The organism is Sulfitobacter sabulilitoris (assembly GCF_005887615.1).
GTDB lineage: Bacteria > Pseudomonadota > Alphaproteobacteria > Rhodobacterales > Rhodobacteraceae > Sulfitobacter_E > Sulfitobacter_E sabulilitoris.
The window spans coordinates 727762-782036 of the sequence record NZ_VANS01000002.1 but is presented as its reverse complement, the minus strand read 5'-3'; the positions used below and the strand labels follow the sequence as shown (position 1 = coordinate 782036).

The following is a 54275-nucleotide window of genomic DNA, read 5'->3' as shown; positions in this document are numbered from 1 at the left end:
GTGCCGCCCAGCGCATCGCCGCCGCCGGACCGCGCGCCGTCAACCTGCTGGACGAAATGGTGACGACGACCTTCGACGTGATATCGGACGTGACCTTTTCGGGCGGCGATACATTCGACCGTGACGCGGTGCATGGCGCCATCGACGATTACATCGCCGAGGCGGGCAAGATTTCGCTGTTCGATATCCTTGGCGCGCCGGATTGGATTCCGCGGCCGGGGCGGATGATGTCGGGCAAGGCACTGAAAGAGATGAAGGGTATGGCAGACGCCGCGATCGAGGCGCGTGCCACACGCGGCCATGACGGCACGCCGGATCTGCTGGACCTGCTGCTTGAGGGGGTCGATCCGAAAACCAAGCGCCAGATGAACACGGCCGAATTGCGCGACAACCTGCTGACCTTTATCGTGGCGGGGCACGAGACGACCGCGCTGACGCTGGCCTGGGCGATGTACCTCGTGGCCTTTGACCAGGGTGTGCAGGACCGCGCCCGCGCCGAGGCGCAGGCCGTTCTGGGCGACCGCGCCGCGACGGGTGACGATCTGGACAACCTGCCCTACATCCGGCAGATCATCGACGAAACGCTGCGCCTGTATCCACCTGCGGGGGTGATTTCGCGGACCGCGCAAAAGCCCGATACGCTGTGCGACCGGGCCATCCTGCCGGGCGACACGGTGATGATTCCGATCTATGCGCTGGGACGGCATCAGCAGCTTTGGGACAACGCCGATGCCTTCGACCCGGACCGCTTTGCCGACGCCAAGTCGATCGACCGTTATGCCTACCTGCCCTTTGGCGATGGGCCACGCATCTGCATCGGCGCGTCTTTTGCCCTGCAAGAGGCGGTGATCGTATTGGCCACACTGTTGGCGCGGTTCAGGTTCAGACCGGTGCCGGGGCGGGATCCGGAGCCCGTGATGATCCTGACATTGCGGCCGCAGGGCGGCGTTTGGCTGACGGCGGAGCGGGTTTAGGGGGCGGCTGCCCCCGCCACGCCCTGCGCGCACGTCCCCCCAAGGTTTTTTCGCCAAAAGAAGACGATCAGGTCAGGACGTGAACCTGTTGTCGCGCGGAAAGCCGCGCGGCGCCATCCGCCCCGTGCCGGCGCGCTTGCCCGTCCATTCGTCAAGGTCGGTCTGCGTGCGGGTGCGGCCCGCCGGGTCAAGCCAGCTCAGGCCATCGTCGCGGGTGAAGGTCGTCGCGTCCGACAGGCCGCCGTCCTTGTATTTCTGCAATCTCACGCCCTTGCCCCGGCCCATTTCGGGCAGTTCGTTCAGGCCGAAGACCAGCACCTTGCGGTTTTCACCCACCACGGCGACCGCATCGCCGGTGACCGGTTTGCAAACCAGCGCGCGCGTTCCGCCCCGCACGTTCAGCACCTGCTTGCCGCTGCGGGTCTGAGCCACCACGTCATCCTCGGGAACGACGAACCCGTCTCCGGCGCTGGAAGCCACCAGGAGCTTGCGCCCCGGTTGATGGATCAGGATGGTCACGATCTCTGCCTCGTTGGGCAGGTCGACCATCAGGCGAAGTGGTTCGCCCATACCCCGCCCACCAGGCAAATTGGCTGCGGAAACCGTGTAAAACCGACCATTGGACCCGAAAACGAGCAAGCGGTCAGTCGTTTCGGCATGGAAGATGAAGCGGGGGCCGTCACCGTCCTTGAACTTCAGCTCGCGGCCCAGGTCGATATGCCCGGTCATTGCCCTGATCCAGCCCATCTGGCTGCACACGACAGTGATCGGCTCGCGGTCGATCATCGCCTCGATCGGAACATCCTCGATCACAGCGCCCTCGGCAAAGGTCGTGCGCCGCGCGCCGCCGGCGTAATCCTTACCGAACTGCTTTTTCGTCTCGCGCAATTGTGCGGTGATGCTGTCCCACTGCAGACCCTCGTTCTCCAGCAGATCCTCGAGCCCGGCGCGTTCTTCCATCAGCGCGCTCTGCTCGCGCAGCAGTTCCATTTCCTCGAGCCGCCGCAGCGACCGAAGACGCATGTTGAGGATCGCCTCGACCTGCACGTCGCTCAATTCGCCCTCGCCGGGGGGCGGCGTCGCATAATCGCTCTCGTCGCGGGCACGGGTGTGCGGCTTGCCCCAATCCTCGCGCATCAGCGCGGATTTCGGGTCGTCGTCATAGCGGATGATGTCGATCACGCGGTCCAGGTTGAGGAACGCGATGATGAAGCCTTCGAGAACCTCGAGTCGGTGGTCGATCTTCTCCATCCGGTGGCGCGACCGACGGATCAACACCTCCTGACGGTGATCGAGGAAGGCGCGCAGCACCTCTTTCATGCTGCAGACCCGCGGTGTGACACCGTCGATCAGCACATTCATGTTCAGCGAGAACCGCACCTCGAGATCCGAGTTGCGGTACAGCATCCCCATCAGCACCTCGGGATCGACCGACCTTGAACGCGGTTCGATGATCAGCCGCACATCATCGGCGCTTTCGTCGCGCACATCGCCGAGGATCGGAATCTTCTTGGTCTGGATCAACTCCGCGATCTTTTCGATCAGCTTGGATTTCTGGACCTGGTAGGGGATCTCGGTGACGACGATCTGCCACTGCCCGCGGCCCAGATCCTCGACCTCGTAGCGGCAGCGCAGGCGAAACGACCCCCGCCCCGTGCGGTAGGCCTGCGCGATATTCTCGGGCGGCTCGACGATTATGCCGCCGGTGGGGAAATCGGGGCCGGGCACGTAGTTGAGCAGCGTATCGTCGCGCGCGTCCGGGGTGCGGATCAGGTGGATGCAGGCCTCGCACAGCTCGGCGATGTTGTGAGGCGGAATGTTGGTGGCCATGCCCACTGCGATGCCCGACGAGCCGTTGGCCAGAAGGTTGGGAAACTGCGCGGGCAGGACGACCGGTTCGGTCAGGGTGCCATCGTAGTTTTCGCGGAAATCGACGGCGTTTTCGTTCAGGCCGTCCAGCATCGCTTCGGCCACGGCCGTCATGCGCGCTTCGGTGTATCGGCTGGCGGCAGGGTTGTCGCCGTCGATGTTGCCAAAGTTGCCCTGCCCGTCCACCAACGGGTAGCGGACGTTGAAATCCTGCGCCAGACGCGCCATCGCATCGTAGATCGCGGCGTCACCGTGCGGGTGGTAGTTGCCCATCACGTCGCCGGAGATCTTGGCCGACTTGCGAAACCCGCCGGTCGACGACAACCGCAATTCGCGCATCGCGAACAGGATACGCCGGTGCACAGGTTTCAGACCGTCGCGCGCATCGGGCAGCGCGCGGTGCATGATCGTGCTGAGCGCATAGGTCAGATACCGGTCGCCCAGCGCACGGCGGAGCGGTTCGGACAGGTCGCCGGAGCCGGCAGCAGGAATATCGGTTTCGTCTGACATGCAGGCTGTTTAGCTGCGCCTGTCGGCATGGACAAGCGGCTGATTGAGCCGCGTTTGGCACGGCGGTCACGCATCGCGTCCCCGACCGGCGGGACACGAGTCCACAGAATCGGCAAAAAGTGATATTGAACCAAAGGGCGTTTGAGGGAGTTACCTTTTCAATAGGTAGTTTCGGGGGATTTCGATGACGCGTTTGATTCTTATCAGCTTTGGCTTTCTCGGCTGGGCGTTCTACGAGATGAGCGGCGGCAGCGATTTCGACCCGGTGGCTGCGCGCAACGACCGCATCGCGGACCGCAACAACGGCGAACTTCGGCAAGTCGCAACGGCGACAGAGCAAACCGATACGACCCCCCAGGTTCTGCCGGAGGTGGCGCGCGCATCGCTGAACCTCAGCACGCTGGACGAGGTGCTCGAGGCAGGGCAGCAGCCCGCCGCGCAGGCCACGGCCGATGTGCCGGTCACTGTGTCCGACGACAGCGCAGGCCAAAGTGGCATCGTGCTTGCAAACCTGAACGCGGGCGCAAGCTTTGACGTACAGGAAACGTCGATCATCTTGCCGAGCCTGATCGAACCGAGTGAACCAGTGTCCACATCGGCAGAACCGAAATTCGACATCCGCGCCGTGGCCGGAACGCTTGTGAACCTGCGCGGTGGACCGGGAACAGGCTTTGGCGTCGTTGACCAGTTGAGTGAAGGCACCGAAGTCGAAATTCTGCAGGATCCCGGAAATGGCTGGGTCGAACTGCGCCCCGTTTCTGGTGGCACGATCGGCTGGATGGCGGATTTTCTTCTGACCGGCGGCTAAACCGCGATTGCACCGATCGCGCGTGCACGGCATGACGGGTCCAAAAGGGGCCCCATGCCAATGACGCAAAAGACCATCCTGATCACCGGCTGTTCAACCGGCATCGGCCTTGATGCCGCCCGCACCCTGCGCGACCGGGGGTGGCGTGTGTTCGCCGCGTGCCGCAAGACCGAAGACTGCGACCGCCTGCGCGCCGAAGGCTTCGACAGCCCATTGATCGATTACAACGACAACGACAGCATCGACAAGGCCTTGGCCGAGGTTCTGTCGGCCACGGGCGGCGGCTTGGACGCGCTCTTCAACAACGGTGCCTACGCAATCCCCGGCGCGGTCGAAGACCTGCCCACAGATGCCCTTCGCGAGATTTTCGAGGCTAATTTCTTTGGCTGGCATACGCTGAGCCGCGCCGTGATCCGCGTGATGCGCGCACAGGGCCATGGCCGCATCGTCCAATGCTCTTCGGTACTGGGGTTTGCCGCAATGCCTTGGCGGGGTGCATACAACGCGACGAAATTCGCCCTCGAGGCGCTGACCGACACGCTTCGGGTCGAGATGCGCGACACCCCGATCGATGTCATCCTGATCGAGCCGGGACCGATCACGACGGCATTCCGCGCCAATTCCGCCCTGCAATTCGAGCGGTGGATCGACTGGAAAGGCTCTGCCCGCGCCGCACAGTATGAAAACCAGCTTCGGAAACGGCTTTACAGCGATGCCCCCTCTGCGATGGAGTTGCCCGCCTCTGCCGTCACGACCAAGCTGATCCACGCGTTGGAGGCACGCCGCCCCAACCCGCGCTACTTTGTCACGACGCCGACCTACATCATGGGCATTCTGAGGCGGGTTTTGCCGACACGCGCGCTGGATTGGGTGGCCTCGCGCAACTGAGCCATGCAGGCCGTTCGGAAAACCGGTTCGCTTTTTGCCCGGCGGCGGCTACATCTTCGGCAACACGTAACAATAGGAGACCCCGATGGGCGACCCGCTTTTCATCTTGATTATCCTGGCCTGCGTTGCCGTTGTCGTTGTGTTGATGCTGGGCCTTGGCGGCTTTGCCGGGGGCGGCGCATTCAACAAGCGCAACAGCAACAAGCTCATGCGCCTGCGAATCATCGCACAGTTCGTCGCGGTCTTGCTGATCGTTCTTTACGTCTATCTTCGCAATTCAGGAGGCTGACCGGACATGGTCGTGCTCAACAGAATCTACACGAAAACCGGGGATGCGGGTGAAACCGCGCTTGGCAACGGCACGCGCGTGGCCAAGCACGACCTGCGCGTCACGACCTATGGCACCTCGGACGAATTGAACGCCTTTGTCGGCGTTGCGCGGCTGGTGGCGACGGGCGATCTGGATACGCAACTGGGCAGGATTCAGAACGATCTGTTCGATCTGGGCGCGGACCTGTGCCGCCCCGACATGGAAAAGGACGCGACCGCGGACTATCCGCCGCTGCGCATGTCCGACAGTCAGGTAACGCGGCTTGAACGGGAAATCGACGCCATGAACGACGCGCTCGAGCCGTTGCGCAGCTTTGTCCTGCCGGGTGGTGCGGCACTGGCTGCGCATCTGCATGTCTGCCGCACCGTCGCGCGCCGTGCCGAACGGCTCGCCGTCGAGCTTGCCACCGTGGAGACGATCAACCCGGCCGCGGTAAAATATCTCAATCGGCTCAGCGACTGGTTCTTTGTCGCGTCCCGGATCGCCAACAACGGCGGCAAGGACGACGTTTTGTGGGTGCCGGGGGCCAACCGCTAGACGCGGATCGCCGGAAAATCAGGGCATTTGCCCCGGCCAAATCGGGAAAATCGCCCAAAAAGACGAAAAACGCGGCGTCGAACGGCGCTTACGTGACGATTTTACCCTGTTTCCCGAGGTAAGCCTTGGGTACACCACAGGTCATATTCGATAGACCGCCCGGAACAGGGCGAGTCGCAATAACAAGGAGAGAGACGCCAATGAAGGTTCTGGTACCTGTCAAACGCGTGATCGATTACAACGTGAAAGTGCGCGTCAAAGCGGACGGATCGGGTGTTGATCTTGCCAATGTGAAAATGTCGATGAATCCCTTCGACGAGATTGCCGTGGAACAGGCGATCCGCATGAAGGAAGCAGGACAGGTCGACGAAGTCGTCGCCGTGTCCATCGGTGTCAAGCAGGCGCAGGAAACCCTGCGCACGGCGCTCGCAATGGGTGCCGACCGCGCCATTCTTGTTGTCGCCTCCGATGACGTGCACAACGACATCGAACCGCTGACCGTGGCAAAGATCCTCAAGGCGATCGTGGCCGAAGAAGAGCCGGGCCTCGTGATCTGCGGCAAGCAGGCGATCGACAACGACATGAACGCAACCGGCCAGATGCTGGCGGCGCTCATGGGCTGGAGCCAGGCCACCTTTGCATCCGAATTGGCCATCGAGGGCGACAAGGCCGTGGTCACGCGCGAAGTGGACGGCGGATTGCAGACGATCAAGGTGAACATGCCGACCGTGGTCACAGTTGACCTGCGCCTGAACGAGCCGCGCTATGCCTCGCTGCCCAATATCATGAAAGCCAAGAAAAAGCCGTTGGACGAGAAAACCGCCGAAGATTACGGCGTTGACGCCTCGCCGCGGCTTGAGATCACCAAGACGGTCGAGCCCGCCGCGCGCGCTGCCGGCATCAAGGTGGGTTCGGTCGATGAACTTGTGGCGAAACTCAAAGAAGCGGGGACTGTGTGATGGCTGTACTTCTTTTGGCTGAAGTGAATGACGGCGAACTGGCGATGGACGCAACCGCAAAGGCCGTGACCGCCGCGTCGGCGCTTGGCGACGTGACCGTGCTGGCCGCCGGTGCGACCTGTGCCGATGCCGCGAAATCCGCCGCGACGATCACCGGCGTGGCCAAGGTGCTTTGCGCCGAGGATCCGCTTTATGGCAAGCGCCTGGCCGAACCGGTCGCGGATCTGCTGGTGTCGCTGGCGGGCGACTACGATCATATCGTCGCCCCCGCAACGACCGACGCCAAGAACATCATGCCGCGGGTTGCCGCGCTGCTTGACGTCATGGTGATCTCTGACGCGACCGCCGTCATCGACGCAGATACGTTCGAACGCCCGATCTATGCGGGCAACGCCGTGCAGACCGTCAAATCCAAGGATGCGAAAAAGGTGATCACCTTCCGCACATCGACATTTGACGCGGCGGCGACGGATGGATCGGCGACGGTCGAAAACATCGGTGCCGCGAGCGACCCCGCGCTGAGCGAATGGGTCGAGGACAAGGTCGCCGAGAGCAACCGCCCCGAACTCACCTCTGCCGGGATCGTCGTATCGGGCGGGCGCGGTGTCGGCTCCGAAGACGACTTTGCGCTGATCGAAAAACTGGCGGACAAGCTGGGTGCGGCTGTCGGCGCATCGCGCGCGGCGGTCGACTCGGGCTATGCGCCGAATGACTGGCAGGTCGGTCAGACCGGCAAGGTTGTCGCGCCCGAGCTTTATGTCGCCATCGGCATCTCCGGCGCGATCCAGCACCTTGCGGGCATGAAAGACAGCAAGGTCATCGTCGCGATCAACAAGGACGAGGAAGCGCCGATCTTTCAGGTTGCGGACTACGGGCTGGTTGCGGACCTTTTCGATGCCGTGCCCGAACTGATCGAAAAACTGTAATCGGATCGGCCTCGCGCCATCCTGATGCAAGGCCCGCAGATATCCTCTGCGGGCCTTTTTTCAATTCGGACCTGCCCCTTCAGATCATTCCCAGCAATGTGTCCGACAGCGCCACGGCCGCCTCACGGTGGACCATGGGCCCCAGGGTTTCGGCAGCGGCGGGCGCTTCCATTTCGGCAAAGACCAGACCGTTGAACCCGTTGGCAAGAGCGACCGGGCTGGCCACGACCTCGACAACGTCGGACACCAGCGGCGCAAGCTCATCGATCATCTGCCGCGTGATGAACAGCGGGTTCCCTGCCTTGACCGGATCAAGGCCGATCACGTCATGGTCCGTCGGGGCGTGATCCGCCACCCATAGCAACACGATCTTGCCCGCGATCTGCCTGAGCATCACACGCATCCGCGCAACCCAGGTCGCCTGAAGTTCACTTCGAATGGTCGCAAACCTGTCTTCCGAAACGCTGTATAATTCGCTCAGCATATGCCTGGTGAAATGGAACTCCGCGAAATCGACATCGTCGTAGATCGTCCTCAGCAATGTCGACGCAGTGACGAAACGATCGTTGCGGCGCGGATGCACCGAGTAATATCTGTTCGACATGTTCTGCGCACCCAGTATCTGGATCACCGTGACTTCGGCATTCGACGCGGCCTCCAGCACCGCGGGATCGGCGGCGAAAACGTCGACCCCCGCATTCTGGACGCCGAAATTCACGCAATTGATCCCAAGATCGGTTTCCACCAGCGCCGGAAACGGCGACCTGATGAATTTTCCGTAGGTTTCCGTTCCACCCAGAAAAGCCAGATAAGGCGCGGTCAGAGACCGCTGCGGCCCCCGGAACAGCACCCTTGAGCTTCCATATCGACACGGAAGATAGTCCAGCCCCCCCGGCCCCAGCACGTCATAGGTCATCACACCCGCCTTTTTTTTCACTCACCCAGGCCCCACCATGCGGTAGTGATCCTTCGATTCGCTTAAAGGCAGAATTCTCCCCAATATTTTAACCCGGGCCTCCCCTTGCGGCTCCGGGCCTGCGCCCCTTATTGTGCGAGCAATCATCAAAAGGGCGGATCATGGAAATCAAATCGATCGGAATTGTCGGTGCGGGTCAGATGGGCAACGGCATTGCCCATGTCATGGCGCTTGCCGGGTATGACGTCATTCTCAATGACATCAACCGCGAAGCGCTGGACAACGCGATGGAACTGATGACCGCGAACATGGATCGGCAGGTCAGCCGCGAAAAGATCACGGCCGAAGCGCAGCAAAAGGCGCTGGCGCGGATCACCACCACGACCACGCTGACCGATCTTGGCAAGGCGGATCTGATCATCGAGGCCGCAACCGAACGCGAAACCGTCAAGCAGGCGATCTTTGACGAACTGATGCCGCATCTTCAGCCGCACACGATCCTGACGTCCAACACATCGTCGATTTCGATCACGCGGCTGGCCTCGCGCACCGATCGGCCCGAAAAGTTCATGGGCTTTCATTTCATGAACCCGGTGCCCGTGATGCAGCTTGTCGAACTGATCCGTGGGATCGCGACGGACGAGGAAACCTTTTCCGCCTGCAAGGATGTCGTCGATCGGTTGGAAAAAACCGCCGCCTCGGCAGAGGATTTCCCGGCGTTCATCGTGAATCGAATCCTGATGCCGATGATCAACGAAGCCGTCTATACGCTCTACGAGGGCGTGGGTTCGGTAAAGTCCATCGACAGTTCGATGAAGCTTGGCGCCAATCATCCGATGGGACCGCTGGAACTGGCCGATTTCATCGGGCTCGACACCTGTCTGGCAATCATGAACGTTCTGCACGACGGACTGGCGGATACCAAGTACCGCCCCTGCCCCCTGTTGACCAAATACGTCGAAGCAGGCTGGCTCGGGCGCAAGACCAACCGTGGGTTCTACGATTATCGGGGCGAAACGCCGGTTCCCACGCGCTGACGACGCCTGGTTCCAAATGGGGAAAAATACCGCCGCCGGAGGCATGAAAGTCTTGGTGGCCCGCCCCGGACGGTCGTGCGACCTTGGTTCAATCGCGCAGCGACAGTGTATGCGCGCGTAACCATGCCATGAACCCGCGCGGATCGTCGGCCCACCGATCCACATCCTGCTGCGTCAGCGGATGGCCCACGACGGGCGCCTGCGGCTTGTTGAGCGAATGGACGATTTCATGCAGCAACAGGCCCTGCCGCAGCATCGGCGACAGCTTGTTCGCGATCTGATAGGCGCGGCTGTTCTGTCCGGGAAACTTCATCGGTACGACCGTGGCACCGGACCGGCGGATCATCTTGGCGGTAAAGACGTTCCACTCCTCTTCGACGGCCGGTCCGAACCAGGTCTTGGACGTCGCCACCACGCCAGAGGGAAACAGGGCGACAACGCCTCCCTCCTTGAGATGGTTCATCGCCTTGGTCCGCATTTCAACGCCTTTGCGCTGCGCGTCCGGATCATGGGGAAACGGCACCGGAATCATGTAGGATCCGGCAACCTCGTCGATCGCGGTCAGCAAGGATCGCGTCAGGATGCGATAGTCGGGCCGCACCCGGCCGATCAGATCCGCAAAGATCATGCCGTCCACCATGCCGTGCGGATGATTGGCGACCACGATCACCGGCCCTTCGCGCGGGATGCGGTCCAGCTGGTGTTGCGGGGTGGTCAGGTCGATACCCATCACGTCCAGCGCAGCGCGCCAGAACGCCTGTCCCTGCGGCGCGCCGGCCCGCTCGAACTTTCGAATAAGACGCAGGATGGTCAGCTTTCCTGTGAACGCCTCCATCACCCGGATGATCGTTGACTTTACCGGGTCATCAAACGTCGAGGCATAGGACAGACTACGGCGGTCATATTTCGCGAATGTGACCGGCTCCCCGGGGGAATGGGTCTGAACGTCGTTCGAACTGTCTACCAACGCAGGCTCACCTTTGTTCTGGAATCGCGGCTCCGGGCGCGCCTCAGTTGCCTTCCCCGAACTTGTCCGCGACAAGGGCTTTCAGGGCATCGGCCAACGCATCCGCGTCCGGCCCCGAAGTAGAGACGTCAATAACGCTTCCCTTTGATGCTGCCAACATCAAAAGCCCCATGATGCTGTCTCCCGAGGCCGACAACCCATCCTTGGACACTTCCGCGCGCGCGTCGAACGCTTCGACCACCTCGACCAGTTTGGCGGACGCACGGGCGTGCAGACCTTTTTCATTCACGATCTTCAAGCTGCATTGGGTCATCGAATTCAGGGCCTTGTTGTCCATTACTCAGAACTGACGTTCTGGCTGTCGATATATTTCTTGCCCGCCTCGAGAGCGGCGCGCACCGCATCGGGCACTGACATCTGGCGGCTTTTGGCCAGCTTGATCAGCATCGGCAGGTTTGCGCCGTAGAGGATTCGCCGGTTTTCCGGCTGACACGCCAAAAGGCTGAGGTTCGACGGCGACCCGCCGAACAGATCCGTGACCACGACCACGCCATCGCCCCGGTCCACTTCGTCAGCCGCCACACAGATTTCCTGTTGCTTGGCCAGCCGGTCGTGATCGGCATGAATGGAAATCGCGCGCACCCCGGTCTGAGAGCCCACGACATGTTCGATGGCGGCAAGGTATTCCCCCGCCAATCCCCCATGTGCGACAATCACAATTCCGATCACGCTTTACGCCTCGTCCTTTTTTCGCCGGTCCAGCTCGCGGTGTCTAATTGACACTTGCCAGCCTTGGTCCGCAAGCCGCAAAGCCAGTGTTTCGGCCATTGTCACCGACCGATGCTGCCCACCTGTACACCCAAAGGCGATTGAAAAGTGCGACTTTCCCTCATCGCGATAAGCCGGCAACAACAGGTCGCACAGCTTCACCACCTGCGTGGAAAAATCGGCAAAGCGCGGATCGTCGCGGACATACTCCGCAACCCTCTGGTCGGTGCCATTCAGCCCGCGCAGCTCGGGTTGCCAGAAGGGATTGATCAAGAACCGGCAGTCCAGAACCATGTCCACGCTGCGCGGCAAACCGCGTTTGTAGGAAAACGATTGGACCGAAACGACCATGCGGTGCTGACCGCCGGGGGCGAACCATTGCTCGACCTGGCCCCGCAGTTCGTGCACGTTGAGGTCACTGGTGTCGATCAGAACATCGGCCCGGGCGCGCAGGGGCTGCAAAAGCTCCAGCTCGCGCGCGATCCCGTCCGCCGGGCGGTCGTCGGTGGCCAACGGGTGCCGCCGCCGCGTTTCGGAAAAGCGGCGTAGCAGCACATCGACACTGCAATCGAGATACAGAAGTTCCGGTGCAAGCCCGTCGCGACCCGCAAGTTGTCCAAGAACATCAAGCAGCGCATTGGTCGAGAAATCGCGATTTCTCGGATCGACGCCGAGGGCCAGCGGGCGGCCCTGTTCGGGACCGTTCAGCAAGGCAGGCAACAATCGCAGCGGCAGGTTGTCGATGGCTTCGAAACCCGCGTCTTCGAGAACCTTGAGCGCAGTCGACCGCCCGGCCCCCGAGGGGCCGCTGACAAGCACAAGGCGTCGCGCTGTATGATCGGGCAGTGTCATTCCGGGTCTCTTCTTCCTGCCTTGAGATATTGCATGATCGCGGCGGGAAAACAGGCACTATCCACTTTGTGAAGACAGGGAAATACCTGACCACAGAATTCGGCGTAATGCGCGTAAGGCAGCCTGTCACGTTCCACTTGATCCAGGCAGACAACCACTGCCAACGGCGCTTCGGCAAGCGCATCGGCCCGCAACAGGCCGATGCCGCGCGCCTCTATCAGACCGACAAGCGGCGCGGGCGCGGTGGCGATCACTTGCGGACCGCGGCGTGCAAGCAGGGTCTGGTCATCCGACACTAGCCGCGCCCCGAACGCCATGAGCTGCAGCGCCAACGACGATTTCCCGGTGCCGGACGCGCCGGTGATCAACGCCGCGCGCCCCGCCACGGCAACGCAGGTGCCATGCACGGTCAAGGGGGGGGCATCTTGTGGGGTGGCCGCCACCGGCATGGGTCAGATCGGCAGGCCCACGACAAAGCGCGCACCCAGCGGCTCGGACGTGATGTCGGCCTCTGTCGGGCGAATGTTCTCGGCCCAGATCACGCCGCCATGCGCCTCGACAATCTGCTTGGAAATCGCAAGGCCCAGGCCGGAGTTATTGCCGAAATGCTCGTCTGGACGCTGCGAATAAAACCGCTTGAAGATCTTCGACAGCGCTTGATCGGGGATACCGGGGCCGGTGTCCTCGACCACGATCAGAACACGGTTTTCACGTTTGCGCGCCCAGATGCGGATCGCATCGCCATCTTCGCAGAAAGAAATCGCATTGGTGATCAGGTTGACGAAAACCTGTGCCAGACGCGCCTCAAGCCCGTGCACGATGATGGGTGTGCCGGGAAGGTCGGTGATGAAATCGATCCCTTTCGATTTTGCGTCCGCGCCAAGGTATTCACCGAGATTTTCAAGTGTCATCAAGACGTTGAACGGCTCTTCCTCCTCCTTGACCAATTCGCTGTCCAACCGCGATGCGTTGGAGATATCGCTGACCAGCCGATCCAGGCGCCGCACGTCATGGTCAATCACATCCAGCAGCTTGTCGCGCTGATCCTCGCGCTTGACCATCCGCAGCGTGCCCACCGCGGACCGCAATGATGCCAACGGGTTCTTGATCTCATGCGCGACGTCGGCGGCAAATTGTTCGTTGCCGTCGATGCGGTTGTAAAGCGCGGAGACCATACCGCGCAACGCGCCGCTCAACCTGCCGATTTCATCCGGGCGGGCGGTCAGATCAGGAATTCGAATGCGTCCCGGGTTCATCTTGCGCGCGTCCTTGTCGCGGCCCAATTCGGCAGCGGCGGCGAGGTCCGCCAGCGGATGCGCGATGGTCGAGGCCAGCACGAGGCTGAGCCCGATTGACACCAGCGTCGCCACGACGAACATCTGCAGCACGCGTTCGCGTTCGCCGCGCACCAGTTTGTCGATCTCGCCCGTCGCGGTGGTGACGGCCGCCACGCCAACGGCAAGTTCGCCCTGACGGATCGGGGTGACAACGGTGAACAGCGTGCCGCCCGCCTGATCCAGGTTGTTGGTGATCTGGGTGCCATTGGCCAGGGCATTCGCGATCAGTGGTTTGAGCGTGTCCGACATGGCCGGCCCACCGGCATCGCCGGATCCGGAGAAGGGACGCGAAATGGTGGACCAGACCGAATTCAGGCCATCGGTCAGGATCGTACGGCCAGCCGCCCGCGTTCCGGCGATCTGCTGGCTGTCGAATTGGCCTTCGGTATTGCCGATCAGGTTTTCGGCCAGATCGAAGATGAAAACCTCGACACCGCTGCGCAGATCCAGACCATCAAGGGTTTCGGGAATATTCACGCCATCGCCCGTGGCCAGGTTCACCGGCGCACCAACGGGCAACTGTGCCTCGACGACATCGGCGATCAGTTCGGCCTCCGACACCAGGGACGCGGCGCGCTGCACCGCAAGGCTGTCGCGCGAGGAATTGAGGTAGAGAATACCGGCCACAAGGATATTCAGGGCGATCAGATTGAAAGTAATGATCTTGCGCGTCAGCGGCGAGCCACGCAACGAAAACAGGCCCCGACGTTCCCGTCGAGCCCGCATTTCCGTCGGGGCTGCGCTGTCCGGGGCGACCCAGTCGTCGCCCAGAACGACGTCACCATCCCGCGAAGGTGGGGTCATGTCGCGCACAAAGGTCCTTTCAACCAAGGCCATCGGCTCAAATCACTCTTCGTTGTATCTGTAGCCGATCCCGTAGAGTGTCTCAATCGCGGAGAACTCGTCATCGGCCATCCGCATCTTCTTGCGCAGGCGCTTGATATGGCTGTCGATGGTGCGGTCATCGACGTAGACCTGATCGTCATAGGCCACGTCCATGAGCTGATCGCGCGATTTCACGAAACCGGGGCGTTGTGCGAGGGCCTGCAAGAGCAAGAACTCGGTCACGGTCAGTGACACATCCTTGCCCTTCCAACTGACCGCGTGGCGCAGGGGGTCCATCCGCAGCTCGCCCCGCTCCATCACCTTGGTCTCTTCGGTATCGGCGACCACATCGCCCGCCACGGCATCCTGGCGACGCAGCAGCGCCCGGATGCGTTCAACCAACAGACGCTGGGAAAACGGCTTCTTGACGTAATCGTCCGCGCCCATCCGCAGGCCGAGCACCTCGTCGATCTCGTCATCCTTGGATGTCAGGAAGATCACCGGCATCTGCGTTTTCTGGCGCAGCCGCTGCAGCAGATCCATTCCGTCCATCCGCGGCATCTTGATGTCCAGCACGGCCATGTCGGGCAGTTTCTTGTTGAACGCGTCAAGCGCCGCCTGCCCGTCGTGGTAGGTTTCCACTTCGAAACCCTCTGCCTCAAGAGTCATCGAGACAGACGTCAGGATATTCCTGTCGTCGTCCACCAATGCGATTTTGGACATTGCCTGTTTCCTTGTACTGCTCTTTTACGATTTTTGAGCCATTGACCACCGATTGACCTGTCGAATCAATCCTTAAGTGCGAATCAGCACGACACCTGCGCCCATTTCAGCCATAATTTGGTTAGGAATGGCTAAATTGCCGCACATCCAACCCATTCCCCCACGATCCACGACACCCCGGCAGGCAAACTGGCCACCGGGGTATGCCAAAGATCGCCATGATGGCGCTAACTGCGCCAAAGCGTCCTGTTCATGCTGTAAAACGTCATGCTATGAGGCGCGCAACCGGCGGGCACGGCGTGTCGCGTGGGACATGAAGCGAAGTGCGAATTCATCCGCAACACACACGCGGACACAGGAGAAATCATATGACATTTGGACGGGTAAACCCGCAATTCCGCCTTGAGGATCAAGGGATAAGCGGGCTGGGCGATGTCTATTACAACCTGTTGGAACCCGCGCTGGTCGAAACCGCTCTCAAGCGGAACGAAGGAACGCTGGGCAAAGGCGGGGCGTTTTTGGTCACCACCGGCAAATTCACCGGACGGTCCCCCAAGGACAAGCATGTGGTCAAGACCGACAGTGTCGCCGACGGCATCTGGTGGGACAACAACGCCGAAATGTCGCCCGAAGGGTTCGACGCGCTGTACGACGACATGCTGACCCACATGCAGGGCCGCGATTACTTCGTGCAGGACCTGATCGGCGGCGCCGACCCCAAGCACGCGATCAACGTGCGGATGATCACAGAAATGGCGTGGCACGGCCTGTTCATCCGCCACATGCTGCGCCGTCCGGAGGTTGATGACCTCGACCGTTTCATCGCGGATTTCACGGTCATCAACTGCCCCGCGTTCCAGGCCGATCCGGCGCGACATGATTGTCGGTCGGAAACTGTGATCGCGATGAACTTCGACCGCAAGATCATCCTGATCGGCGGCACCGAATACGCGGGCGAGAACAAGAAATCCGTCTTCACGCTTCTGAACTACCTGTTGCCGGAAAAAGGCGTGATGCCGATGCACTGCTCGGCCAACCATGCCAATGGCAACCCGGTCGATACGGCCGTGTTCTTTGGCCTGTCGGGCACCGGCAAGACCACCCTGTCGGCCGACCCCGCGCGCACGCTGATCGGCGATGATGAACACGGCTGGTCCGACACGGGCACCTTCAACTTCGAAGGCGGCTGCTATGCCAAGACGATCAACCTGAGCCGCGAGGCAGAGCCGGAAATCTTTGATACAACGACGAAATTCGGCACCGTGATCGAAAACATGGTGTTCGACGAGCACACCAAGGAGCTGGATTTCAACGACGACAGCCTGACGGCCAACATGCGCTGCGCCTATCCGCTGCACTATATCTCCAACGCGTCGGCCACCGCCCTGGGCGGTCACCCCAAGAACATCATCATGCTGACCTGCGATGCCTTCGGGGTGCTGCCTCCGATTTCGCGGCTGACGCCGGCGCAGGCGATGTACCACTTCCTGTCGGGCTTCACCTCCAAGGTTGCGGGCACCGAACGTGGCGTGACCGAGCCCGAGCCCACGTTTTCGACCTGCTTTGGCGCGCCCTTCATGCCGCGCCGCCCCGAGGTCTATGGCAACCTGCTGCGCGACAAGATCGCAACGCACGGCGCGACGTGCTGGCTGGTCAACACCGGCTGGACCGGCGGCGCGTATGGCACGGGCAGCAGAATGCCGATCAAGGCGACGCGCGCCCTGCTGACTTCGGCACTTGACGGATCGCTGGCCGAAGCCGAATTCCGCAAGGACCAGAACTTCGGCTTCGAAGTTCCGGTGGCCGTTCATGGCGTGGCCGATATCCTGCTGGACCCGCGCCGCACGTGGGACAACCCCGAAAGCTATGACCGTCAGGCGGCCAAGCTGGTGCGGATGTTCGCCGACAACTTCGGCCAGTACCTGCCCTTCATCGACGATGACGTCAAAGCGGCGGCCATCGGCTGAGCCGAAACCCCTTTCGGGACGAAAAAAAGAGCCGCAGGACACTGCGGCTCTTTTGCATTTCCGAAAGGTCAGGCCGCCAGTGCCACCAAATCATTGAGCGGCATGTCCAGGATATACCGCAGATCCTCGCGCCCCATGTACACCAGAAAACCTTCGATCGGGGTTTCATGGTGCTTGATGAACCACCGCAGCGCGCCCGGCTCGGTGTGCATGTAGCCGTGACGCTCCGCAAATCCCTTGAACGCGACCGCCTTTTGCATGAACCCGAAGACATAATCGGGGTCCCACATCTGCAGGGCGACCAGAAACGCGTAACGTCCCAGCACGCATGACAATCCGCTGCCGCGATATTCGCCCGGTTCGCCGCCCATCCAGAATTCACCGTGATAGGCGATTCGCCCCTTCATGCGCTGTGCACCGGGCCCCGCGCGATAGCGCGAACGCTTCAGGTCAAGATCGACCCCGGACGGCGGATAGTCGCGGAACCGACGGCGCAGGTAATCCCCCAGATCGCGCGGACCCAGGTCCATCATGCGCATCGCCTGGGTGTGCATGATGCGCCCGGTGGCATCGCGGCCTATGATCCAGAAGGCGTTTTCCGCTGTCATGTCATGAATCTGCGGGTCCAGAGGCGCCCCCAAAATATGCTCCGGTCGCGCCGCAGCCAGCAAGCTGCGGTACTCTTCGAAATCGAAGCCGGTGGTCAAATGGATGCCTTGGCGCGCCAGAATATCAGCGCTTGTCGCCTGAAACCTTGAACCATCCTGGAAGGTATGCAGCGTCATTTGGGGGTCTCCTCAATGAATTAACCATCAAAGCTTACCCCAAAGGCGTCGTTAACGCTCGTATTTTGCTAGACCAGGGTCAAAATCGAGGTGCACGTCCGACGGCATCCTGTCCAGCAACTGGCTGTCGAGGCCTTCGATCCGAATTTCCCGCGCCCGATCCACCGCCGCAATCAGCGCGAAACTGCCATCCGGAAACTGCCCGCCCATCAACAAACGCTCATAGGTCGCCGGCAACAGGTTGTCCGGCTGCCCCCTGGGAATGAGCGTGGCGATCTGGTCCAGCCGGGTGCCACGGGTCGTCTGAATGTCGCGAAACGGCAGCGTCAGCATGGTGGCGAACTCGGTGCCTCCCGGGAACTCAGCGATCGGCCGGCCGATGCTGCTGCGCGCATCCGTCCACCCGAACCAGAGCGCGTAAAACGACCGTTCCCCAAGCTCGACACAGATCCAGCCGCTGGGCGTGTCGCGGTACACCATCAGGTAAGGCCGGACGTGCGACAAGCAGTCGTGCTCGATCTCGCCGCCGCTCATCGCCCAGGCGCGGTGGACCTCTCGCAGGAAGGGCGACCGATCCGTCCAGATTGAATTAAGTGGCTGATGTTGCTGATAGAAACACCATCCATCCGGTTCAATGTGGGCCAGTCGCTGCATGCCCGCCACGTGGTACGATTTCCCCTGAACCCATACCTTTCCGCGGGCCAGAATCTCCTTGGCCTCGGGCAGGGCCAATTCCCCCTGCGGCGACAGGCGGTACTGGCGATCCTCCACCACGAACAACGGCACGCCCATCGTCTCTTCCAAGGTCGCGATATGGCGGCGTACTGTCTGCCGCGTGCTGCCAAGTTCGCGGACCGCGCGGCTCAGGTTCAGGGTCTGCGCCAGCATCGTGAACGAACGGATCATTTCATGTAAAAGAGCGTGAGATTCCGTTGGGCGCGGAACCTCGGACGCATGCGTGGTATCGGTCATAAGATCATTCATTTAATCTATTGGTAAATAAATCACCCACCAATGCAACAAATTTCACCCATTGATTGAACATTTTTAACCAGAAATTGAAAAAAGGTATGCAGTTGATCGATGTACGCAATGCGGGGATGACTGTAGGGCATAACAACCAGGGGTATAGAGTTCCAATGTCTCATCCAGTCGATATTCACGTCGGTCGTAAACTCAAGCAAGCACGCACCCTGCGGCGATTCTCTCAAACGGATGTCGCACGCAAGCTCAAGCTGTCGTTCCAGCAGATTCAGAAATATGAAATCGGTTCGAACCGCATCGCCGCCAGCCGGCTGTACGAGCTGTCAAAGATCCTGGAGGTGCCAACGTCGTATTTCTTTGACGGACTGTCGGACGATACGATGAACGGGCAACACCGCGATCCGGAAATGGACATCGTCGTCGCTCTCGCAGCGATCCGCGACGACAAGGTCAAATCCCGCATCGTGACCTTCATTGAAGACGTGTCGGGGATGACGGTGGCGCGCCAGACCTAGTCTGGCCGCAAGTCACCCGAAAAAGGCGCGCCGCACAAGATTGAGTCCCGCCACCAACAACACAAACAACGTGGCGCGCGCAAAGGCACGCTGGTCGATCCGATCCAGAACACGCGTTCCGATCCACATCCCCACAACGGCCGAGGGCACGAGCGCGACCGAAAGCGGCAGCGTGTCCGCCCTGAGCACGCCAGACCCGATATGCGCCCCGAAGAGCGCCACCGCGCCCAGGCCGTAGATCACGCCCTGCACGCGCATCTGTTCGTTCTTCTCTGTCCCCAGCGCCGTCAGATACGCCACCGTCGGCGGGCCCCAGATGCCCGACATGCCGCCGATGAACCCTGCGAATCCCCCCACGGCCGTTTCGATCCGGGGTGATTGGCGCAATCCGGCGAATCGACGCCCCGACAACTGCAACAAGGCGAACCCGGTGACCGGCACACCGATCATCAGCAGCATCACCTGCATCGGCAGAACGCGGACCAATTGCGCGCTCAGGACCAGCATGACCAACCCCGCCAGCAAGAACACGCGGAATCGCTGCACCGACTTCCACGCCGCATGCGGGCCTTGCCGCAGCGCCTGAATGCCGTTGGTCACCAAAGTGGGAAGAATCAGCCCCGCAAGCGCCAGGTCCGGCGCGATGAAGGTCGTCAGCCCGGAAATCAGTACCATCGGCATGGCAAAGCCGACCACGCCTTTGACCACTCCGGCCAAAACCGCGATACTGCAGGCGATCGCCAGATAGCCGGGGCTCAAAAGCGTGAAAATCGTATCCATGCCCCCTGTTATCATGTGCACCGTGCACAGCACGGTAAAAATGAACGCGCAACTTTCGTCCATTTGGTCGCAGCATTGAGTATTTTTGTTGCGCTGCAACTGCGAAAGACTTAGAGCGGTGCGCAAACGAAAAGGATGCATCGACATGGCCCACGACGGACAAGATCTGACAGTTGCAACACCGGTGATTCTGGATGGCTTGCTGGCCCTGACCTCTGATGCGATGGCGCCCGTGGATGCCCTGCTTGAAACCGCAAAGGCCCGTGTGCGGGTCATGGTTTCTGAAAACGGGCGCGTGTCGGGACCGCTGGTCGAGGCGCACCAGACCGCCGCACATGGGCTGGCATGGCTTGCCACCTACGCCGAATCGCTGCGCGAGATGAACAAATGGGCCCAATCTCTGAACGATCAGGGCAAATTCGGGGAAACCGAGCAGTTGATTCTGCAGATCGCTTTTGGTGAATACCTCTGGCAGATCTACGGCGGCATCCAGATGAACCAGGGCGAGGTCGTGCGGCTTCAGGATCTGGGGCTGGACCAGACGGAAATGCGCGGCCTGATGGATGCGGCGGTTCAAACACTGACCCGGCACGGCAATACACAAGCCGCGCGAAGCCGCCTTGTCGCGCTGATGCAGGAGCACTCGGCCAATATCACCGTCGGCGCCAGCGGTCTCGACGACGAACTTGAAATGATCCGCGAGCAGTTTCGCCGCTATGCCGTCGAAAAGGTCGAACCCTTTGCCCATGAATGGCACCTCAAGGACGAATTGATCCCGATGGAGGTGATCGAGGATCTGGCGGAAATGGGCGTCTTCGGTCTGACCATTCCCGAAGAATTCGGCGGCTTCGGCCTCTCCAAGGCGTCGATGTGCGTCGTGTCGGAGGAATTGTCGCGCGGCTATATCGGCGTAGGCAGCCTCGGCACCCGGTCCGAAATCGCGGCCGAGCTGATCCTCGCGGGCGGAACCGACGCGCAGAAAGCCAAGTGGTTGCCCCGTCTTGCCAGCGCAGAGACATTGCCAACGGCCGTGTTCACCGAACCCAACACCGGATCCGACTTGGGCAGCTTGCGGACACGCGCCACCAAGGACGGCGACGACTACAAGATCACCGGCAACAAGACATGGATCACACATGCCGCGCGCACCCATGTGATGACCCTGCTGGCGCGCACCGATCCGACCACGACCGACTATCGCGGCCTGTCGATGTTCCTGGCGGAAAAGACACCCGGCGACGACGCCAACCCCTTCCCCACCGACGGCATGACCGGCGGCGAAATCGAGGTCCTGGGCTATCGCGGAATGAAGGAATACGAACTTGCCTTCGACGGCTTCCACGTCAAAGGAGAGAACCTGCTGGGCGGTGAAGAGGGCAAAGGCTTCAAACAGCTCATGGAAACCTTCGAGAGCGCGCGCATCCAGACCGCCGCCCGCGCGATCGGCGTGGCGCAATCCGCGCTCGATATCTCCATGCAATACGCGCAGGATCGCAAGCAGTTCGGCAAGTCGCTCATCGAATTTCCGCGCGTGTCCAGCAAGCTGGCGATGATGGCGGTGGAAATCATGGTCGCGCGCCAACTCACGTACTTCAGCGCGTTTGAAAAGGACCAGGGCCGCCGCTGTGACGTCGAGGCGGGAATGGCCAAGCTTCTGGGCGCACGCGTTGCCTGGGCGGCCGCGGACAACGGGCTACAGATCCACGGCGGCAACGGCTTCGCACTGGAGTACAAGATCAGCCGCGTGCTCTGCGACGCGCGCATCCTCAATATCTTCGAGGGCGCGGCGGAAATTCAGGCGCAGGTCATCGCCCGCCGCATCCTGGGCTGATCCAAACCCAGATCAACACATATCCCCGGGCCCTGCGCCCGGGGAGCCGCACCGACAACAACTGCGCCCCGGCACGAAATCGCCCGTTTGCTGCATAGCAGCGAAGATCACTTGCGCCACGCCATACCGCGCCGTATCCCCGTGGCATGAGCAAGCCGAGACTGACTCGCCAGAATTGGATCGATACGGGCTTGCGCGTGCTTGCGCAGCAAGGCCCAGGCGCATTGGCCGCCGAACCGCTGGCGCGGACGATGGGCACGACCAAGGGCTCTTTCTACTGGCATTTCAAGGATGTGGCGACCTATCACGCCGAAGTTGTCGCGGATTGGCAGGCGCGGGCCTTTGCACAGGTGCTGCATGCGCTCGAAGAAGATGGCGCCCCCGACGACCGGCTGCGCCGGTTCGGTGTCGATCTGCTCTCCGATCCGGTCGAAATGCCCCTGCGCGGGTGGGCCAACACCGACAAGACCGTGGCCAAGGCGCTGGCGCAGGTGGATGCCGAGCGTTTGACCTATGTCGCCAGCCTGCTGGCTCAGCTCGGCCTCAAGAACCCCGGATTCGCCCGCGCCTGCATCGGTGCACTTGTCGGCATGCCGCAGCTGCCCGGCGCCGGGCAAAAGGCAAGCGTCACGGCTTACGATACGATGATTGACACGGTCCTGGCACTGCGCTGATCGTGCTGCATCGACACACGCAACGGGGATCGTCTTGCGCCTGCTCCTGACACTTTCGATACTCGGGTTTCTCGGATGCGCCGACGAAACCGTCACTGCCTATGGCGCCGCTGACAAGACCTGGCGCCTGACCGAACTCTCGGGACAACCCTTTTCCGCCAACGCCACGCTGACCTTTCCCGCCCGGGGCAAGATCGCAGGCAGCGCCCCCTGCAATCGCTATACCGCGGACATGACCGTGCCCTATCCGTGGTTCGAAACCGGCCCGATCGCGGCCACGCGGCGGGCCTGCCCCGATCTCGATGCCGAATCCCTCTATTTCGATACGCTCCGGGCGATGACCCTCTCCGAAGTGCTGGGCGACACGCTGATCTTGTCCACTCCCGGCGGCGCGCACATGGTCTTTACGACGACCGGCGGTTGACCGCCTCGACGAACCGCGCACGCGCCTCGGGCAGTGGGTTGTGCCCCAGGTCGCGCGCCAGATGCTCCGACAGGAAATACCCGGTGGTCACGAAAGCCTGCGCAATCTGGCTGTCCGGCGCATCGCCCTGCCCTCGCAGCACCGGCGGCAAGGGCAACATCCGATCGGCCCAGTCGCCCGCGCCCGCGCGTGACACCGCGCGCCCCGACTTGGGCGAGACATAGACAAGACCGTCCCGCGCCCCGGTCACCGCACAGGCCGAAAGATCAAGCCCGTATCCCATTTCCTCCAGCAGGCTCAGCTCCCAGCGCAGATACGCCAGCGGCCACAGATCGTCCTCACCCAGCAGATCCAGCAGCGCCTCGGTCCGTGCATAAAGCGGCGGATGTGCCTCTCGCTCCGGCAAACAGAACAACAACAGCGCCGTGACCGCGTTCAACCCCTTGAGCGACAAACCAGATCCCATCGCCGCGACCGCGCGGCTGCGCACCGGCTCAACCGTGAAACCTCCGATGTGATCCTCCAGACGCGCGCGCCATTTCAGGTCTAGCTGCGCACCGGGTTGCAGGATGGGCGCGATCTTGCGACTTGTGCCGCCCCGCACCACACCCGCATGACGTCCGTGCGCCGGCGTGAAGACCTCGATGATCGCGGATGTCTCTCCGTGACGGCGCGCGCTCAGCAAAATACCCTGATCGCGCCACTCCATCACACCAACCCCGGCGCATCCAACAGATGTCGGCCCTGCCGGTCCTCCACCTCGATCACCCAAACATCGGGATCGAACCCGCGCTGGCGCGAAATCGTATCGTCCACTTCGCGCTCCGGCCCTTCGACCAGCACCACCCAACGGCGATCCCCCGTCATCAGATCGAAACTCCGCTGGAACAGCGCCGCCCGCTCGTCCAGCGTACTCAGCTTGACCAAAACTGCGCCACCGGTGTCATCGCCATGCGCCACAACAAAGGCCGGTATATCCAGCATCCGCAACCGCGCCAGATAGGCATCGACCCAGAACCGCGCCGTCAGCCGGGGCATGATGAACCGCCCACCGGCTTCTTTGGGTCGGAAATACTCCCGCCGGAGGCTCCCGACCTCACAAAGCGCTCAGTCGTTTCCATCCTTGAACTCCAGCCCCATCTCGGAATAGCGCTCGGCCTCCTCCAACCAGCCGGGGCGCACCTTGACCTGCAGGAAAAGATGCACCTTGCGACCCAGAAACTCCTCCAATTCCTCGCGCGCCGCCTTGGACACGGATTTGATGGTCTCGCCCTTGTGGCCGAGCACGATGCCCTTGTGACCGTCGCGTACCACATAGATCAACTGGTCGATCCGCGCCGATCCATCCTTGCGCTCCTCCCAGTTCTCCGTCTCGACCGTCATTTGATAGGGCAATTCCTGATGCAGCCGCAGCGTCAGCTTCTCGCGCGTCATTTCCGCCGCGATCATGCGCATCGGCAAATCGGCGATCTGGTCCTCGGGATACAGCCAGGGCCCTTCGGGCAGCTCCTGCGCCAGCCACTGCCGCAGCGTGTCCACTCCGTGCCCCCGCTCGGCTGAGATCAGAAAGGTTTCGGCAAAGGCAAAGCGGTCGTTCATCTCCTTGGTCAGCGCCAAGAGCCTCTCGGCCTGCACCTTGTCGATCTTGTTGATGGCCAGCGCCACGGGGCGTCCCTTGCTCACGTCGGCAAGCCCTTCGAGAATCCGCTCCACGCCTTCGCTCACGCCGCGATGCGCCTCGATCAGCAGCACCACCACATCGGCGTCCGCGGCCCCGCCCCAAGCGGCGGCGACCATCGCGCGGTCCAGCCGGCGGCGCGGCTGAAAAAGACCCGGCGTATCTACGAACACGATCTGGCTCTCGCCCTCCATCGCCACGCCGCGGATGCGCGCGCGCGTCGTCTGCACCTTGTGGGTGACGATGCTCACCTTGGCACCCACCATCCGGTTGAGAAGCGTGGATTTACCGGCGTTCGGCTCTCCGATCAGGGCGACGAATCCGGCGCGGGTGGTCATTGGCTCTTCTCCAGTTCAGTCAAAAGCGCTTTCGCGGCGGCCTGTTCGGCCTGACGTTTCGATCCGGCGGTGGCGCTTTGCTCCGCCCCGTTCTCAAGACGCGCGGTGATGGTAAAGACCGGCGCGTGGTCGGGGCCCTTGCGTGCCGTTTCGGTATAGGCAGGCGGCGGCAATCCGCGGGCCTGCGCCCATTCCTGAAGGGCCGTCTTGGCATCGCGCGCGTCCTCCTCGACCTCGCGCACCCGCCGCCCCCAAAGCCGCAGGATCAGTGCCTTGGCCGCTTCGAAACCGGCATCCAGGTAGACCGCGGCGATCACCGCCTCGATCGCATCGCCCAAAAGCGCCTGCTTGCGCCGTCCACCCGACAGCATCTCGGACCGTCCCAGCCGCAGGACCGTGCCGATATCGATATCGCGCGCCACGTCCGCACAGGTTTCCTTGCGCACCAGCGCGTTGTAGCGCGGGGCAAGCTGGCCTTCCGTGGCGCCGGGATCCGACGCCAGCAGCGCCTCGGCCATCACCAGCCCCAGAACACGGTCGCCCAGGAATTCCAGCCGTTGGTTGTCGTCCCGATTGGGCGAGGACATCGACGAATGTGTCACCGCGCGATTCAACAGTTCAGGCCGGGCAAAACGATGACCCAGCCGCTCTTCGAATGCCCGCAATTCCGACGACAGTTTCACTCGACCCTCTTGAAGAACCGGTCCCCGCGCCAGGTCCAGAAAAACAGCATCGACCGGCCCGCCGAGGAAAACATGATCCGATCCGCCCGACCGATCAGGTTCTCGAACGGCACGAAGCCGACACCGCCCGCCGGTTGGGCCAGTCGGCTGTCGGCGGAATTGTCGCGGTTATCCCCCATGAAGAAATACTGCCCCTCGGGCACGGTATAGACGCCCGTGTTGTCCGACGCCTGGTTCCCGATATTGAGAACCGCATGCTGCGTCCCGCTGGGCAATGCTTCGATCGCACGCGACTTGATACAGGCTCCACCGTTGCCGACAGGCCCGTTTTCGCACCGCGGGCGCAGGGCCTGCGGGCCTTGCGGCGCCATTTCCTCGGTGAAATCGCCGTCGGGCGTCTGCGGCGCCGCAACCCCGTTGATATAGACCACGCCCTGTCGCACCTGAACGGTTTCGCCCGGCAGTCCGATCAGCCGCTTGATGTAATCGCGCCCCGAGACCGGGTGACGGAACACGACCACGTCGCCGCGCTTGGGCTGGTTGGCAAACAGCCGCGTATTTTCGCCGTCAAAGACACCGCAGATATCCTTGGCGTCCACGTCGATACCGAACCGCGGCAGCATCACACTGGGGCACGACGCATAGGAATAGCCGTAAGCCATCTTGTTCACGAACAGGAAATCGCCGATCAGCAGCGTCTCCTTCATCGATCCGGACGGAATCCAGAAGGGCTGAAAAAACAGGGTCCGGAACACACCTGCGATCAGCAACGCATAGACGATGGTCTTGATCGTTTCGACAAAGGCGTTTCCGGTTTTTTCCTTAGCGGCCATGCGGCGCTCCATCTGGTTAGGTTTCGCCTACATGCGGGGGCAAGGGGGGCAAGTCAAGGCGAGCGCGTCGCGGCATATATTCCCGCAGGGTCTAGCGCTGAACGGCGCGCGCCTCGATGACGACAAAGGCCTGGGCCCAGGGGTGATCATCGGTCAGCGTGACATGGATGATCGCCTCGTGCCCCGGCGGCGTCATCGCGGCCAGCCGCTCCGCCGCCCAGCCGGTCACTTCCATCACGGGCTGACCGCTGCGCAGGTTGCTGACGGCCATGTCCTTCCAGGCAATTCCCATACGCAAACCGGTGCCCAGCGCCTTCGAACACGCCTCTTTGGCGGCCCAACGCTTGGCATAGGTGCCCGCGACGTCGCGGCGCCGCTCGGCCTTGCGCTGTTCGACCGGGGTGAAGACACGATTTCGAAACCTGTCGCCAAATCGATCCAGCGTGCCCTGGATGCGCTCGATATTCGCCAGATCCGTGCCAATCCCTAGGATCATGCCGCACCCCGCGCCGACGTCACGGAACTTTTCAAACATTCCGGTCCGTTTTCTGTCCCGGAAACCGCGTGCACCATCACCCGCGCGCCTCGTCCATGAGGCGGCGCATCTCGGTGATCGCAGGGGCCAGGCCGCGAAAGATCGACTCGCCGATCAGGAAATGCCCGATGTTCAGCTCCACCACCTCGGGAAACGCCGCGACAGGCTGCACCGTGTCGTAGGTCAGGCCATGACCCGCGTGCACCTCAAGCCCCAGATCATGGGCAAACGCGGCCATCTCGCGCATCCGCTCCAATTCGGCGTCGCGCATATCGAAATCGCCCTCGGAATGCGCATCGCAATAGGCGCCGGTGTGCAATTCGATCACCTGCGCGCCGATCCGGTGCGCCGCTTCGATCTGGCGCCGCTCGGCGGCGATGAAGATCGACACGCGGCATCCCGCGTCCGCCAGCGGTGCGATGAAATGCGCCAGCCGGTTTTCCTCACGCGCAACTTCCAGCCCGCCCTCGGTGGTCCGCTCTTCACGCTTTTCGGGCACGATGCAGACCGCGTGCGGCTTGTGGCGCAACGCGATCGCCTGCATCTCGTCCGTCGCCGCCATCTCGAAATTCAGCGGAACGCTCAGAACCCCCATCAGCCCTTCGATATCGGCATCCGAGATATGCCTGCGATCCTCGCGCAGATGCGCGGTGATGCCGTCGGCGCCCGCCTCCTGCGCGATGCGCGCCGCACGCAGCGGATCGGGATACGGGCCGCCGCGCGCATTGCGCACCGTTGCCACATGGTCGATGTTCACGCCCAGACGCAGTTTGTTTTTCGATGTCATCTCCGTGGCTCCTTTGCCTGTTCCCCCAGGGTGATCGCGATCACTCCGCCTTGCGTTTGGCGTCCGCTTTGGCCGCCGCCTTGGCCTTGAGCGCATCGAACTTGGCCTTGATCACCCCGCGCCGGCGTTTTTGATAGGCCCGGATCAACGGAACACTCAGGTAATAACTGATCGTCGCGCAGAAAAGACCGGGCAGAATGCCGCCGATCAGGTAGGGAAAGAACACCTGATCGTAGAACACCGACAAGCCGTCCCAATCGGCCTCGGCATCGGTGAACATGGCCAGGAAATTGAACCACAGATCCTGCCCCGCGTCCGAGAACTTGCCGCCAAAGGACCGCTGCGTGCGCGCATCCAGTGTCGTGCCCAGCAGCCAGTGCCCGGTGGACAACGACGCGATGCCAATCGGCACATAGGTCAGCGGATTGCCAAAGAAGGTCGCCATCAGAGACGCAAGGATATTGCCGCGCATCATCCGTGCAAGTGCTGCCGCCACTAGAAAATGCAGCCCGTAGAAGGGTGTGAAGGTGGTGAACACCCCCGCCCAGATGCCGCGCGCGATCCGCTCGGGGCTGTCGGGCAATCGCCGGACCCGGTGCTTGACGTAGTGAAACGCCCGCGCCCACCCGCCGCGCGGCCAGACAAACTCGGCCACCGCACGCAGGGCCGGTTTCGGATCGCGGCGTTTGAAAATCAACTGTCGTGTCCTTTCCTGCGGTCGTCCGCGCGGCGCGATTGCGTATGCCACGGGCATCAGCGCGCCCTAGAACTACGGCGCTTGTTTGGCCGCAGTGTGATTTTGCGCCTCGGTTTCGCCCGAAGCGCGGGACATGTTGCGGTATCGCGACAATGCCGCGACCTCGCTCTCGGCCTCAAGCGTCAGCATTAGCGAATGCAGATGCGCCACGTCCCGCAACTCCACATAGATCAGCAGGCGGTAAAAGTCAGGTTTGCGGTCCAAAAATTCCAGGTTGGAAATATTCGCGCGCGTTTCCCCGATCAAGGTACAGATCCGCCCCAGCGCGCCCGCGTCGTTGCCCAATGTGACATCGAGCGTCGCACCATAGACGGCCGGATGGCTGCCGTCGTGCCAGTGCAGATCCAGCCAGCGGTCCGGTTGGTCCTCGTAGGCGCTGAGCCGGTCGCAATCGATGGCATGTACCACGACACCCTTGCCGCGAAAGGTGATGCCCACGATACGCTCGCCCGGCAGCGGCTGGCAGCAGGGCGCACGGTCAAACGATTGCCCCGGCTGAAGGCCGATGACCGCGCGGCGCGCATCCACCTTTTCGCCCACTTTCGGTGTCAGTTCGGGGTACACCGACTGCACCACCGCGCGCCCGGTGATTTCGGCACTGCCCAGCCGCGCAAGCAGATCGCCCATGCCGTCCAGCCGCAGGTTTTTCGCCGCCGTGGCCAGCGCCTTGTCGGTGGCCCGCTTGCCCACGTGCTCAAAGGCGGACCGCGCCAATTCGCGCCCCAACTTGATGAACCGCGCACGGTCTTCCTCGCGCAGCGACCGGCGGATCGCCGTCTTGGCCTTGCCGGTCGTGGCGATATCCAGCCAGGTCGCCTGCGGGGTCTGCCCTTCGGCCGTGATGATCTCGACCGACTGCCCGTTCTTCAGCCGGGTCCAAAGCGGCACGCGCATCCCGTCCACCTTGGCGCCGACGCAGGCGCTGCCGATCCGGGTGTGAATCGCGAACGCGAAATCGATCGGCGTCGCGCCGCGCGGCAGCTTGACCACCTCGCCCTTGGGCGTAAAGCAGAACACCTGGTCGGAATACATCTCAAGCTTCACGGCCTCGAGGAAATCCTCGTGATCCTCCTCGGCGTCGAACTGTTCGGTCAGCTGCGCGATCCACTTGGCCGGATCGACGGCAAAGGGGTTCTGACTGCGCACGCCGTCACGATAGGACCAATGTGCGGCCACGCCGGTTTCGGCGACATCGTGCATCTGGCGGGTTCGGATCTGCACCTCGACCCGCTTGCCGTCGCGCCCCGACACGGTGGTATGGATGCTGCGGTATCCGTTGGTCTTGGGCTGGCTGATATAGTCCTTGAACCGCCCCGGAACAGCGCGCCACCGCTGATGGATGGCCCCAAGCGTGCGATAGCAGTCTTCCTCGCTCTGGGTGATGATGCGAAAGCCGTAGATGTCACTGAGCCGCGAAAACGACTGTTCCTTTTCCTGCATCTTGCGCCAGATCGAATAGGGCTTCTTGGCCCGGCCGAACACTTCCGCCTCGACGCCGGCCTTGCCCAGTTCCAGCCGCATGTCACCGGTGATCCGCTGGATCACATCGCCGCTTTCGCGTTGCAGGGTAATGAACCGTCGGATGATGCTGGCGCGGCCCTCGGGGTTGAGCACGCGAAACGCCAGGTCCTCAAGCTCTTCGCGCATCCATTGCATGCCCATGCGGCCGGCAAGCGGCGCAAAGATGTCCATCGTCTCGCGGGCCTTTTGCGCCTGCTTGTCGGCGCGCATCGCCTTGATGGTGCGCATGTTGTGCAACCGGTCCGCAAGCTTGACCAGAATGACCCGCAGGTCCTTGGACATCGCCATGAACAGCTTGCGAAAGTTCTCGGCCTGCTTGGTCTCGGTCGAGGCAAGCTGGATGTTGGTCAGCTTGGTGACACCGTCGACCAGCATCGCCACCTCGTCGCCGAACCCCTCGGCCACGGCCTGATAGGATGCCTTGGTGTCTTCGATGGTATCGTGCAACAGCGCCGTGATGATGGTCGCATCGTCAAGCTGCTGTTCGGTCAGGATGGCCGCGACCGCCACGGGGTGGCTGAAATACGGCTCGCCCGAGTGGCGCGTCTGGCCCTCGTGCATTTCCATCCCGTAATCATAGGCCGCGCTGATCAGCTTGGCGTTGGCCTTGGGGTTGTAGACCCGGACCAGTGCAATCAGGTCGTCTGCGGTTATCATGGCTTCCGCCTCTTTGGACGGGCCACAGGTGCGGGTTTAGCCCTGCCCCTGCGCGGCCATCAGCTGGCGCAGAAGCATTTCTTCGGACATGCTGTCTTCTTCCGGCTTGTCCTCTTCGGCCCCCATCAAAAGCGCCATTGCGTCTTCCTCGGGCTCATCCACCTCGATCTGGTTCTGGTTGCTTTCGATCAGGCGCTCGCGCAGTTCGTCCGCGCTCTGCGTCTCGTCCGCGATCTCGCGCAGGCTCACAACGGGGTTCTTGTCGTTGTCGCGGTTCACGGTGATCGCGGCTCCGGCGGAAATTTCGCGTGCGCGATGCGCCGCCAGCATGACCAGCTCAAACCGGTTGGGGACTTTATCGACGCAATCTTCAACGGTGACGCGGGCCATGGAATGCTCCAGTATCGTATGTGTTCCAGAAGACCGTTATTTAGGGGCGATCGACACGATTGACAAGGCGATATTCGGCGCTAACCGACCGCCCTGACCTGTTCCAGCACCGCCTTGGGCAACTCATCCCGCATCTGCCGCACGCTCAGCCCGAGCACCGGATGCCGCCAATCCGGCGCGACATCGCACAAAGGCACCAGTACAAAGGCGCGGTCCTGCATCCGGGGATGTGGCAGGATCAAGCTGTCGGGCGACGTGGTCATCTGCGTCTCCAACGGCATTTCACGCCACATTTTGTGGGTCTCGGGGTCCGGCAATACAAGATCGTCGTGCGCGATCAGATCCAGATCCAGCGTGCGCTGCCCCCAGCGCCGGTCCCGCGCCCGACCGAATTCGGACTCTATGCGGTGCAACTGTGTCAATGTCTGCCGGGGGGTCCAATCACACTCCGCCGCCACCGCGGCATTTATATAGTCAGGCCCCCCGCCCGCAGGGAATGCAGGTGTGCTATACTGCTGACTAATTTGACGAATCACGGCGCCCGCCGTGACCAATACCTTGAGAGCAGCATTGATTGTTACCGCCGGGCTTCCCGCATGCGACGGCATGTTTGCGCCCAGCGCTATAAGTATTGTTGACCGGATTTGTGGCAGCACAACTGTCATTTCCGGCCTTGGGTTGTCTTGCGACATATGAAATAAGCCCAATTTTGCAGCGCCTATCGTTCAGGGCTTTCAACCACTCACACTCCGCCCCTCAGTCGAACGATGACATCGGAAGGACCTATTATGTTTTACAAGGACGAACGGCTTGCGCTGTTCATCGATGGATCGAATCTTTATGCTGCGGCCAAATCGCTCGGCTTCGACATCGATTACAAGCTCTTGCGACAGGAATTCATGCGTCGTGGAAAGCTTTTGCGCGCATTTTACTACACAGCCCTGCTTGAAAGCGACGAATATTCACCGATCCGCCCACTGGTGGACTGGCTGAACTACAACGGCTTCACCATGGTGACAAAGCCCGCCAAGGAATACACCGACAGCATGGGCCGGCGCAAAGTCAAAGGCAACATGGACATCGAACTGGCGGTGGACGCGATGGAACTTGCGCCACGGATCGATCATATCGTGCTGTTTTCCGGCGATGGCGATTTTCGCCCGCTGGTGGAAAGCCTGCAGCGTCAGGGCGTGCGCGTCTCTGTCGTCTCGACGATCCGCAGCCAGCCGCCGATGATCTCCGATGACCTGCGCCGCCAGGCGGACAATTTCATCGAACTCGAAGACCTCAAAGACGTGATCGGACGCCCGCCGCGCGAATCCTACAGCGACCGTGATGGGACAGCTGGCTGACCCGACACACGAAAACCTGATAATCCCCAAAGACCGCCACATCCGCCCCGCAGCGATCCCGACACCGTCATCGGCTGGTCGGACGCGCGGGGCAGCGGACCCGCGCCCCGCCCAGCGCCCAGTGCGCCGACGCGGCATCCGGCCTCGCGGCCCTTTCGCAAGCATTCCGACTGACCCCGCGGTGCATGTTTGGCCCCTGCGTCAGACGAACCGCTGGACGGCCTTGGCACAAGACACTACCTCTGGTGCGGATCCCACGCCCCAACCCCCGGAGCGCCCAGATGACGAAACCGCCCCTGACCCTCTACCTTGCTGCCCCGCGCGGGTTTTGCGCGGGCGTCGACCGCGCGATCAAGATCGTCGAAATGGCGCTCGCGAAATGGGGCGCGCCGGTTTTCGTGCGTCATGAAATCGTGCACAACAAATTCGTGGTGGACAGCCTGCGCGACAAGGGGGCCGTCTTCGTCGAGGACCTGTCGGACTGCCCCGATGACCGTCCGGTAATCTTTTCCGCCCACGGCGTGCCGAAATCGGTGCCCGCCGCCGCCGCCGCGCGGAAAATGGTCTATGTCGATGCCACCTGCCCGCTGGTCAGCAAGGTCCATATCGAGGCGCAGCGCCATTTCGACAACGGCCTGCAGGTGATCATGATCGGCCACGCCGGCCACCCCGAAACCGAAGGCACGATGGGGCAATTGCCGCCGGGCGAAGTGTTGCTGGTCGAGACCCCCGCAGACGTGGCGGAAGTAGAGGTTCGCGATCCGGCGCGACTGGCCTTCGTGACCCAGACAACGCTCAGCGTCGATGACACCGCCGAGATCGTCGCGGCGCTGCAAGCCCGTTTTCCCGCCATTGTCGGCCCCCACAAGGAAGACATCTGTTACGCCACCACCAACCGGCAGGAGGCCGTCAAGGCGATGGCCCCCAAATGCGACGCCATGCTGGTCGTGGGCGCGCCCAATTCATCGAACTCCAAGCGGCTGGTGGAAGTGGGCGCACGCGCCGGATGCGCCTATGCCCAGCTTGTGCAGCGCAGCGCCGATATCGACTGGCGAAGCCTTGAGGGGATCACCTCCATCGGCATCACCGCCGGTGCGTCGGCACCCGAGGTTCTGATCAACGAGGTTATCGACGCCTTCAAGGATCGCTATGACGTGACGGTCGACATAGTCGAAACCGCGGTCGAAAACGTGGAGTTCAAAGTGCCGCGCGTCCTGCGCGAACCGGCATGACAGGTATTCCCCGCGCGCCGCTTCTCCTGGGCCTTGCCGGGCTGATCCCCTTCGTCTGGGGCGCGCTCACGTATCTCAACGATCCGCTGGCCACATGGGGGCTTGCCACTTTTGGCCCCCGTTTTGTCGGACCCTACGTGCAGCTTTTCTACGGATCGGTCATCCTGTCGTTCATGTCCGGGGTGCTCTGGGGGTTTGCCACCAAAGCATCGGGTGCCCGCGCGGCGACCGGATACGCGCTCTCGGTGCTGCCCGCGCTTTGGGCGTTTTTCATGACCGGCGGCGGACCGGTCAGCGCGGGGCTCAACCTGATCTTCGGATTTTCCGGTCTGCTGATCCTCGACATCGCCTTTTCGCACTGGGGTCTGGCCCCGCGTTGGTGGCTGTCGCTGCGCGTGCTGCTGACCGCAATCGTCGTGATCTGCCTCGGCGTCGGGGTCTTTCTGTAGCGCGATGCGTTTGTGGGGTGGACGCGCCCCCACGGCATTGGCTATCGCCTATGTCCAATGACACAGATTATCGCATATACTGACGGGGCGTGCTCCGGAAACCCGGGGCCCGGCGGATGGGGCGCACTGCTGCGCGCGATGGACGGCGATCGCGTCGTCAAGGAACGCGAACTCAAGGGCGGCGAGCGGCAGACCACCAACAACAGGATGGAATTGCTGGCGGCGATCAACGCGCTCGAATCGCTCAGCCGCCCCTCCGAGATCACGATCGTCACCGACAGCAACTACGTCAAGAACGGCATCACAAGCTGGATCCACGGCTGGAAAAAGAACGGCTGGAAAAACGCCGCGAAAAAGCCCGTCGCAAATGCCGAATTGTGGCAGCGCCTCGATACGGCCAACGCCCGGCACAAGGTGACATGGAAATGGGTCAAGGGCCACGCAGGACACCCCGAAAACGAACGCGCCGACGAATTGGCGCGCGCGGGAATGGCGCCCTTCAAATCGAAATGATCCAAATCCGATGACTCTGCTTGCGTTTCTCGACTATGCCTCGGTCTTCATCTTTGCCTTCACCGGGGCGCTGGTGGCCAGCCGCGCCCAGCTTGATATCGTCGGCTTTGCCTTCATCGCCTGCCTTACGGCGGTCGGCGGCGGCACCCTGCGCGACGTGCTGCTGGATCGCAACCCGATCTTCTGGATCGCGAATCCCACCTACATCGGTGTCGCCTGCACGGCCGCCCTGATCGTTTTCTTCACCGCGCACCTGTTCGACAGCCGCCTGCGCACCCTGATCTGGCTGGACAGCTTCGCCCTGTCGGTGGCCGTCGCGGCCGGCACCGGCGTGGCCCTCGCGCTGGACCAACCCGTGCCGGTGGTTCTGCTGATGGGAATGACCACGGGCTGCATGGGCGGGCTGATGCGCGATGTGGTCGTGGACGAGGTGCCGATCGTTCTCAAGCAGGGTGAACTCTACGTTTCTGCCGCGTTCGCGGGCGCCGCCGCCGCGGTTCTGTCCGCTCTGTGGATCACCGACACGACGGTGCAGCTTGCGATCTGCGCCGCGACTACATGGGCCTTGCGCGCGGGCTCGCTCGCCTTCGGATGGAGCCTCCCGGTCTACAAAAGCCGCCCCCCTCGGGCCTGAGAAACCGCAGGCTGGATTCTTTCGGCCTCGAATACCCGGCTCAGCGCGTCATCTGCGCCAGTGGAACGGCACGATGATCAGCGCCCCGATCGACGACACGATGGCATTCACACCGGGGCTGGAAAAGCCGAAGCCGAACATCAGGCGCACGAAATAGAACACGAAGGCCCCGCCGACGCAGATGATGATGCCCTGCAATATTCCATTGCGTGTGAAGCCTGTCTTTTCCGACAGGTAGCCGACGATCCCGGCGATCACGACCGTTCCCATCATAGTCAGAAACATGGGCTCACTCCTCCAATACAGTACCTGCGGGCAGGCCGCGCCCACGCAGGAAATCATCCGCCGACTGCGCGCCCCTGCCCGCCCGCTGCAGCCGCAACACCTCGACCGCGCCGCCACCGCAGACGACCCGCAGCGGATCGTGCAGAACCGTACCCGGAACGCCCGTGCCACTGGCCAACCGGGACGCAAGCACCTTGATCCGCGTGCCCTCTGACTCGAACCACGCGCCGGGGAACGGCGACAGCCCGCGGATCAGGCGGTCGATCTCGACCGCCGGGCGGCGCCAGTCGATCCGCGCCTCGGCCTTGTCGATCTTGGCGGCATAACTCACGCCCTCCTGCGGTTGCGGCACCGGCGTCAGATCATTCAGTTGCGCCAATGCCTCGACGATCAGTTCGGCCCCGATGACGCTCAACCGATCATGCAGGTCCGCCGCCGTATCCGCCGCCCCGATGTCCGTCGCCCGCCGCAACAGCACCGGCCCGGTGTCGAGGCCCGCCTCCATCTGCATGATGCAAACCCCAGTCCGGGCATCGCCCGCCATGATCGCCCGCTGGATCGGCGCGGCCCCCCGCCAGCGCGGCAAAAGGCTCGCATGGATGTTCAGGCAGCCTTGTAACGGGGCATCAAGGATCGTCTGCGGCAGGATCAACCCATAAGCCACGACCACCGCCACATCCGCCTGCAAGGCCGCAAAGTCCGCCTGCGCCTCATCGGTTTTCAGGGATGTCGGGTGGCGCACCGGCAGGCCCAACGCCTCGGCCCGCAATTGCACCGGGCCCGGACGGTCCTTTTTGCCGCGGCCCGCCGGGCGCGGCGGCTGGCAATAGACACAAACGATGTCATGCCCGGCATCCACAAGCGCATCCAGCACGGGCACGGAAAACGCCGGCGTTCCCATGAATATCACACGCATCGCTTGTCCTCTCGGCAGGTGTGCAGGGGTCGGATCACGCTCTGGTCTTGCGCGCACGGCGCAGCAGCATGTCGCGCTTGACCCGGCCCAGACGGTCGAAATACATCCGCCCGTTCAAATGGTCGATCTGGTGTTGCACGCTGGTCGCTTCCAGGTCGACGAAATCGCGCCGCGTGATCATCCCATTCTCGTCCAGAAACCGCACCGTGACGGCACGGGGCCGCGCGATCACCGCCGAATGACCCGGCAAATTCGGGCTGGCTTCCTCGTGTTCGCGCAGTTGCGGCGAGGCATGCAGGATTTCGGGGTTGGCCAGCCGGATGCGCCGGTTGCGCCGGTCCGACGCATCGACCACCGCCAGTCGCAGCATCACACCGATCTGCGGCCCGGCAAGGCCCACACCGGGCATCGCATCCATCGTGTCGATCATATCCTGCCAGATCGCACGGATTTCGTCGGTGATCTCGGGGACCTCCGTCGCGGGCGTGCGCAGGCGTTTGTCCGGCCAGGACAGGCAGCGCCGGACCGTCATGAGCGCGCGGGCCGCGGGCGGCTGTCAGGGGGCGACACGGCCCGGTCGATCCGGTCATAGACCACGATGCCGTCCAGGTGGTCCATCTCGTGCTGGACCAGCACCGCCTCAACCCCGGAAAAGATCGCCTCGCTGCGGGTATTGCCGGGACCGGCCCACCGAAGTGTCACGTCCCGCGCGCGCGACACCAACATCGTCTCGCGCGGGATGGACAGGCAGCTTTCCTCGCCGGTCTGCCGTACCTCCGACAGGGCGATGATTTCGGGGTTCACAAACACCTGCGGCGCAGGCACGCCGGATTTCCAGCCCGCATCGATGACAAAGATCCGCACCATCGCCCCCACCTGCGGACCGGCAAGGCCACGCCCGGGGGCATCGTACATCGTCTCCAGCATATCGGCGGCCAGACGGTCGATCTCGGGGGTGATCGCCTCGACCGGGGCGCAGGTTTCGCGCAGGCGCGGGTCGGGCCACTTCAGGATCGGCAGAACGCTCATTCGCGCGCCAATTCGCGCTTGAGCTTGACCATCTTTCGCGTGATCATCTGCCGGCGCAGCGGCTTGAGGTGATCGATGAACAACCTGCCATCCAGATGGTCGATCTCGTGTTGCACACACGTCGCCCAAAGCTTGTCGAAGGTCTCGCGCCGCAGGGTGCCGTCGCGGTCGATCCATTCCACGTCCACTTCGGCCGGGCGGGTCACGTCGGCAAACTGATCCGGGATCGACAGGCAACCTTCCTCGTAGACGTTCGTTTCATCCGAGGACGACAGGACGCGCGGGTTGAACATGACGAGCGGGCGCGGCGTCTCGCCTTCCTCCTTGCGGCAATCCAGCACGATCAGCCGGTCAGACAGCCCGACCTGCGGCGCGGCAAGCCCTATGCCCGGCGCATCATACATCGTCTCCAGCATGTCATCGGCCAGTTGACGCAGTTCGTCCGACAGGTCGGAGACAGGTTTCGCGGCCTTTTTCAGCCGGGGGTCGGGATGCAAGAGGATATTCCGTTTCATGCGGATCATGTAAGACATGCCCTTGGCGACCGCAATAAGCAGGGGCTTGCAGCCCGTCAGTTTCCCGCTAGCTTTGCCGCAAAGAATAGGAGCCCACATGAGCCTTGACCACAGCACGGATCCCCGTTTCGACGACATCATTGACCGCCGCGGCACGCACTGCGTCAAGTGGGACATGATGGAGAAGATTTTCGGCGTGCCGCGCGACAAGGGCATCGCCATGTGGGTCGCTGACATGGATTTTCGTCCGCCGCAGGTCATCCAGGATGCATTGCAGGGGCTGCTGGATCACGGAATCTACGGGTATTTCGGCGACGACAGTCAGTACACGTCGGCAATCACGTGGTGGATGCAGACCCGCCATGGCTGGACCGTCGACCCGGAGTGGATCTTCACCACGAATGGATTGGTCAACGGCACCGCGATGTGTGTCGATACCTTTACCCAGCCGGGCGATGGCGTCGTGCTGTTCACGCCGGTTTATCACGCCTTTGCAAGGGTGATCAACGCTGCTGGCCGACGCGTCGTCGAATGCCCGCTGACCAACGCGAACGGTCGCTACGAGATGGACTTCGACGCCTATGACGCCCAGATGACCGGTCGCGAAAAGATGCTCGTGCTGTGTTCTCCGCACAATCCGGGTGGCCGCGTCTGGACCAGGGGCGAACTCGAAGCCGTCGCGGCCTTTGCGCGGCGGCACGACCTGATCCTTGTGTCGGACGAGATCCACCACGATCTGCTGATGCCCGGCGCGACCCATACCCCGATGTCCAATATCGCCGGGGTCGCGGACCGGCTGGTGATGATGACCGCGACGACGAAAACCTTCAACATCGCCGGATCGCATGTCGGCAATGTCATCATCGAAGACCCCGACCTGCGCGCCCGCTTTGCCACGCGGATGGCAGCCCTTGGGTTGTCGCCCAACTCGTTCGGGCTGTTCATGGCGACAGCGGCCTATTCGCCGGAAGGGGCGCAATGGGTCGATGACCTGTGCGTGTATCTCGATGGCAACCGCCGCCTGTTCGACGATGCGGTCAATGCCATTCCCGGTCTGGCGTCCATGCCGCTGGAGGCGACCTACCTGTCATGGGTGGATTTCGCGGGCACCGGCATGACCCGCGAGGAATTCACCCGCCGGGTTGAGAAGGACGCCTGCATCGCGGTCAATCACGGGCCGACGTTCGGTTCCGGCGGCGACAGCTTCTTGCGATTCAACATCGCGACGCCCCGCGCCAATGTGCGCGAGGCCTGCGACCGTCTTGCCAGGGCATTTGGCGATCTGCAGTAACCCATCCCCAAGGCTCTGGATCGCGGCGAAAAAGCGGCGGGTCAGCGGGTATATTCGATCAGCGCAGCAGGGGCGTTTTCCGCCTGTTCGAAATCCAGCGCGGGCCGGCTTGCCACCGGCGTGGCCCGCTTGAACGCAAACAGCATCTCCCCGCCCTCTTCGTCGGTGGCCACGATCAGGCATTGAAACAGATGAAGCGCGCCATCGTAGAGATCGACCAGACCGCGCAGGTGCGGCGCGCTGCCGGCCTCCATCGCGAACCCCGTCTTCCACATCCGCAAGACCGGATAGCGGACACCGTCCGCTTCGATCCGCAGGCGCGACGCGCGACGCAGGCTTTCGACCCGCGCCGCATCAAGCCCGGCTTGTATGTCCTTGGAAAAATTCGTTTCCATCTCGGTCGTTTCCCCCCTCTGGTCGATCCGAAGATCGCACGCGGCCTATCAAAAGCAAGTTAACTTTTTATGTCACCCGGTAACTCTGTGCGCATGCGCAGCCCCTCGTGCGCGCACTCCGGACTGTCCAAGGCCGCTGCCGATGCCTACCTCTGTCCCACCTGCAAAGGAGATCGGCGATGGGACTGCTTGTTGACGGCGTCTGGCGCGACCAGTGGTACGACACTAAAAAGTCGGGTGGCTCGTTTGAACGATCCGCCGCGAAATTCCGCAATTGGATCACCGCGGACGGCTCCGCCGGTCCTTCGGGCGATGCAGGCTTTGCGGCCGAATCAGGGCGATACCACCTCTACGTGAGTTATGCCTGCCCCTGGGCCCATCGCGCCTTGATCTTTCGCAAGCTCAAGGGACTTGAGGATCACATCGGCGTATCGGCGGTTCATTCCGACATGCTGGGCGATGGCTGGACATTTCAGACCGACGATCATGGCGCCACGGGCGACCGGCTCTATGGTCTGCCCTTCGCGCGCGACATCTATCTCAAGGCAGATCCCAAATTCTCGGGCCGCGTGACCGTTCCGATCCTTTGGGATACCGAGCGGGAAACCATCGTCAGCAACGAATCCTCCGAAATCATCCGCATGTTCAACAGCGCGTTCGACGCCATCACCGGCAACGACGACGACTATTGGCCCGCCGACCTGCGCGCCGCGATCGAACCCGTTAACGACCGCATCTACGAGACGTTCAATAACGGGGTCTACCGCGCCGGCTTTGCCACCACGCAGGAGGCATATGACGCTGCCGTTCATCCGCTGTTCGACACGATGGACTGGATCGACGACCGCCTGTCGGAAAAACGCTACCTGATGGGCGACCGCCTGACCGAGGCGGACTGGCGCCTTTTCACCACGCTGGTACGCTTCGACAAGGTCTATCACCTGCACTTCAAGTGCAACCGCAAGCGCCTGATCGACTACCCTCACCTCTGGGCGTATACCCGCGAACTGTTCCAGGTGCCCGGCGTCGCCGAGACGGTCAATTTCGACCATATCGTGCGCCACTACCACTACTCCCACGAAACGATAAACCCGCATCGCATCATACCGATCAACCCGGTGATCGACTTTGCGGCGCCGCACGGTCGGGCATAGCAACACCGATCCCTCGCGCGCTGCGGCGGCGGGCCTTCGCGCAGTCGGGGCCCTTTCGATTGACGCCGGGGCCGCGATGCTGTGCAAAGCACGATTAATGACGTGGGTGGCCTTGGCCGGGCGCGTCCTGTTGCCGTAACCTGTTTCAAGGATGTCGCGATGCGTCTGATGCCCTGTGTTCTTGCCTTGCTTGTCTCTGCCGCGCCCGCGCTGGCACAATCCAACTGCGGCGGCGATTTCGGTGCGTTCGTTGCTGGCCTGAAAACCGAAGCCACCCAGAAAGGCTATGACGCGGGCACGATCGACGGGTTCTTTCGCGGCGTCCGTCGCGACCCTGCCGTATTGCGCGCCGATGGGGCCCAAGGGGTCTTTCAGCGCCCGTTCATCGACTTCGCGCGCCGTCTGATCTCGGCTGACCGGATCACACGCGGCAAACGCAACGCGGCCCGCTACGACAGTATCTTTGACCGGATAGAGCAGGACTACGGCGTCGACCGCGGCGTATTGCTGGCCTTTTGGGCGTTCGAGACCGATTTTGGCGCCGTGCAGGGCGATTTCAACACGGCGAACGCGCTGGTCACTCTGGCCCATGATTGTCGGCGACCGGAGCTGTTTCGTCCGCAGATCTTTGCCGCGCTGGAATTGTACCGCCGCGGCGATTTCGATCCCGCCAACACCACCGGCGCATGGGCCGGCGAGATCGGGATGGTCCAGATGTTGCCCCAAGACATCCTCGACAATGGTGTCGATGGCGACGGCGACGGTATCGTATCGCTGAAAACATCCGCCCCGGACGCCCTGCTATCGGGCGCGAAGATGCTGCAAGGCCTAGGCTGGCGCAAAGGCGAGCCGTGGATCCACGAGGTCGAGGTGCCCGCAGGGTTCGATTGGTCGCTGTCGGGCCTCGACACCGTGAAACCGGCGGGCGACTGGGCCGCGATGGGAATAAAAGCCCGCGACGGAGCCTTGGCACAGGACCTGCCCGCCTCCCTGATCGTGCCGCAGGGGCACAAGGGGCCCGCTTTTCTCGCGTATCCGAACTTCAACGTGTATTTCGAATGGAATCAAAGCTTTACCTACGTGATGACCGCGGCCTATTTCGGCACCCGCCTGCAAGGCGCGCCGGTGTTCGAGGCTGGCAATCCTGATCCGGGCCTGTCGGGCGACCAGATGAAAGCCCTGCAGCGCAAGCTTGCGGCACGCGGCCATGACGTCGGCGGGATCGACGGAATCCTTGGCGCGGGCACCCGTGCGGCGGTACGTGCCGAACAGGCGCGTCTCGGCCTGCCTGTCGATGCCTGGCCTACGCCGGAACTGCTGAACCGGCTCTGACGGCGGGCCTCAGGGCCGGAGCGGAAACCGCAATCCGCGTTCGGTCAGCATGACAAGGCGTCCGCCACTCTGAACGTATCTGTCGCAGCGGCTGCGCCCGTTCTCATAGGCGATGCAGACGGTGCCATCCTCTTCGACCCGGTAATTTCCCCGGGCCGTGCCACCGCCATCCGCATAGGTATAGGAATACCCCCCGCCGGACCCGAACCGCGATTGCCCATCGTCGTAGAAGGTCAGCGTCGCATCAGTCGTCAGCGCCACGACCTGCGGGCGGCTCAACGGCACATCGCCGGCGCGCAGGGCCCAATCCTGCGCAAAGGCAGGCATCGGTAAAACCGCGATCAGGCACAATATCAAACGCATCCGGACCAAACCTTGTTGAAGTGTCGATTGCCACAACCCTAGCACGGATGCCACCGGCTGCGCCCTGACGTTCACGCGACCAGCGTTTCCGCCTTCTTGAGGTCCACCGACACAAGCTGGCTCACACCCTGTTCGGCCATCGTCACCCCATAGAGCCGATCCATCCGCGCCATCGTCACCGCATGGTGCGTGATGATCAGGAACCGGGTGTCGGTCTGGCGGCACATCTCGTCCAGCAGGTCGCAGAACCGCGTCACGTTGGCATCGTCAAGCGGCGCGTCCACCTCATCCAGCACGCAGATCGGTGCCGGATTCGCCAGGAACACCGCAAAAATAAGCGCCATCGCGGTCAGCGTCTGCTCGCCGCCCGACAGCAGGCTCAACGTGCTCAGCTTCTTGCCCGGCGGTTGGCACATGATCTCCAAACCGGCGTCCAGCGGATCGTCGCTTTCGACCATGACCAGATTGGCCTCACCGCCCCCGAAAAGATGCGAGAACAACAGCGCGAAGTTGGAATTCACCTGCTCGAACGCCGTCAGCAACCGCTCTCGCCCCTCGCGGTTGAGGCTGGCAATCCCGCCGCGCAGGGTCTTTATCGCCTCCTCCAGATCCGTCTTTTCGGTGGCCAGGCTGTCATGCTCCTCCTGCACCTCGCGGGCGTCTTCCTCGGCCCGCAGATTGACCGCGCCCAGGGCATCCCGCTGGCGTTTGAGACGGTTCACATCTGCTTCCAGCGCCTCTGCGCCCGGCATCGCGTCGGGCGCGGCCTCCAGCGTGGCCAGCAATTCAGCCGGGGTGCGCTGCTGATCCTCAGCGATGCGTTCGGCGGCATAGGCCACCGTCTCGCGCGCGGCATCGCTGCGCGCCTCGGCCCGCGCCCGCGCCTCGCGCGCGTCGGATGCCTGGCGCTCGGCCTCCCGCTCTGCGGTGGTCGCATCCCGCAGTGCGGTTTCGGCCAGGGCCAGCGCATCGCTGGCGGCGTCGCGCCGCTTCTCGGCTGTCTCGATGGCGGTGTTCAACTCGTCGCGCTTGGCGGCGATTTCGGCGGGGGCGGCGCTCGCCTCCTTCAACTCCGCCTCCGACGCGGCCTTGCGGTCCACCAGTTCCGCGCTCCGGGTCGCGGCGGTCTCTAGCCGGTGCCGCCAGCCGCTGATCTCCTTGGTCACTTCCTGCGCGCGGCGGGTGCGCGCCTCGCCTTCGCGGCGCGTCTCGTCATGCGCAGAGCGGCGCGACATCATCGTGATCCGCGCGGCCTCGACGGTCAGACGCAGATCCTCGACCTCGGCCCGCGATTGCGCCAGATCGCCCAGATCGGACAGCGCGCGCTCGGCCTCTGTGACGCGGGCGCGCGCGGCCATCGCCTCTTCCTCGTGGCGCTTCACCGCCAGCCCCAGCGATTCCAGCCGTCCTTCGGCCAGGTTGCGGTCCGCTTCTGCCCGGCTCAGCGCGCGACCCGCATCCGCCACCAGACGGTCGGCGGCGCGACGGGCGTCACGGGCGGCCTGATCGGCGCGGGTCAGATCGGCAAGCCGCGCGGTCAGGGCATCATGTGCACCGCGCGCGCCCTCTGCCTTTTGCGTGGCCTGCTCCAGCGCCTGTTTCATCTCTTCCAGCCGGTTGAGCTGTTGCAGCCGCAAGGCGGCGGCGCTCGGCGCATCCTCCGCCCAGGCGCGATAGCCGTCCCAGCGCCACAAATCCCCCTCGGGCGACACCAGCCGCTGACCGGGTTTCAATTCGGCCTGCAACCGGGCGCCATCATCGGGATCGACAAGCCCGATCTGGCTCATTCTCCGAACCAGCACGTCAGGCACCGATACATGCTGGGTCAAAGGGGTCACGCCCCCGGGCAATGGCTGATCGGTTTCATAGGCGGGCAGAACGGTCCACCCCGACGGGCCGTCCTCCTCGACCTCGGGCGCGCGCAGATCATCCGACAATGCTGCACCCAAAGCCTTTTCAAAGCCCTGCTGGACCTGCAAACGGTCCAGGATCTGCCCGCCCTCCGCCGTGTCGCGCTGCACCAGCTTGGCCAGCGCGCCGGCCTCGGCGCGCAGCGCGTTCATCTCGCCTTCCGCCTCGGACCTGTGCGCGCGGGCATCCGCCTCGCGGCCTTGTGTCTCGGCGCGGGCCTCGTCTGCGGCAATCAGCGCGGTATCCGCGCGCTCGGCCTCCGCAACGGCGGCGGCTTCGGCGGTCTGGGCCGCCGCGAAATCGGCACCGGCCTTCTCCAGCGCGGCGCGGCTGGCCGCCACCGCCTCGCGCGCCTTGGTCGCCTCGCTCTCCGACTTGGCCTCGGTCTTGCGGTTGTCCTCCAGCAGGCGTTGCGCCGATCCGTGGCGCGCGGCCAGCCGCGCCATGTCCTCGGTCTGCTGCGCCAGATCGCCTTCGCGCGACTGCAGTACCTGTGCGGCCTCGCGCGCCGCCTCTGCCGCCGCCGTCAATCGGTCGTCCTGCCCCTCACCGGCCTTCGCCAGCTCGCGCGATTCCCACTCCAACCGCTCGATGGTCTCATGCGCATCGCGGTTCAGACCGCCTTCGCGCTCGATGTCGCGTGCCAGCTGGGCAATCCGACCCGTCAGCGTCTCGATGGTCTTTTGCGCGCGCGCCTCCTGATCGGTCAGCGTGTCGCGCTGCACAACAAGCCGCTGCACCACGGCCGCGGCGATCGCCTCTTCCTCGCGCAGGGGCGGCAGCGCATCCTCGGCCGCCTGGCGCGCCTTGGCCGACTGGCGCACCACGCCTTCGGCCTGCGCGGTGGCCGTGACACGCCCGCGCAGATCGTCCTCCGCCCGCGCCCGCGCCTCATCCGCCTCGCGCCAACGCCGATACAGCAACATCCCCTCGGACTGCCGCAATTCGGTGCCGATGGCGCGGTAACGCGCGGCCTGGCGCGCCTGGCGGGCCAATTGCGCCAACTGGCTGGCCAGTTGTTCGATCACGTCATCGACCCGTGACAGGTTGCTCTCGGCCGCCTTCAGCTTCAGTTCCGCCTCGTGGCGCCGCTGATACAGGCCCGAAATACCCGCCGCCTCCTCAAGGATCCTTCGACGGCTCTTGGGTTTGGCGTTGATCAGCTCGGCGATCTGGCCCTGCCGCACCAATGCCGGGCTATGCGCCCCGGTCGAGGCATCGGCAAACAGCATCTGCACGTCACGCGCGCGCACATCCTTGCCCGCCGCCTTGTAGGCGCTGCCCACGTCGCGCGTGATCCGCCGCACGATTTCAAGCGCGTCGGTATCGTTGAACCCCGTTGGTGCAAGCCGTTCGGAATTGTCGATATGCAGCGCCACCTCGGCGAAATTGCGCGCGGGCCTCGAGGAGGCACCCGCAAAGATCACGTCCTCCATCCCGCCGCCGCGCATCGCAGTCGGGCGGTTTTCGCCCATCACCCACCGCAGCGCCTCGAGCAGGTTCGACTTGCCACAGCCATTGGGCCCCACGACCCCCGTCAGGCCATCGGCGATGATCAGGTCGGTGGGGTCCACAAAGCTTTTGAAGCCCGTCAGTCTGAGTCTGGAAAAGCGCAATCCGCCCTCGCCCGATGATTCCAAGGTCCCGGCAATGTGCGGCCCCCGGCCCCACCCTGTCAATCGTCACACCCTACCAGAAGGGCTTCGTGCGAGGTTATCCACAAGATATTGTTACGGGAGCCGTCGTTTCGCGCGCAAACCGTTGACACATGCACAGCGGACAGGCTGCTATGACCCCACCCAAACCGAAAGGCCTTTTATGTTCCGCCTCGCGCTCCTTGCCCTTGTCCTGTCCGCTTCTCCCGCGTTGGCGCATCACCCGTTGGACGGGCTGCCGATGCAGACCTTCGGGCAGGGGCTGCTGTCCGGCGTCGGGCATCCCATTCTGGGTCTTGATCACCTGTTTTTCGTCGCCGTTGCCGGTATCGCCGCCCACGTCGCGCGGGCGCCGCTGATCGGCGTACTGGGCTATGTCCTCAGCATGCTTGCCGGGTGCATGATCGTCGCGTCGGGCGCGGCATTTCCGCTGCAAGAGGCGGTCATCGCACTGTCGCTTCTGGTGGTCGGCGGGCTGCTTGCGTTGGGACGGGTTCCCACGCCCAGGGTGCTGATCGCGCTGCTGGCCGGGTTCGGCCTGTTTCACGGTGCCGCGTTTTCCGACGGCATCGCCGGACAGGAAGGCGGCGCATCGCTTCCCGTTCTGCTGGGATATCTTGCCGGTCTGGCCGTGACCCAGGCGGCAATCGCCTGTATCGCCGGGGCCTTGACCGCGCGGGCCACGCGGATGGCGGCGCAACTGACGGGTGCAATGGCGGGCGGTGTTGGGCTCTATCTCATGCTCGACATGGCAGAAGGGGTTCTTGTGCGCGCCCTGATCGGCGCCTAGCCGACCACTTCGCACCGGTACGACACAGCGCGCCCCGGCAGGTATCCGTTGCCGACCGCCAGCGGCGCACAGGCATAGCTTTGACCGGGCGCAAGACTGGGCGGAGGGGTCTTTCCGCATTCCAGCAACCCTGTGGCCAGAGCCTGATCGCCGCGCACTTCGGTCACTTCGCAGCCGCTGACCTGCTCTATCGCCTGTTTGGCGCGGCCTGCGATGGGGCCGAACCGCGGCGCGTATTGCGGATTGACCCGCAGCGCTTCGGCCAGCCGATCGCGCACACGAACGTCGAATGTAGACCCGTCAACTGTCACGCGGGTCGCATCCAGCCCCCGAAAATGCGGGCCCGGCGTATTGCACGCGGCCAAGGCGCAGCACAGCAGGATCAAGATCAAACGCATGCGGCCAACCTGCGCTCGGCATGGTTAACAAAGCGTTACCGCCGCGAAATCCCCGAACCCTGTTGCCCGCCTGACGATCCGGTCATATATTTTGACCAATTCAGGAGTAGCTATGCCCTTTCGCCCCGTTCAACCCGAAAAACTGTCTTCTGCCGTGATCCGCCAGATCGAACAGTTGATCCTCCGCGGTATCCTGCGGCCGGGCGAACGCCTGCCGCCAGAGCGGGATCTGGCCGACCGTCTGGGCGTGTCGCGGCCGTCGCTGCGCGACGCCATCGGCAGCTTGCAGGATGACGGGCTGCTGGCTGCGAAACCGGGGGCGGGCGTTTATGTCGCCGATGTTCTGGGATCGGCCTTTGCGCCCGCGCTCATCCGTCTGTTCGCCCGCCATGACGAGGCGGTGTTCGACTACCTGTCGTTTCGCCGCGACATGGAGGCCCTGGCGGCGGAGCGTGCGGCGCGACTGGCCTCCGACACCGATCTCAAGGTGGTTCAGACCGTGTTCGACAAGATGCAGAGAGCCCACGACAAACGCAGCCCGGAGGACGAGGCGCGGCTCGATGCGCAATTCCACATGGCCATCATCGAAGCCAGCCACAACGTGGTGATGCTGCACATGATGCGCTCGATGTACGATCTGCTGCGCGAGGGCGTGTTCTACAACCGTCAGGTCATGTTCAAACAACGCACGGCCCGCGCCACCTTGCTTGATCAGCACGGCGCCATCAACGACGCGCTGCAGGCGCGCGATGCCGATGCCGCACGCACGGCAGTCACGGCGCATCTGGATTTCGTTGAAAAATGCCTGCACGACCAGATCAAGGCGGAACGCAATGAAGACATCGCGCGCCAGCGGCTGGATCACGAAACCGGCGTGTGATCCGCGCTACCGTCCAGCGCCGAACAGCCGCAGTTTGACTGCGTCAAGGGCGACCCGCGACATCCGCAGCAATGCCGGGTCATCCGCATCAAGCCCCGGAAACTGTGCCTCCGCCTCCTCGCGGGAGCGCACCAGCAGCGGGAGATCGCGGAACCGGTCGATCGGCGCAGACATTCCTTGGATCAAGGCGGGGCGATGCCGTTCGATCGCCGCCAGCATCTCGGCGTGATATGCCTCGATGTCCTCTGACCGCTGACCGGTGCGGATCCGGAATGCACCCAGCCGCGTCTTGACCGGGATCAGCCGCGCATGGGCAAAGAACCGCAGCCACAGATCGCCGTCCACCGCCAGCCTCAGGTCTTCGTTGAGCGCGCCACCGGCCTTGTCCCAAAGGCTTCGGCGCCAATAGCAGGATTCCTGCTGCACCCACTGATAATCCCCGGCCAGGAAACGTCGTGCGGAATGCGGACGCGGCGCGGGCGACATGCGGATCTTGTCCGTCTCGTCGATGATCGTCGAATTTCCGACGATCCAGTCGATATCGCCGTATTGCGCAAAGATCCTGCCGACCTTGGACAGGCCCCCCGGCATCAGCATATCGTCGGAGTTGATCCAGCTCAGTATCTGCCCGGTCGCCTTGGCAAAGCCTTTGTTGATGGCGTTTGCCTGCCCGGTGTCGGGGCCCCAGATGACATGCGAAAAACTGGCCCTGTGCCGCTCGATGATCTCCAGCGATCCGTCGGTGCTGCCACCATCGACCATGATCAGGTCAAGCTTGGGATAGGCCTGCGCCAGTACGGATCGGATCGTGCGCTCGAGGAAACCGGCGCAATTGAGATTCGGGATGACGACGCTTATCGTTGGCCATTCGCGCATGAAATGCTTTTGCCCCTCTCGGCGTAGCGTGCAGTGTGGCGTTGCGAACCCGTGGGTCAAGACCACCAGGCCCTCAAACGCAAAATGCCGGACCGGTTGTCCCGATCCGGCAGAGTATTCCTGCGTCAGCGTCGTGTGGCGCCGGCGTCAGTGCAGCTTGGCTTCGACGACCGCAATGGACTCATCGATCAGGTTGTTTGCGTCCGCCGCCGTCATCTGCTTGGCGATGACGTCACGCGCGGCGGCGATTGCGATTGTGATCGACTGATCACGCACATCCCTGATCGCCGCGGCCTGTGCGCTGTCGATCTGTTCCTCGGCGGCGGCAATGCGACGCTCCAGCGATTTGGCCAGATCCGCACGCGCTTGCTCGGCGGCGGTTTCGGCTTCCTGCTTGGCCGCGGCCACAATGCGGTCCGCCTGATCCTGCACGTCTTTTTGCTTGCGCTCATAGCTTGCCAGCAGGGTCTGCGCCTCTTCACGCAGCGACCGGGCTTCGTCCAGTTCGGATTTGATGCCCTCCGCACGCTTGTCCAGCATCCCCGCCAGCAGCGTGGGCACCTTGAAGTAGAACAGGACACCGACGAACAGGATGAACGCCAGCAACACGATGAAGTCCGTGTTTTTCAGCGAAAAGAACGGGCCGGTCGCGGCCAGCGCCGGGCTTGCCATCAGGGAGGACGTACCCGCGGCAAGCACAAGACCTTTGATCATACGCATGTCGCTTATCCTTTCAGGCGGGAGTCAACGGCGGCGTTGACCGTTTTCGCGTCGGGCTTGCCACCCAAAGCGGACACGATTTCCTTGGCCGTGTCGCGCGCCACGATCTTTACGTTTTCCATCGCGCTTTCGCGGATTCCCGCGATTGCCTTTTCGGACTCGGCCGATTTCTCGGCAATCTGCGCATCGGCCCGTGCGATGGCCGCGTCCAGATCGCTCTGGATGTCGGCCTTGGCCGCGGCGATGATCCGCTGCGCTTCCATCCGTGCGTCGGCCAGCGCCTTGTCGTACGCGGCCTCGGCCTGCAGCGCCTTGGCCTTCAGGTCTTCGGCAGCGGCGATGTCGTTGGTGATCGTGCCCTGTCGTTCGGACAGAACCGATGCAATGCGCGGCAACGCCATGCGCGACAGCACAAAGTAGATGGCGGCCAGCGCCACAAGCAGCCAGAAAATCTGGTTGCCAAAGGTAGAGAAGTCCAGCTGCGGCATGCCGGGGGCAGAGGCGGCAGCGGCGTCGCTGTGCGTTTCAGTTGCCATGTCGGTCTCCAATCAAAACGAACCGTTACACCGGGCGGTTCGCATATCGCGGACCGCCCGACCGTAAGGACTATGCTTTGAGAGGCTTAGACGGCGAACATCAGCAGCAGAGCGACGAGGAACGAGAAGATCCCCAAGGCTTCTGCAAACGCGATGCCGATGAACAGGGTCGCTGTCTGACCGGCTGCTGCCGAAGGGTTGCGCAATGCGCCGGCAAGGAAGTTGCCTGCCACGTTGCCCACACCGACCGCCGCGCCGCCCATGCCCATGCATGCCAGACCCGCGCCGATGTATGCGCCCATTTGTACGATATCGCCTTCCATTGGTATTCTCCTTACGATGGAATTGAGGGGATGAAGAGACGGGCGTTGTGCCCGCCGTTGTCAGTGATGCGGATGCAGTGCGTCCTTGAGGTACACACAGGTCAGGATCGTGAACACGTAGGCCTGGATAAAGCTCACGAGCACCTCGAGACCGTACATCGCGGTGATTGCAATTACCGAAAGAGGCGCGATGGCCGCGATGGCTGCGAAGCCCGCGAAAACCTTGATCACGGCGTGACCGGCCATCATGTTGCCCGCCAGACGGATGGAGTGGCTGACCGGACGCACGAAGTAGGAAATGACCTCGATCAGCGCGAGAATAGGACGCAGCGGCAGCGGCGCCGAAGACACCCAGAACAGCCCCAGGAACGATGCGCCGTTCTTGACGAAGCCCAGAATGGTCACGCCGAAGAACACCGCGAAGGCCATCAGCGCCGTGACGGCGATATGGCTGGTGGGGGTGAAGGCCATCGGCAGCAGGCCGAGGAAGTTGGCAAAGACGATGAACATGAACAGCGTCATGATATAGGGGAAATACTTGACGCCATCCTTGCCGCAGATGTCCTCGACCATCTTGTAGATGAAACCATAGGCCAACTCTGCGACCGACTGCACCCGGCCCGGAACGACCGACCGCTTGGACGTGCCCAGCACCAGCAACGCGAACACCGCCAGAACCGCCAGCGCCATCCACAAGGTGGCGTTCGTCGGGGTGTACCAGTTCACTGCGTCACCGCCGAACAGCGGCTTGATGATGAACTGATCCATCGGGTGGAATTCCAGCCCGCCGCCTTCGCCTTGTGTCTCTGTCGCCATCTCAGGGCCCCTTCGCTAGCCCTTGCGGGCGTCGTTGTCTTTCTCGTCGGCCATGTCGGCCAACTTCTTCTCCTGGATTTCCTGCGCAGACCGGAGCATCGTCTTGATCCCCGCCGCAAGGCCCAGCAATGTAAAGAGCACCAGAAAGATCGGGAGCGTCCCGAGCAGGCTGTCGAGCCCGTATCCGATGCCGAAACCGATCCCGAGACCGGCCACAAGTTCGATCACCATCCGCCAGGCCAGATGCGCCTGGGAGTAGTGTTCATCCGCCCGGGGCTTGGGCTCTTGCAGCTTGCGCGCCGCAGCGATCTTTGCCTCAAGCTGCTCGAGCTGCCGCTTCTGGTCTGGATCGGTCACGCCGCTGGCCCCCGTGGGATGCGTTGCTGATGTGCTATTGCGCGCCGCGATCAGAGTCAACCGCGCACGCCCATTTGCGAAAAAGGGGTCAATGCATTGTAATCAGTAATTTTTTTACGAAACAGGGTCTGATGGACGATGGGCACCAAAGGGTTTAGGCGGGACTGATCCCATGAATTGCTTATTCAACCATTCGGTTGACGATTGCCGATCGACAGGGCAATGGCAAAGACATGACAGGAAAACTCGATCAGGTCTTTGCGGCGCTTGCCGATCCGACGCGTCGGGCGATCCTGAGCATGTTGTTGGAAGATGACATGGCCGTGACGGATGTGGCCCACCCGTTCGAGATGTCGCTGGCCGCGATTTCAAAGCATCTCGGCGTTCTGACGTCGGCCGGGCTGATCAGCCAGGAAAAGCGGGGCCGCGTCAAATGGTGCAAGCTGGAACCTGACGCGCTGCGGGGCGCGTCAGTCTGGATGCAGGGCTTTGGACAGTTCGAGCCGGTCAATCTTGACGCGTTCGAGCGTTTTCTCGCGGTGGAATTGTCGGGCCCGGTCATGCCGCCAGAGGCTGGCGAATGACATCGACGGTTCGTCGGGGTGCTTAGATGATCCCGAAGGCGAACCGCAAAATCGCAAGTACGACGACGACAAGTCCGACAAGATAAATGATGCTGCGCATGGTATTGGTCCCTCGATTAAGTTTTATGCGATCTTAACCCGCCGGTCGGCTGTTTTGTTCCGTCCTGCCGCACGGTGTCGTCGCGCAGCAACAGCCAAAGCGCCACGCAGGTAAGCGCCACACCGACAAAGATCACCGGGCCCGGCGCGCCGTGACCCAGCGCCAGTTCCCACAAGACCACCCAGCTGGGCGTCAGGTAAGTATAGGCCATCACCTTGGCACTGGGCAGCCGCATGGCCGCGTATTGAAGCAGCACAAAGGTCGCGGCACTGGCAAAAAACGCGACGTACAAAAGCGCGATCCACACCCGCGCGGGCAGGTTGGCCCAATCCGTTGCCACGATGTCCGACCAGCCATACACCGTCAGCAACAGCCCTCCCGCCATCAGCATTCCAAAGGTAAAGACCACCGCCGGTTCGCCTCGGTTCAGCTTTCGCACCATCGGTGTATAGAGCGCGTGGCTGATGCATCCGACGAAAAAGATCATCTCACCGCGTCCGACCTCGAACGCCAGCAGTGCCGACAGATCCGCGCGAAAGATCACCCAGAGCGCCCCCGCCGCCCCGATGGTCAGCGCCAGCGCCATGCGCGGGGTCGTCACCTGGCGGAGCAGAAGCCATCCGAACAGCCCCGACATCAACGGTGTCAGGGTGAATACGGCGGCGGCACTGACCGGGACGGCGGTCTTGAGCGCTTCGAACATCAGCACGAAGTAGATGCCGAAAACCCCGCCCATCACGATGTACCGCCAAGGTGCCGCGAAGGCGCGCCGGGGCAGACCGGTCGTGGCCAGCGCGGCCACACCGATCACCGCGCCCGCGATCCAGAACCGCGCAGCGTTCAGCGCGGCGGGTGCGATGTCGTTGGCCACCAACGCACCCAGCGAAAACGATCCCGCCACCAGCGCCGAAAACGCCAGCATCGCCAGATGCCCCTGCATCTGGTCGCGGATCACGCGTCCCAGTCTTTCGCGTGCGATTTCAGGAACGCCAGGAATGTCTGCACCTTGGTGGTGCGGTGCAAATCGACATGCGTCACCAGCCATAGCGGGGCGGACCAGTCCTTTTGCCGCTCGTACATCTCGACCAGGTCGGGATTGGTCTGCGCCTCCATCACCGGCAGAAATCCGATGCCGGCCCCCGCCAGGATGGCCGCGGTCAATGCCCGCACATCCGTGCTGCGAAATGTCAGCGAGGTCAGCGGCACGTTTGCACGCAGCCACCGCTCGAACGGTGCGCGGCTGCTGTCGCTGTCATGGCCGACGAACCGATGCCCCGACGCCTCCGAAATGTCATCCAGCGCCCCGTGCGTCTTGATGTAGTCCTTGGTCGCATAAAGCCCCATGCGCTCGTGAAAGAAGGGCTGCACCACGTTGTCGGGCTGCTCCGGGGCGGCGCCGGCGCGAATGGCGACATGCGCCTCGCCGTATTCCAGCCGGAACAAGCGCTCGCCGGTCAGGTATCGAACGATCAGACCGGGGTGGTCGTGCTGAAACTCCGCCAG

64 protein-coding genes (2 of these 64 only partly in view) are annotated in these 54275 nt (G+C 62.8%); 24 read left to right on the top strand and 40 right to left on the bottom strand.

Going from position 1 to position 54275, the window contains the following annotated elements; translation table 11 throughout:
* Positions 1-974 carry the 3' portion of a cytochrome P450 gene (locus FDT80_RS12265; RefSeq protein WP_246039931.1) on the top strand. It extends 406 nt beyond the left edge of the window, so only the last 974 of its 1380 coding nucleotides appear in the window; its start codon lies beyond the left edge, outside the window; the stop codon is at positions 972-974.
* 72 nt (positions 975-1046) lie between these two features.
* Here the strand turns inward: FDT80_RS12265 and FDT80_RS12260 are convergent, their stop codons facing one another.
* Positions 1047-3353, bottom strand: a complete 2307-nt coding sequence (locus FDT80_RS12260) for a DNA topoisomerase IV subunit A (RefSeq protein ID WP_138662548.1) — start codon at positions 3351-3353, stop codon at positions 1047-1049.
* A gap of 184 nt (positions 3354-3537) precedes the next feature.
* Between FDT80_RS12260 and FDT80_RS12255 the strand changes: the two genes are divergently transcribed.
* The 6 genes from FDT80_RS12255 to FDT80_RS12230 all read left to right on the top strand — a co-directional run bounded on the left by FDT80_RS12255 (position 3538) and on the right by FDT80_RS12230 (position 7802).
* Positions 3538-4161: an SH3 domain-containing protein gene (locus tag FDT80_RS12255; protein ID WP_138662547.1), complete on the top strand. Its 624-nt coding sequence runs from the start codon at positions 3538-3540 to the stop codon at positions 4159-4161.
* A 60-nt stretch (positions 4162-4221) separates the two neighbouring features.
* Positions 4222-5049, top strand: coding sequence for an SDR family NAD(P)-dependent oxidoreductase (locus FDT80_RS12250; protein WP_138662546.1), 828 nt, complete (start codon positions 4222-4224; stop codon positions 5047-5049).
* 85 nt (positions 5050-5134) lie between these two features.
* Entirely contained in the window at positions 5135-5338 is a 204-nt protein-coding gene (locus FDT80_RS12245) for a twin transmembrane helix small protein (RefSeq protein ID WP_138662545.1), read from the top strand.
* A gap of 6 nt (positions 5339-5344) precedes the next feature.
* Entirely contained in the window at positions 5345-5917 is a 573-nt protein-coding gene (locus FDT80_RS12240) for a cob(I)yrinic acid a,c-diamide adenosyltransferase (RefSeq protein WP_138662544.1), read from the top strand.
* A 200-nt stretch (positions 5918-6117) separates the two neighbouring features.
* On the top strand, positions 6118-6876 hold the full coding sequence (locus FDT80_RS12235) for an electron transfer flavoprotein subunit beta/FixA family protein (protein ID WP_138662543.1): 759 nt from the start codon (positions 6118-6120) through the stop codon (positions 6874-6876).
* Entirely contained in the window at positions 6876-7802 is a 927-nt protein-coding gene (locus FDT80_RS12230; protein ID WP_138662542.1) for an electron transfer flavoprotein subunit alpha/FixB family protein, read from the top strand. Before FDT80_RS12235 ends, FDT80_RS12230 begins: the two co-directional genes overlap by 1 nt.
* Positions 7803-7881: 79 nt before the next feature.
* Here FDT80_RS12230 and FDT80_RS12225 read toward each other — a convergent pair whose 3' ends face one another.
* Positions 7882-8718: a DUF6473 family protein gene (locus tag FDT80_RS12225; protein WP_138662541.1), complete on the bottom strand. Its 837-nt coding sequence runs from the start codon at positions 8716-8718 to the stop codon at positions 7882-7884.
* Between the two features lie 161 nt (positions 8719-8879).
* Here FDT80_RS12225 and FDT80_RS12220 point away from each other — a divergent pair, with 161 nt between their 5' ends.
* Positions 8880-9755, top strand: a complete 876-nt coding sequence (locus tag FDT80_RS12220; protein WP_138662540.1) for a 3-hydroxybutyryl-CoA dehydrogenase — start codon at positions 8880-8882, stop codon at positions 9753-9755.
* An 88-nt stretch (positions 9756-9843) separates the two neighbouring features.
* Here FDT80_RS12220 and FDT80_RS12215 read toward each other — a convergent pair whose 3' ends face one another.
* Genes FDT80_RS12215 through FDT80_RS12185 form a run of 7 tightly spaced genes read right to left on the bottom strand, consistent with a single transcriptional unit; the run spans position 9844 to position 15227 of the window.
* Positions 9844-10722 (bottom strand): lysophospholipid acyltransferase family protein, encoded by an 879-nt coding sequence (locus FDT80_RS12215; protein WP_138662539.1) that lies wholly within the window; start codon positions 10720-10722, stop codon positions 9844-9846.
* Between the two features lie 43 nt (positions 10723-10765).
* Complete coding sequence (locus FDT80_RS12210; RefSeq protein ID WP_138662605.1) at positions 10766-11035, bottom strand: HPr family phosphocarrier protein; 270 nt, start codon at positions 11033-11035, stop codon at positions 10766-10768.
* Positions 11036-11058: 23 nt separating this feature from the next.
* Positions 11059-11451 carry a PTS sugar transporter subunit IIA gene (locus FDT80_RS12205; protein ID WP_138662538.1) on the bottom strand — a complete coding sequence of 131 codons (393 nt, stop codon included), beginning with the start codon at positions 11449-11451 and terminating at the stop codon, positions 11059-11061.
* A gap of 3 nt (positions 11452-11454) precedes the next feature.
* Positions 11455-12342, bottom strand: coding sequence for an RNase adapter RapZ (rapZ, locus tag FDT80_RS12200; protein ID WP_138662537.1), 888 nt, complete (start codon positions 12340-12342; stop codon positions 11455-11457).
* Positions 12339-12791 (bottom strand): HPr kinase/phosphorylase, encoded by a 453-nt coding sequence (locus FDT80_RS12195; protein ID WP_138662536.1) that lies wholly within the window; start codon positions 12789-12791, stop codon positions 12339-12341. The genes rapZ and FDT80_RS12195 overlap by 4 nt, the downstream gene beginning before the upstream one ends.
* 3 nt (positions 12792-12794) lie before the next feature.
* Entirely contained in the window at positions 12795-14483 is a 1689-nt protein-coding gene (locus FDT80_RS12190) for a sensor histidine kinase (RefSeq protein ID WP_246039930.1), read from the bottom strand.
* 42 nt (positions 14484-14525) lie between these two features.
* A complete protein-coding gene (locus FDT80_RS12185; RefSeq protein WP_138662534.1) occupies positions 14526-15227 on the bottom strand; it encodes a response regulator transcription factor in 702 nt (233 codons plus the stop codon).
* Between the two features lie 368 nt (positions 15228-15595).
* Between FDT80_RS12185 and FDT80_RS12180 the strand changes: the two genes are divergently transcribed.
* Positions 15596-17194 carry a phosphoenolpyruvate carboxykinase gene (locus tag FDT80_RS12180; RefSeq protein ID WP_138662533.1) on the top strand — a complete coding sequence of 533 codons (1599 nt, stop codon included), beginning with the start codon at positions 15596-15598 and terminating at the stop codon, positions 17192-17194.
* Positions 17195-17262: 68 nt separating this feature from the next.
* Here the strand turns inward: FDT80_RS12180 and FDT80_RS12175 are convergent, their stop codons facing one another.
* Together FDT80_RS12175 and FDT80_RS12170 are read right to left on the bottom strand one after the other, a co-directional pair.
* The gene (locus FDT80_RS12175; protein WP_138662532.1) at positions 17263-17979 is read right to left on the bottom strand and encodes a hypothetical protein; all 717 of its coding nucleotides are present in this window, start codon (positions 17977-17979) and stop codon (positions 17263-17265) included.
* Between the two features lie 51 nt (positions 17980-18030).
* Entirely contained in the window at positions 18031-18885 is an 855-nt protein-coding gene (locus FDT80_RS12170) for a LysR family transcriptional regulator (RefSeq protein WP_138662604.1), read from the bottom strand.
* A gap of 233 nt (positions 18886-19118) precedes the next feature.
* On the opposite strand from FDT80_RS12170, the gene FDT80_RS12165 reads away from it, so the two are divergent.
* Complete coding sequence (locus tag FDT80_RS12165; RefSeq protein WP_138662603.1) at positions 19119-19478, top strand: helix-turn-helix domain-containing protein; 360 nt, start codon at positions 19119-19121, stop codon at positions 19476-19478.
* Between the two features lie 12 nt (positions 19479-19490).
* On the opposite strand, the gene FDT80_RS12160 is transcribed toward FDT80_RS12165, so the two are convergent.
* Positions 19491-20258 carry a sulfite exporter TauE/SafE family protein gene (locus tag FDT80_RS12160; RefSeq protein WP_138662531.1) on the bottom strand — a complete coding sequence of 256 codons (768 nt, stop codon included), beginning with the start codon at positions 20256-20258 and terminating at the stop codon, positions 19491-19493.
* A gap of 145 nt (positions 20259-20403) precedes the next feature.
* Between FDT80_RS12160 and FDT80_RS12155 the strand changes: the two genes are divergently transcribed.
* From FDT80_RS12155 to FDT80_RS12145, 3 genes are all read left to right on the top strand, one after another.
* On the top strand, positions 20404-22089 hold the full coding sequence (locus FDT80_RS12155; RefSeq protein WP_138662530.1) for an acyl-CoA dehydrogenase family protein: 1686 nt from the start codon (positions 20404-20406) through the stop codon (positions 22087-22089).
* 146 nt (positions 22090-22235) lie between these two features.
* Complete coding sequence (locus FDT80_RS12150; protein ID WP_138662529.1) at positions 22236-22763, top strand: TetR/AcrR family transcriptional regulator; 528 nt, start codon at positions 22236-22238, stop codon at positions 22761-22763.
* A 34-nt stretch (positions 22764-22797) separates the two neighbouring features.
* Positions 22798-23187, top strand: a complete 390-nt coding sequence (locus FDT80_RS12145; RefSeq protein WP_138662528.1) for an META domain-containing protein — start codon at positions 22798-22800, stop codon at positions 23185-23187.
* Here the strand turns inward: FDT80_RS12145 and recO are convergent.
* From recO to folK, 11 genes are all read right to left on the bottom strand, one after another.
* The gene (gene recO, locus FDT80_RS12140) at positions 23168-23896 is read right to left on the bottom strand and encodes a DNA repair protein RecO (protein WP_138662527.1); all 729 of its coding nucleotides are present in this window, start codon (positions 23894-23896) and stop codon (positions 23168-23170) included. The two genes, FDT80_RS12145 and recO, sit on opposite strands and share 20 nt — an antisense overlap.
* Entirely contained in the window at positions 23896-24225 is a 330-nt protein-coding gene (locus tag FDT80_RS12135) for a DUF1491 family protein (RefSeq protein WP_138662526.1), read from the bottom strand. Before FDT80_RS12135 ends, recO begins: the two co-directional genes overlap by 1 nt.
* A 69-nt stretch (positions 24226-24294) precedes the next feature.
* Positions 24295-25203 (bottom strand): GTPase Era, encoded by a 909-nt coding sequence (era, locus tag FDT80_RS12130; protein ID WP_138662525.1) that lies wholly within the window; start codon positions 25201-25203, stop codon positions 24295-24297.
* Complete coding sequence (gene rnc / locus FDT80_RS12125; protein ID WP_138662524.1) at positions 25200-25886, bottom strand: ribonuclease III; 687 nt, start codon at positions 25884-25886, stop codon at positions 25200-25202. Before rnc ends, era begins: the two co-directional genes overlap by 4 nt.
* Positions 25883-26719: a signal peptidase I gene (lepB, locus tag FDT80_RS12120; RefSeq protein WP_138662523.1), complete on the bottom strand. Its 837-nt coding sequence runs from the start codon at positions 26717-26719 to the stop codon at positions 25883-25885. Before lepB ends, rnc begins: the two co-directional genes overlap by 4 nt.
* 91 nt (positions 26720-26810) lie before the next feature.
* The gene (gene acpS / locus FDT80_RS12115) at positions 26811-27215 is read right to left on the bottom strand and encodes a holo-ACP synthase (RefSeq protein WP_138662522.1); all 405 of its coding nucleotides are present in this window, start codon (positions 27213-27215) and stop codon (positions 26811-26813) included.
* Between the two features lie 76 nt (positions 27216-27291).
* Entirely contained in the window at positions 27292-28041 is a 750-nt protein-coding gene (locus tag FDT80_RS12110) for a pyridoxine 5'-phosphate synthase (protein WP_138662521.1), read from the bottom strand.
* A 40-nt stretch (positions 28042-28081) separates the two neighbouring features.
* Positions 28082-28738: a DUF2062 domain-containing protein gene (locus FDT80_RS12105; protein WP_138662520.1), complete on the bottom strand. Its 657-nt coding sequence runs from the start codon at positions 28736-28738 to the stop codon at positions 28082-28084.
* A 72-nt stretch (positions 28739-28810) separates the two neighbouring features.
* Positions 28811-30976, bottom strand: coding sequence for a RelA/SpoT family protein (locus FDT80_RS12100; protein ID WP_138662519.1), 2166 nt, complete (start codon positions 30974-30976; stop codon positions 28811-28813).
* Positions 30977-31012: 36 nt separating this feature from the next.
* A complete protein-coding gene (gene rpoZ, locus FDT80_RS12095; RefSeq protein WP_138662518.1) occupies positions 31013-31366 on the bottom strand; it encodes a DNA-directed RNA polymerase subunit omega in 354 nt (117 codons plus the stop codon).
* Positions 31367-31446: 80 nt separating this feature from the next.
* The gene (folK, locus tag FDT80_RS12090) at positions 31447-32031 is read right to left on the bottom strand and encodes a 2-amino-4-hydroxy-6-hydroxymethyldihydropteridine diphosphokinase (RefSeq protein WP_138662517.1); all 585 of its coding nucleotides are present in this window, start codon (positions 32029-32031) and stop codon (positions 31447-31449) included.
* Between the two features lie 123 nt (positions 32032-32154).
* Here folK and FDT80_RS12085 point away from each other — a divergent pair, with 123 nt between their 5' ends.
* From FDT80_RS12085 to FDT80_RS12065, 5 genes are all read left to right on the top strand, one after another.
* Positions 32155-32718, top strand: a complete 564-nt coding sequence (locus FDT80_RS12085; protein ID WP_138662516.1) for a LabA-like NYN domain-containing protein — start codon at positions 32155-32157, stop codon at positions 32716-32718.
* Between the two features lie 281 nt (positions 32719-32999).
* On the top strand, positions 33000-33950 hold the full coding sequence (gene ispH / locus FDT80_RS12080; protein WP_138662515.1) for a 4-hydroxy-3-methylbut-2-enyl diphosphate reductase: 951 nt from the start codon (positions 33000-33002) through the stop codon (positions 33948-33950).
* Positions 33947-34399, top strand: a complete 453-nt coding sequence (locus FDT80_RS12075; protein ID WP_138662514.1) for a DUF3429 domain-containing protein — start codon at positions 33947-33949, stop codon at positions 34397-34399. The genes ispH and FDT80_RS12075 overlap by 4 nt, the downstream gene beginning before the upstream one ends.
* 57 nt (positions 34400-34456) lie before the next feature.
* Positions 34457-34912 carry a ribonuclease HI gene (rnhA, locus tag FDT80_RS12070; RefSeq protein WP_138662513.1) on the top strand — a complete coding sequence of 152 codons (456 nt, stop codon included), beginning with the start codon at positions 34457-34459 and terminating at the stop codon, positions 34910-34912.
* Between the two features lie 10 nt (positions 34913-34922).
* Entirely contained in the window at positions 34923-35546 is a 624-nt protein-coding gene (locus tag FDT80_RS12065) for a trimeric intracellular cation channel family protein (RefSeq protein ID WP_138662512.1), read from the top strand.
* Between the two features lie 48 nt (positions 35547-35594).
* On the opposite strand, the gene FDT80_RS12060 is transcribed toward FDT80_RS12065, so the two are convergent.
* Genes FDT80_RS12060 through def (FDT80_RS12040) form a run of 5 tightly spaced genes read right to left on the bottom strand, consistent with a single transcriptional unit; the run spans position 35595 to position 38291 of the window.
* Positions 35595-35831, bottom strand: coding sequence for a hypothetical protein (locus FDT80_RS12060; protein ID WP_138662511.1), 237 nt, complete (start codon positions 35829-35831; stop codon positions 35595-35597).
* Positions 35832-35835: 4 nt separating this feature from the next.
* Positions 35836-36747 (bottom strand): methionyl-tRNA formyltransferase, encoded by a 912-nt coding sequence (gene fmt, locus FDT80_RS12055; protein WP_138662510.1) that lies wholly within the window; start codon positions 36745-36747, stop codon positions 35836-35838.
* Positions 36748-36781: 34 nt separating this feature from the next.
* Complete coding sequence (gene def / locus FDT80_RS12050; RefSeq protein WP_138662509.1) at positions 36782-37279, bottom strand: peptide deformylase; 498 nt, start codon at positions 37277-37279, stop codon at positions 36782-36784.
* On the bottom strand, positions 37276-37776 hold the full coding sequence (def, locus tag FDT80_RS12045; protein WP_138662508.1) for a peptide deformylase: 501 nt from the start codon (positions 37774-37776) through the stop codon (positions 37276-37278). Before def (FDT80_RS12045) ends, def (FDT80_RS12050) begins: the two co-directional genes overlap by 4 nt.
* A complete protein-coding gene (gene def, locus FDT80_RS12040; protein ID WP_170311857.1) occupies positions 37773-38291 on the bottom strand; it encodes a peptide deformylase in 519 nt (172 codons plus the stop codon). Before def (FDT80_RS12040) ends, def (FDT80_RS12045) begins: the two co-directional genes overlap by 4 nt.
* 97 nt (positions 38292-38388) lie before the next feature.
* On the opposite strand from def (FDT80_RS12040), the gene FDT80_RS12035 reads away from it, so the two are divergent.
* Complete coding sequence (locus FDT80_RS12035; RefSeq protein ID WP_138662506.1) at positions 38389-39582, top strand: MalY/PatB family protein; 1194 nt, start codon at positions 38389-38391, stop codon at positions 39580-39582.
* A 41-nt stretch (positions 39583-39623) separates the two neighbouring features.
* On the opposite strand, the gene FDT80_RS12030 is transcribed toward FDT80_RS12035, so the two are convergent.
* A complete protein-coding gene (locus FDT80_RS12030; protein WP_138662505.1) occupies positions 39624-39977 on the bottom strand; it encodes a hypothetical protein in 354 nt (117 codons plus the stop codon).
* 179 nt (positions 39978-40156) lie between these two features.
* Between FDT80_RS12030 and FDT80_RS12025 the strand changes: the two genes are divergently transcribed.
* Complete coding sequence (locus FDT80_RS12025; RefSeq protein ID WP_138662504.1) at positions 40157-41131, top strand: glutathione S-transferase family protein; 975 nt, start codon at positions 40157-40159, stop codon at positions 41129-41131.
* A 159-nt stretch (positions 41132-41290) separates the two neighbouring features.
* Positions 41291-42463 (top strand): lytic murein transglycosylase, encoded by a 1173-nt coding sequence (locus tag FDT80_RS12020; protein ID WP_138662503.1) that lies wholly within the window; start codon positions 41291-41293, stop codon positions 42461-42463.
* A 9-nt stretch (positions 42464-42472) separates the two neighbouring features.
* Here FDT80_RS12020 and FDT80_RS12015 read toward each other — a convergent pair whose 3' ends face one another.
* Both FDT80_RS12015 and smc read right to left on the bottom strand, forming a co-directional pair.
* Positions 42473-42826, bottom strand: coding sequence for a hypothetical protein (locus tag FDT80_RS12015; protein WP_138662502.1), 354 nt, complete (start codon positions 42824-42826; stop codon positions 42473-42475).
* A gap of 71 nt (positions 42827-42897) precedes the next feature.
* Positions 42898-46353, bottom strand: coding sequence for a chromosome segregation protein SMC (gene smc / locus FDT80_RS12010; RefSeq protein ID WP_138662602.1), 3456 nt, complete (start codon positions 46351-46353; stop codon positions 42898-42900).
* 202 nt (positions 46354-46555) lie between these two features.
* Between smc and FDT80_RS12005 the strand changes: the two genes are divergently transcribed.
* Positions 46556-47182 (top strand): HupE/UreJ family protein, encoded by a 627-nt coding sequence (locus FDT80_RS12005; protein ID WP_138662501.1) that lies wholly within the window; start codon positions 46556-46558, stop codon positions 47180-47182.
* Here the strand turns inward: FDT80_RS12005 and FDT80_RS12000 are convergent.
* On the bottom strand, positions 47179-47580 hold the full coding sequence (locus FDT80_RS12000) for a hypothetical protein (RefSeq protein ID WP_212733851.1): 402 nt from the start codon (positions 47578-47580) through the stop codon (positions 47179-47181). The genes FDT80_RS12005 and FDT80_RS12000 overlap by 4 nt on opposite strands.
* 112 nt (positions 47581-47692) lie before the next feature.
* Here FDT80_RS12000 and FDT80_RS11995 point away from each other — a divergent pair, with 112 nt between their 5' ends.
* The gene (locus tag FDT80_RS11995; RefSeq protein ID WP_138662500.1) at positions 47693-48460 is read left to right on the top strand and encodes a FadR/GntR family transcriptional regulator; all 768 of its coding nucleotides are present in this window, start codon (positions 47693-47695) and stop codon (positions 48458-48460) included.
* A 6-nt stretch (positions 48461-48466) separates the two neighbouring features.
* Here FDT80_RS11995 and FDT80_RS11990 read toward each other — a convergent pair whose 3' ends face one another.
* The 6 genes from FDT80_RS11990 to FDT80_RS11965 all read right to left on the bottom strand — a co-directional run bounded on the left by FDT80_RS11990 (position 48467) and on the right by FDT80_RS11965 (position 52088).
* Complete coding sequence (locus FDT80_RS11990) at positions 48467-49336, bottom strand: glycosyltransferase family 2 protein (protein WP_138662499.1); 870 nt, start codon at positions 49334-49336, stop codon at positions 48467-48469.
* 147 nt (positions 49337-49483) lie between these two features.
* On the bottom strand, positions 49484-50056 hold the full coding sequence (locus tag FDT80_RS11985; protein ID WP_246039929.1) for a F0F1 ATP synthase subunit B: 573 nt from the start codon (positions 50054-50056) through the stop codon (positions 49484-49486).
* A 5-nt stretch (positions 50057-50061) separates the two neighbouring features.
* Positions 50062-50592: a F0F1 ATP synthase subunit B' gene (locus FDT80_RS11980; RefSeq protein ID WP_138662498.1), complete on the bottom strand. Its 531-nt coding sequence runs from the start codon at positions 50590-50592 to the stop codon at positions 50062-50064.
* An 86-nt stretch (positions 50593-50678) separates the two neighbouring features.
* A complete protein-coding gene (locus FDT80_RS11975; RefSeq protein ID WP_138662497.1) occupies positions 50679-50915 on the bottom strand; it encodes a F0F1 ATP synthase subunit C in 237 nt (78 codons plus the stop codon).
* 60 nt (positions 50916-50975) lie between these two features.
* Complete coding sequence (locus FDT80_RS11970; RefSeq protein ID WP_138662496.1) at positions 50976-51731, bottom strand: F0F1 ATP synthase subunit A; 756 nt, start codon at positions 51729-51731, stop codon at positions 50976-50978.
* A gap of 15 nt (positions 51732-51746) precedes the next feature.
* Positions 51747-52088 (bottom strand): AtpZ/AtpI family protein, encoded by a 342-nt coding sequence (locus FDT80_RS11965; RefSeq protein ID WP_138662495.1) that lies wholly within the window; start codon positions 52086-52088, stop codon positions 51747-51749.
* Positions 52089-52321: 233 nt separating this feature from the next.
* Between FDT80_RS11965 and FDT80_RS11960 the strand changes: the two genes are divergently transcribed.
* Positions 52322-52672: an ArsR/SmtB family transcription factor gene (locus tag FDT80_RS11960; protein WP_138662494.1), complete on the top strand. Its 351-nt coding sequence runs from the start codon at positions 52322-52324 to the stop codon at positions 52670-52672.
* A 116-nt stretch (positions 52673-52788) separates the two neighbouring features.
* Here FDT80_RS11960 and FDT80_RS11955 read toward each other — a convergent pair whose 3' ends face one another.
* On the bottom strand, positions 52789-53724 hold the full coding sequence (locus FDT80_RS11955; protein ID WP_138662599.1) for a DMT family transporter: 936 nt from the start codon (positions 53722-53724) through the stop codon (positions 52789-52791).
* Positions 53724-54275 carry the 3' portion of a LysR family transcriptional regulator gene (locus tag FDT80_RS11950; RefSeq protein ID WP_138662600.1) on the bottom strand. Its footprint extends 327 nt past the window's final position, so the window shows 552 of its 879 coding nt (coding positions 328-879); the start codon falls outside the window, past its right edge; it ends in the stop codon at positions 53724-53726. The genes FDT80_RS11955 and FDT80_RS11950 overlap by 1 nt, the downstream gene beginning before the upstream one ends.

What these genes read in the sequence shown, in the direction of transcription:
- FDT80_RS12225 (WP_138662541.1), bottom strand. Translation starts at nt 8,718, where the DNA reads ATGACCTATGACGTGCTGGGGCCGGGGGGGCTGGACTATCTTCCGTGT.
- FDT80_RS12160 (WP_138662531.1), bottom strand. Translation starts at nt 20,258, where the DNA reads ATGGATACGATTTTCACGCTTTTGAGCCCCGGCTATCTGGCGATCGCC.
- FDT80_RS12030 (WP_138662505.1), bottom strand. Translation starts at nt 39,977, where the DNA reads ATGGAAACGAATTTTTCCAAGGACATACAAGCCGGGCTTGATGCGGCG.
- FDT80_RS11990 (WP_138662499.1), bottom strand. Translation starts at nt 49,336, where the DNA reads ATGCGCGAATGGCCAACGATAAGCGTCGTCATCCCGAATCTCAATTGC.
- FDT80_RS12085 (WP_138662516.1), top strand. Translation starts at nt 32,155, where the DNA reads ATGTTTTACAAGGACGAACGGCTTGCGCTGTTCATCGATGGATCGAAT.
- lepB (WP_138662523.1), bottom strand. Translation starts at nt 26,719, where the DNA reads ATGGCCGCTAAGGAAAAAACCGGAAACGCCTTTGTCGAAACGATCAAG.
- FDT80_RS12175 (WP_138662532.1), bottom strand. Translation starts at nt 17,979, where the DNA reads ATGACGCTGCATACCTTCCAGGATGGTTCAAGGTTTCAGGCGACAAGC.
- FDT80_RS12195 (WP_138662536.1), bottom strand. Translation starts at nt 12,791, where the DNA reads ATGCCGGTGGCGGCCACCCCACAAGATGCCCCCCCCTTGACCGTGCAT.
- folK (WP_138662517.1), bottom strand. Translation starts at nt 32,031, where the DNA reads ATGACAGTTGTGCTGCCACAAATCCGGTCAACAATACTTATAGCGCTG.
- FDT80_RS12170 (WP_138662604.1), bottom strand. Translation starts at nt 18,885, where the DNA reads ATGATCCGTTCGTTCACGATGCTGGCGCAGACCCTGAACCTGAGCCGC.
- FDT80_RS12185 (WP_138662534.1), bottom strand. Translation starts at nt 15,227, where the DNA reads ATGTCCAAAATCGCATTGGTGGACGACGACAGGAATATCCTGACGTCT.
- FDT80_RS12110 (WP_138662521.1), bottom strand. Translation starts at nt 28,041, where the DNA reads ATGACATCGAAAAACAAACTGCGTCTGGGCGTGAACATCGACCATGTG.
- def (WP_170311857.1), bottom strand. Translation starts at nt 38,291, where the DNA reads ATGAAACGGAATATCCTCTTGCATCCCGACCCCCGGCTGAAAAAGGCC.
- FDT80_RS12250 (WP_138662546.1), top strand. Translation starts at nt 4,222, where the DNA reads ATGACGCAAAAGACCATCCTGATCACCGGCTGTTCAACCGGCATCGGC.
- FDT80_RS12220 (WP_138662540.1), top strand. Translation starts at nt 8,880, where the DNA reads ATGGAAATCAAATCGATCGGAATTGTCGGTGCGGGTCAGATGGGCAAC.
- FDT80_RS11960 (WP_138662494.1), top strand. Translation starts at nt 52,322, where the DNA reads ATGACAGGAAAACTCGATCAGGTCTTTGCGGCGCTTGCCGATCCGACG.
- FDT80_RS12150 (WP_138662529.1), top strand. Translation starts at nt 22,236, where the DNA reads ATGAGCAAGCCGAGACTGACTCGCCAGAATTGGATCGATACGGGCTTG.
- era (WP_138662525.1), bottom strand. Translation starts at nt 25,203, where the DNA reads ATGACCACCCGCGCCGGATTCGTCGCCCTGATCGGAGAGCCGAACGCC.
- FDT80_RS12180 (WP_138662533.1), top strand. Translation starts at nt 15,596, where the DNA reads ATGACATTTGGACGGGTAAACCCGCAATTCCGCCTTGAGGATCAAGGG.
- FDT80_RS12065 (WP_138662512.1), top strand. Translation starts at nt 34,923, where the DNA reads ATGACTCTGCTTGCGTTTCTCGACTATGCCTCGGTCTTCATCTTTGCC.
- acpS (WP_138662522.1), bottom strand. Translation starts at nt 27,215, where the DNA reads ATGATCCTAGGGATTGGCACGGATCTGGCGAATATCGAGCGCATCCAG.
- FDT80_RS12230 (WP_138662542.1), top strand. Translation starts at nt 6,876, where the DNA reads ATGGCTGTACTTCTTTTGGCTGAAGTGAATGACGGCGAACTGGCGATG.
- FDT80_RS12025 (WP_138662504.1), top strand. Translation starts at nt 40,157, where the DNA reads ATGGGACTGCTTGTTGACGGCGTCTGGCGCGACCAGTGGTACGACACT.
- FDT80_RS12255 (WP_138662547.1), top strand. Translation starts at nt 3,538, where the DNA reads ATGACGCGTTTGATTCTTATCAGCTTTGGCTTTCTCGGCTGGGCGTTC.
- FDT80_RS12005 (WP_138662501.1), top strand. Translation starts at nt 46,556, where the DNA reads ATGTTCCGCCTCGCGCTCCTTGCCCTTGTCCTGTCCGCTTCTCCCGCG.
- rapZ (WP_138662537.1), bottom strand. Translation starts at nt 12,342, where the DNA reads ATGACACTGCCCGATCATACAGCGCGACGCCTTGTGCTTGTCAGCGGC.
- rpoZ (WP_138662518.1), bottom strand. Translation starts at nt 31,366, where the DNA reads ATGGCCCGCGTCACCGTTGAAGATTGCGTCGATAAAGTCCCCAACCGG.
- FDT80_RS12240 (WP_138662544.1), top strand. Translation starts at nt 5,345, where the DNA reads ATGGTCGTGCTCAACAGAATCTACACGAAAACCGGGGATGCGGGTGAA.
- FDT80_RS12000 (WP_212733851.1), bottom strand. Translation starts at nt 47,580, where the DNA reads ATGCGTTTGATCTTGATCCTGCTGTGCTGCGCCTTGGCCGCGTGCAAT.
- def (WP_138662509.1), bottom strand. Translation starts at nt 37,279, where the DNA reads ATGACGGTCCGGCGCTGCCTGTCCTGGCCGGACAAACGCCTGCGCACG.
- FDT80_RS12155 (WP_138662530.1), top strand. Translation starts at nt 20,404, where the DNA reads ATGGCCCACGACGGACAAGATCTGACAGTTGCAACACCGGTGATTCTG.
- FDT80_RS11975 (WP_138662497.1), bottom strand. Translation starts at nt 50,915, where the DNA reads ATGGAAGGCGATATCGTACAAATGGGCGCATACATCGGCGCGGGTCTG.
- def (WP_138662508.1), bottom strand. Translation starts at nt 37,776, where the DNA reads ATGAGCGTTCTGCCGATCCTGAAGTGGCCCGACCCGCGCCTGCGCGAA.
- FDT80_RS12165 (WP_138662603.1), top strand. Translation starts at nt 19,119, where the DNA reads ATGTCTCATCCAGTCGATATTCACGTCGGTCGTAAACTCAAGCAAGCA.
- FDT80_RS12260 (WP_138662548.1), bottom strand. Translation starts at nt 3,353, where the DNA reads ATGTCAGACGAAACCGATATTCCTGCTGCCGGCTCCGGCGACCTGTCC.
- FDT80_RS12075 (WP_138662514.1), top strand. Translation starts at nt 33,947, where the DNA reads ATGACAGGTATTCCCCGCGCGCCGCTTCTCCTGGGCCTTGCCGGGCTG.
- FDT80_RS12100 (WP_138662519.1), bottom strand. Translation starts at nt 30,976, where the DNA reads ATGATAACCGCAGACGACCTGATTGCACTGGTCCGGGTCTACAACCCC.
- FDT80_RS12190 (WP_246039930.1), bottom strand. Translation starts at nt 14,483, where the DNA reads ATGACCCCACCTTCGCGGGATGGTGACGTCGTTCTGGGCGACGACTGG.
- rnhA (WP_138662513.1), top strand. Translation starts at nt 34,457, where the DNA reads ATGACACAGATTATCGCATATACTGACGGGGCGTGCTCCGGAAACCCG.
- FDT80_RS12020 (WP_138662503.1), top strand. Translation starts at nt 41,291, where the DNA reads ATGCGTCTGATGCCCTGTGTTCTTGCCTTGCTTGTCTCTGCCGCGCCC.
- fmt (WP_138662510.1), bottom strand. Translation starts at nt 36,747, where the DNA reads ATGCGTGTGATATTCATGGGAACGCCGGCGTTTTCCGTGCCCGTGCTG.
- FDT80_RS11985 (WP_246039929.1), bottom strand. Translation starts at nt 50,056, where the DNA reads ATGCGTATGATCAAAGGTCTTGTGCTTGCCGCGGGTACGTCCTCCCTG.
- FDT80_RS11995 (WP_138662500.1), top strand. Translation starts at nt 47,693, where the DNA reads ATGCCCTTTCGCCCCGTTCAACCCGAAAAACTGTCTTCTGCCGTGATC.
- FDT80_RS12245 (WP_138662545.1), top strand. Translation starts at nt 5,135, where the DNA reads ATGGGCGACCCGCTTTTCATCTTGATTATCCTGGCCTGCGTTGCCGTT.
- FDT80_RS11970 (WP_138662496.1), bottom strand. Translation starts at nt 51,731, where the DNA reads ATGGCGACAGAGACACAAGGCGAAGGCGGCGGGCTGGAATTCCACCCG.
- ispH (WP_138662515.1), top strand. Translation starts at nt 33,000, where the DNA reads ATGACGAAACCGCCCCTGACCCTCTACCTTGCTGCCCCGCGCGGGTTT.
- FDT80_RS12060 (WP_138662511.1), bottom strand. Translation starts at nt 35,831, where the DNA reads ATGTTTCTGACTATGATGGGAACGGTCGTGATCGCCGGGATCGTCGGC.
- FDT80_RS11980 (WP_138662498.1), bottom strand. Translation starts at nt 50,592, where the DNA reads ATGGCAACTGAAACGCACAGCGACGCCGCTGCCGCCTCTGCCCCCGGC.
- recO (WP_138662527.1), bottom strand. Translation starts at nt 23,896, where the DNA reads ATGGAGTGGCGCGATCAGGGTATTTTGCTGAGCGCGCGCCGTCACGGA.
- FDT80_RS12235 (WP_138662543.1), top strand. Translation starts at nt 6,118, where the DNA reads ATGAAGGTTCTGGTACCTGTCAAACGCGTGATCGATTACAACGTGAAA.
- FDT80_RS12210 (WP_138662605.1), bottom strand. Translation starts at nt 11,035, where the DNA reads ATGACCCAATGCAGCTTGAAGATCGTGAATGAAAAAGGTCTGCACGCC.
- FDT80_RS12135 (WP_138662526.1), bottom strand. Translation starts at nt 24,225, where the DNA reads ATGCCCCGGCTGACGGCGCGGTTCTGGGTCGATGCCTATCTGGCGCGG.
- FDT80_RS12035 (WP_138662506.1), top strand. Translation starts at nt 38,389, where the DNA reads ATGAGCCTTGACCACAGCACGGATCCCCGTTTCGACGACATCATTGAC.
- FDT80_RS12015 (WP_138662502.1), bottom strand. Translation starts at nt 42,826, where the DNA reads ATGCGTTTGATATTGTGCCTGATCGCGGTTTTACCGATGCCTGCCTTT.